This window comes from Aquibacillus kalidii (genome assembly GCF_014280935.1).
In the GTDB taxonomy this organism is placed as follows: Bacteria; Bacillota; Bacilli; order Bacillales; family Amphibacillaceae; genus Aquibacillus_D; species Aquibacillus_D kalidii.
Genome location: NZ_JACLZI010000034.1, coordinates 1 through 57,671, shown reverse-complemented (window position 1 = coordinate 57,671; position 57,671 = coordinate 1). Strand labels below are relative to the sequence as shown.

The window sequence follows — 57,671 nt, the reverse complement described above, 5'->3', positions numbered from 1 at the left end:
AAAGGAAACAGCGGAAAACGGTATTGGGAGAATATTTAAAGAAAATTTTGAATTTTTCTACGTCAGTTAGGGAGGAGACAAATTGCAATTAAATAAAAATTTCAAGAAACGCTATTTAATAACATTTAGCATACTGTTATTACTATTATTAAGTATGTATTTTGCTCCTTCAGTGTTTGGAGGATACGCTTTAACTGAGCATTCTGCAATACGTTATACGTTACCTAACTTAGACGGTAAAGTAGTATTTGAAAAAGAATTAGTAGATAAAAAAATAGTTGTTTTGGATACAGGTAAGGTCAATTATGTAAAGCTAATTGAAAACTCTTTAGGTATTTTTAAACGGATTACCGATGTAAGTTCAATTAGTGGAAAAACAATTGATGAAAAAATGAAAGTTACTTGGTCTGGAACTGAAATAGAAGAGAGTGAATTTTATGATGTAATATTCGCTGCAGGGGTAATAGATAAGGAAATTGAAAAGGTAGTCGTTAGTAATGAACAAGATGATAAAAAAAATACACCATTAAGTATTGTCGAAGAGCAGTCAACGGTTTTTATTGAAATGGATGTAAAAGATGGTTTTGCAGCTCATTACAGTAAGTTATCAAATGAAAATGTAGGTAGTTTCAGTTTTCGAGGGATAAATAGCGATGGAAAAGTTGTATCTTTTGATTGAATGACCAATTATTTTAAGTGGTTTTGAAATAGCGTATCTGGAACAAAGGGTACAGCTCATGTTGTGCTAAAAGGTTTACTATAAAGGCACTATCCAAAAGGGTAGTGCCTTTAATTATATAGAAACACGAACAGTGACCTACTAATTCGATAATACATTATAAATTAGTTCCCATACAACTTAGATAGCATAAGAAGCAATTATTGAAGGAACCACACAAAATAATTTCATTTCGCCACATATATCCATATAATGTATTACTATTTGCCATTTCATAGCATAATAGCTTAATGCCAATATTAGATTATTATGAAAAATGTGTTAATCTAATAAATGATAGTGACTATTCAGAATATTTTATAACTGGTATTTGTTTATTTTCAATTAAAGGTGGTTTCATTAGGGGGAAAGTTAGATGTACGTTGAAGTGGATAAGATTAAGTTTTATTACGAAGAGTTTGGTCATGGATTACCTATTATCCTATTTAGTGGGTTCGCTACCGATTCAAAATTCATGCAGAATGGTTTTGAGCCCATTTTTCAAAATTATAATGACTCATTGAAGAGAAAATATGTGGATCATCCTGGTGTAGGTCTAACAGAATACGCAAACGATGTAGGGATAAATATGATTTTAAATATTTTGTTAGAAATACAGTAGGTGACGAAGAATTCCTAATGATAGGAGCTTCTTTTGGTGGATATATTACACTTCATTTATTAAATTCTTTTCAAAATCGTGGAGCTTTCTTTCTTTATCCACTTGTTATTCATAGATTAGATCAAATAAATATTGAAGTTAATATCAATAAATACAATAGAGTAACTAAGATAGAGGAAGATCTTGATAAATTAATTAAAAATGAGATTTCTAATTCCATGAGACATACTAATATGAATTTTCTAAATAACCTTTTGTTAGAAGCACAAGAAACAGAGATGAATTTAGATTTACCTTATTTAGTAAGCCAGTTTGCATTTTATTGGGAAGGTAAGACGCTGATGTTGGTTACATAGATGCTTTTAACTTATTACATCTATACCCTAAAGCAACCTATAGTGTGTTAGACAATGCAGGTCACAATTTGCACTTTGAACAGAATAATATAATTAATATATTTGTTAAAGACTGGTTAGTTAGAGTAAATGAAACAAGTATAATTATTACCACATAATACTAATTCTTACCTGTTATGTCCGCTAACAGATGTTTCGATGATGATTATCTACTCATTAATCATTTGGCAAAGTGCATGAGATTGCTGAAAAGTGCACAAATGAAATTTTGATTACTAATGTTTTTGCAATTCAAGGTAATTGAAAGGATTAGTGGGAATAAGAGAAATAGCAACATGACCGTTGTGTTTAAGTTTAGTAAAGGAGATGATTTTTGTGGACTTAATAGATGTTATACATGGCCATCGGTCGATACGAGAATACGAAGATAAAGAAGTGAGTAATGAATTACTAGATCAGATCTTAGATGCGGGTATTCGTGCTTCTTCGAGTGGCAATATGCAAGCCTATTCGATTATCGTCACAAAAGATAAAGAGCTTAGAAAAGAATTGTATGCTGCACACATGGAACAATCAATGGTAGTCGATGCCCCTATTTTATTAACTTTTTGTGCAGACTTCAATAGAATGAGAAGATGGCTTTCGCTTCATGAAGCTCCTCAAAATTTTGATAATATTATGAGCTTTATGATTGGTGCAATCGATGCAACTTTAGTATCACAAAATTGTGCTTTAGCAGCAGAAAATGCAGGACTGGGTTTATGTTATATGGGATCTACACTTGCTAATTGTGACCAAATAGGTAAGATTTTGAATTTGCCGGCAAATGTTGTTCCAGTAGTTGGGTATTCATTAGGGTATCCTGCGGAAAACCCTAGCCAACGTGACAGATTACCAAGGAATGGGCTTGTGCATTATGAGCAGTATAATGATTATTCAAATGAAAGTATCCTTGAAATATACAAAGAGCGAGAGGAAAAGGGTTGGCAGCGGTACATGGCAAATCCTGAACTTAAGGAAATGATAGAAAAACTAGGATTACAAAATCTTGCTGAAATTTATACGGTTGCCAAGTACACAAAAGAATCGCATCAGGAGTTTTCACAAACAGTGCTTAACTATTTACGTAAACAAAATTTTATGAATAATGATTGATATATTGCTGATTCGTACAGTTCATTTTAGTAACTCGTTTAACACAAGATCCAGGTGAAGGTGACTTAGATTAGTATCTTGCCTTTGTGTTAGAGGTAGTAAACTGGGACAAGGGACCTGTCCCCATGTCCCAGTTTACCTTAATATCTATAGGCACCTTCACATGTGTTTGCTTGTGGTTCGTAATAACAATGCTGCTTATATTGCCCTGTATGTGGCTGGTTATACCAAGTAGGTGGGCATTCAGCATACGGATTGAAATACCATAGTGCATATTTGGCAGGATGTTGTCTCCAACTTTCCAATGTTTGTTTAGCTAACTTCTTTTCTACACCCCTAGCTCTGTTATAAAACACATTACCTTTTTGAACAGCCTCAAAGGAATAATTTCCACCCTGTACTTGATAAATTACATCGCGTATGGACCTTAGTTCTTTAAAATCTAAACAATTAGCTTTTAGCCGATTCACTATGACATTCCCAACCATCAGCATTCCCAGTCGCCCTTCACCTTCCGCTTCGGCTCTCATCATCCTGGCCATTAAATCAACATCACTATCTGTGTATTTAACTCTTGGCACTTTTTCATCACCTCTAAATGTATTGTATTTTCCAAAATCAGAAAAATGTAGACTTTTTCTGATTTTGAACAGATTGGAATGACAACTCTTTTTATCAATTAACCCTTAATGTAAACAGTTCTAACTGCAAAGGTAACCTATGATCCCATTGGCATATAGTTATATAATATTGGGTTTCCAGAGAAGTGTTAATAAATTGTATGTAATCAAATAAATCAGGTGTCTTTATTTATAGGTTTGTTAAAAGAAAGAGGACTATTTTTTAATGATCTAATTTCAACTTTATAATAGGAACTTGGATAAATATGTTAATATTAAAAAAGGATGAATATGAGATAAAGGGCCTTTGTTGAAGGGTTCAAGAGTAATGCATTTAATTATAGCTAACCGAATAGCAGACGAATTAGAATTGACGGATAACTCATCATTCTTAGTAGGTGGGGTCGTTCCTGACGCTGTTTCACCTAAAGAGCTGTCTCACTTTTATAGTGGGGATAATGATGATTATTCAAGGAGTATCAATTATAAGGAGTTTTTGAAAAAAAACGTTTACATAGGGATTCTCCTTATATTTTAGGTTACTACACTCACTTAATTGCAGATGATATCTGGTTAAAGGGATTTTATTTACCTTGGCTGAAAAATAGATTAGAAAATGATGAGGAGATCTTTAATAGATATCACCATGATTTTCATTTGTTGAATGGCAAGTTATTAGAATATTATCAAGTTAATAATGGTTTAATAACTATTAATATGAAAGAAATTGAATTAGTTGAAATAGTCTTAAGTCTTAGTTTATCTATCGAAATATGGCGTTTTCTAAAAAAAATATGAAAGGCTAGGAGCTATTTAATTTTGAATTTGGTAAGTAGGGAGTGATGAAAATGGGATTTTTGGCTTTCATTATCATCTATTTCTTTGGAATAGGTGTGTTTGTATTTTTAATTAACCTAATGATTCTCTTATGTTTTGATAGGGTCAACAAAGTCATTCTAACCTTTACAAGTATGTTTGTGGGTTTTCTTTATACGATCATAAGAGAAATTTTTGAATTATGGATTTTTGCAGTGCTTTTTGTAGGTATTCATGCACTATTTGCTATTGGGGTAGCAACATTAATTAAAAAAAGACACATTAACAAAAATTCATCTTTGTAAGTATCTGTGTCAATGGGTTGATGGATTAGAAGCATCCATGTCCTACAGGAATAGCACGAGCCTGCAAATTCTGGAAGTACGTTTTCTGTACCAGAGGAATCAGAGGTCGTACCACCACGGAAAGTAGAGTATTCTGACGGAACAATACGAACACTTACAAGGCATTCATTTTACGTATTTTATCTCAACAGTTAATCAGAAAGCATCAAAGTTCTCTAAATGGAACCTAATAAATAAAATGGTAATTTGTACATTACTTCATCCGGGAAAAGGTAATAGTTTTTGTTTTATCTATCATGATGTTTTTCTGATATTCAAATATTCATTTGATTATCAAGATGGAAATTGTTAGAATATAATCAAATGAATATTTGAATAATGATGAGTGGAGGTTTACGAATTGGTGCAAAAGGATACTTGTGATATTTACTGTTACGATGAACCAAAAGTAAAACGAATACATGCAGAGTTACAAAGAGAAGATATTACTGGTGTTGCACAGTTATTTAAAGTACTTGCTGATGAAAATAGGGCGAAAATTTCCTTTGCATTATGTCAGGATGAAGAGTTGTGTGTTTGTGACATTGCTAACATCATCGGATCTACTGTTGCGACCGCTTCTCATCATTTACGTACTCTTCATAAACAAGGAATTGTCAAATTTAGAAAAGAAGGGAAATTGGCCTTTTACTCTTTAGATGATAATCACATTAAACAGTTAATGATGATCGCATTAACTCATAGGAATGAGGTGAAAGTCAATGTCTGAACAACACTCTAACACAACAGAGCAGGAAGTAACCTATAGGGTTCAAGGATTCACCTGAGCTGGCTGTGCGAAAACGTTCGAAAAGAACGTGAAACACCTGGATGGTGTTTTAGATGCAAGAGTTAATTTTGGAGCTTCCAAAATAACAGTAACAGGGGAGACCACAATCGAAGCACTGGAAAAGGCTGGTGCTTTTGAAAATTTGAAATTGCGTAATGAAAATGAACAAAAAGAAGCCCCAGAACCATTTTGGAAACAAAGAGAAAATATAAAAGTTTATATCTCGGCCTTAATTCTTTTGGCAAGTTGGATATTAGGACAACAATTTGGTGAGGAGCATCTTATACCGACGGTTGGTTATGCTACTTCCATTCTAATTGGTGGTTATTCACTTTTTTTAAAAGGGTTTAAAAATTTAGCAAGATTGAAATTCGATATGAACACACTCATGACGATTGCCATTATAGGTGCTGCAATCATTGGTGAGTGGGGAGAAGGAGCAACTGTCGTTATATTATTTGCTATCAGCGAAGCACTAGAGCGGTATTCAATGGATAAAGCTCGTCAATCGATTGAATCTTTAATGGATATAGCCCCGAAGGAAGCCTTAATTCGGCGTGGGAACGAAGAAATGTTGATTCAGGTTGAAGAGATACAAGTAGATGACGTTATGATTGTAAAACCAGGACAAAAGTTAGCAATGGATGGTGTTGTTATTCGTGGTATTTCTACCTTAAACCAGGCTGCTATTACTGGTGAAAGTATTCCAGTATCCAAAACAATAGAGGATGAAGTTTTTGCAGGAACATTGAATGAAGAAGGGTTACTTGAAGTAAGAGTTACGAAAAAAGTCGAAGATACTACTATTTCAAAAATAATTCATTTGGTGGAAGAAGCTCAAGCTGAACGAGCGCCTTCACAAGCGTTTGTTGATAAATTTGCTAAATATTATACACCGGCTATCGTTGTAATTGCCGCTTTAATAGCAATTATCCCACCGTTGTTTGGAGCTGATTGGAACTTATGGGTTTATCAAGGTTTATCCGTATTGGTAGTTGGTTGTCCATGTGCACTAGTTGTTTCAACTCCAGTTGCGGTTGTAACAGCTATAGGAAATGCTGCAAAGAACGGTGTATTAATTAAGGGTGGAATTCATTTAGAAGAAGCTGGAGCATTAAAAGCGATCGCTTTTGATAAAACTGGAACATTAACGAAAGGGATACCAACTGTAACGGATCTCGTAACATTTGCTAGGGATGAAAGAGAACTACTATGTATTACAGCTGCAATTGAAAAAGGATCACAACACCCTCTAGCTTCAGCTATTTTACGAAAAGCAGACCAAATTGAATTAGACTTTAATAGTGTTTTGGTTGATGAGTTTCAATCGATTACTGGTAAGGGTGTAAAAGCGAAAGTAAATAATGAACTATTTTATGTTGGAAGTCCAAATCTATTTGATGAGTTACATGAAAACATGGAACAATCAATTAATGATAAAATTACAGTATTACAAAATGAAGGAAAAACCGTTATGGTTTTAGGTACAGAAAGGGAAATACTCTCCTTAATTGCTGTAGCTGATGAAATTAGGTCAAATTCTAAGAAAGTAGTTGCTCAGTTAAATCAATTAGGAATCTCAACTGTAATGTTGACTGGTGATAATCAGAGGACTGCAGATAAGATTGGGAAACTGGTAGGTGTTTCCGATGTTAAAGCAGACTTGCTACCTGAGGATAAGCTAAACTTCATTAAAAAGTTAAGAAGTAATCATCAAAGTGTTGCGATGATAGGTGATGGTGTTAACGATGCGCCAGCACTGGCTGCTTCTACAGTAGGTGTAGCAATGGGTGGGGCTGGAACAGATACAGCATTAGAGACTGCCGACATAGCTTTGATGTCTGACGATCTTAGTAAGCTGCCTTACACGATCCAATTAAGTCGTAAAGCTTTAACGATTATTAAGCAAAATATTACATTTTCGTTAGCCATTAAATTAGTGGCTTTACTCTTAGTTCTACCTGGTTGGCTTACTCTATTTATAGCAATCTTTGCAGACATGGGTGCAACCCTTTTGGTAACGTTGAATAGTCTTCGTTTATTAAGGGTAAAGAGTAAACAATTTTAACAAAAATACTAGGGAAAAGGGTTATCCAGAGATGCATGGATAACCCTTTTCTATATTATCAAGCTATATGCTCTTACTACTTATGTAAGAAAATATATCTTCTAATTTGTAATCTTAAAATGGATAATTATGCTAAAATAAATGTTACACGTTTTAGAAATATGAATGATTGGATCTTTTTAGGGGGGAGAAAAATGTTTGTACATAAAATCGATGAAGAATTATCATTAAAGTTAGTTGAGCTAAAGGATGCGGAACGGGTCTTTGAGCTAACAGATGCTTCTAGAGAACATCTACGTGAATGGCTTCCGTGGTTAGACATGACTACTAGCGTGGAAGATACAAAAGCATTCATTAAATCTAGTAGAAGAGGCTATGCAGATAATCAAAGTCTAACAACATTTATTTTATATAATGGTGAGATCGTTGGTACTGCTAGTTATAACAAAATTGATTGGACAAATAAAATTGCTTATATAGGTTATTGGTTAGGAAAGGACTATCAAAGTCAGGGGATTATGACAAGAGTAGCAAAGGCACTAACTGATTATGCTTTTAACGAATTGGGTCTTAATAAAGTTGATATAACCGCTGCTGTGGAAAATATGAAGAGCAGGTCCATACCTGAAAGATTGGGATTTGTGAACGAAGGCTGTATTAGACAGGCTGAATGGTTATATGACCATTATGTTGACCACATCGTATACGGGATGTTGGCTAATGACTGGAACAGCCAGTAACTACTTTTAAGCAGCCCTTCGACTTTGGTTGCTTGATTGAGGAAAACGTGAATTTAGTAGTAATCTACACTAATTAGTAAAGGGGATAAAGTGTTGAAGATTATAAAGCAAAGTAAACAAGAGGAAAGTGATTATATTAGAAAGAAAGTTATCGAACATAATATGGAGCAGCTACCAGACGAGTTAAAAACCCCAAAGGAAAATATTTCCTTTACCATGAAAGATGATTCAGGCGAAACAATAGCTGGAATAACGGGCACGATGTATTGGCATCATTTGCATGTGGATTTCTTATGGGTTGATAAAACTGTCAGGCACAAGGGTTATGGAAGTAAACTATTAAAAGAAATGGAAGCTTTTGCGAGAGAAAAAAGATGTAGGTTCATCTATTTAGATACATTTAGTTTCCAGGCTCCAGAATTTTATAAAAAGAATGGCTATCAAGTATTTGGCGTTTTGGAAGATCATCCAAAAGGATTTCACCAGTATTTTCTACAAAAGAGGTTTGACAAATAATGTATTAATAAGTGATTGATTGTAACGAAAGCACTGCTATCTTCATTTGAAGAAGGATAAGATATTATACATAGGATTGCGATAATCTTATTCTTTAGGGGCATGCATTCCATATTAGATTGAGGGACCGTATATGAATCAGTTTATAACAGTAAATAATAATAGGATAGAAGTACTTTTAAAAGGGAGCAAAGGCATACCGATCATTATTCTGACAGGTATGGGTTGCTCATTTTATGACTGGTATGATGTGTCAGAGTCATTGTATTAGTCAAATAGAATAATCATGTTTCATCGGCCTGGTCTTGGCTTAAGTGACTTGGGTGAAAACATCCGTAATACACAAGCTGTCGTTATGGAGTTAAAGGAAATCATGTATCAATTGGAATTAAATCAACCGGTCATTCTAGTTGGTCACTCGTATGGTGGGTTATGTGCACAACATTTTGCCAAGAAGTTTCCTGAATTGGTTGCAGGGATGGTTTTAGTAGATTCCACTTCAGTAAATTTACACGAATTAGATCAATTAGTCCTACCAGTGTTAGATGGGGATGAAACGGACGAAAGTTGGTTAGAAAAATGTCGAACCTATTCTACAATGGAAAAAGAGGAATTAAGAGAATTAATATCTCTTTCCCTTAGTGATAAGCAAAAACAGTTTCCTATCGATATTCAAGATAGCTTGCTAACGTTTCAGATTAATCCTTCTATGTATAAGGCTATACACGATGAAATTAGCAATTGGAAGAAGGATGCAGACACAATCATAAAAATAGGTGAATTTCCTGACATACCTCTTGTAGTTATTGGTCGAGATAAAGACTACAATGTAAATTTGGGAGCAAAAGAGGGATTCCCAGAATGGGAGGTTAGACTGTTAGAGGAAAAGTGGGAAGAACTTATCATAAATCAGACTGACCTGAGTGTAAGTAGTGAGTTAATTTTTGCAAAAGAATCAAGCCACTCCATACATATAGATAGACCAGATGTAGTAATAGGAGCAATTAAGAAAATTGTTCAACAAATTTAAAAGGGTGAAATCAAGCAAGTAATCTTGTATATGGTTTCTACAGATAACATACAAAGTTTAGATAAGGGAGATTTTGATGAGTAACCAAGTTAATCACGTTAACTCTATAAATAAAAAAGCAATAGGTTCTTTTATGATCGGAATGATAGCTATTTTCGGTCTGATTTTTATTAAAGAAGGAACAATACTGAGTTTAGTAGGTTTACTTATTGGTGTGATCAGTCTGAAAGAAGGAAAACAGTTGAATCAAAGAGGTGCTATATTAGCATTAGTAGGTATCACCTTTAATGTAATAGGGTGTATAGGTTTTATATGGCTATTTATTTAATTTTAGATTACTAATCTTAATGAGAAAACTATAATAATAAGTAAGGAGAACCTGAAATGCCTAGTCCATTTGATTGCATTACTGAAATGCATTTACCGAAATAGAAGAGAGTATGTTAGATGTCGTACAGTATGATTGGAAGGGGAATGTTACGGAACAATTCATTGTCTCAAAAGATAATTTAGAGGGGCGTGTTATACAACAATCCCTAATAGTGTCAATTAAAGTTAAACAGGTATTTGCATCGCTCATTGTGCTTACTTTTGCTTTGATATTAACTGGTGTAGAGGTAATAGTATCAAAGAAGTTAAGTATATCAGTTAATCCCCTTAAATTTAGAAAAATACGGTTAAGACTATTCTATTTAACAGTAGTAGTTTTCATGGTAATGATACTAATTATTTCATTAGAATATCGTGATTTAATATTGGAGGGTAGGGTTTTATTAGACTTGTTAGGAGAAAGTAAGAAGAAATAGAGAGGTTACTAACCTACTGAAAGTAACGTCTCTATTTTTTCTTTAAAAACGGAAAAGAAAATACTAATCCTAGTAAATATAATAATACTAAAAAATAAACGGGTAATAAGTGTATAAACGTTGTATAGCCAATGTAAAGGTGTGTTCCTATTCCCGCCAAAAATGCAGGTAATGCTCCTAATGCAAGGGTGTTCCATACCCAACGTTCTCCTTTTCTGAAGCCCCATAAAGACACCATTAAAACGAGCAAACCTACACTTATTAAGGCGCTACCAAATCCTGCCCGATCATGTGCGATAACAGGAATCAATTGGTTACTAATACTGTCCAACATTTGTGGGGACATACACAAGAAGCTTAAGTCTGTTGTAACAAATACTTTAGAGACCCCAATTGCAGAAATAACAAATCCACCTACAATTATCATAAATCCTTGCATAATGAACAGGAACTGACCATAAAGACCGTATCTCCATGCTCGATCATTTTCTCCATGACTTGAACAAGGACTACCTGTAACTCTTTTTCCCTCTTTAAAGCTGGAATAATAGATTGGTAATAGCACAAGCCAAAATAGTCCGTGTAACCAATCAAAATATCCATAGCCAATAAATAGGAATATTCCTAGAAATCCTATGATTGCTGCACTGTGGAAAGCAACCTTTGTCCAATGTAAGTTATTTTTAATGCCATGACGTGCAAGTTGGATATACAATATTCCTCCAGATATCATCGTTCCAGCCAAGGCCATTCTATCGTGGGACATGAAGGAGAGGATGAGTGGATTTACTTGTAAAATCTCAGCTCTCGTTAAACCGATAAAAGACTCATCATAGGGGAGGATAATACTGGTAAGTGCAAAATATAATGCAATAAAACCTCCAATTAGAATAGAGAGCCCAAAAAGAAATGACCAGTACCAATTGTGGTGAATTTTATCTAATTTTAGCTGTTCATATAATACGCGCTCATGTATTCGCTTAGGTAATCCAGGGCCTGCTTTTACATACCCTTCCTTTACCATTACCAAATCTGCACCAGCATCAATTAAAGACAGAGCCTCATCCGGTTTCTCTACTCCACCAGAGGTTAAGATTGTTAGGTTACGCTGCATTTGTGTAACTCTTTTGACGGCGCTAGATAGATTTGTATTTGCTTCTGCCACTTCCTGAAAATAGTTGTCGTCATTTCGATAGGAAGCAGAGATAACCACTCCATCTATACCTAAAAGTTCTGTAGTATTCCATTCTCTATTTAATACCTCATCTGCCGCCATAGATAGATAAAAAGAACACCCTAATTCCATCATATTCTGATCTACATATGCTTTTATCTGCGCACTTGTCCCAATAAAAGCATTAACAAAGGGTGCTAAGTGCTGGACAATGGAGTTCCATTCGCTTTTAGTTACTTGAGTATCGATCTTAGCAAAAATAGGAATCTGAATATCTAATCGTGTCAATTGCTTAATGGCTAATCGGAGAGAAACTTTCTCTGGATTTTCTGAGAACAAAATAGAATCGTTTTTTCTAATTGGCTTATCTTGTACTTTAGGTTCAGTAAGGACGATAGGCCCAATTTCGATAAATCCAAACCCCAGCTCCTGAAATGCCTTTGTACCTGATAAATTAGGATCAATACTACTACTTAATCCAACAGGTGAGCAATAATGAACATCATTAATCTCCTTTTTCAAGTGAAGCGGAGGTTTCATATGTCCTAAAAATCCAATAAGATTCCGACCGCCCGGAATGGAGGCAATATAACTCATCGATCTATGAATGAACTCTCGACTTGTTGTAGGAGATAACTTATTTAGCATTAATACTTTTAATGGATGATAAGACCAATCAGGCATATATTTCACCTTCCTAAAATAACGTTCTGACCTGTTTGATACGATTTATTTACTTATATTAATTCTATCATTGTTTCCACTGATCATGAACCTAATGAAGTAAAAAGGCATCGTTCACCTGGGATAACGATTTAAAAAGCTTTAATATGATAAAATAAAAATTAGTAGTTTAGTAGCAAACTTGTAGAGTTCAATTAATATTTTTTAATAAAATGGTGGTGTGCGTGTAATGGATCCAAAATGGTTAGAATGGGCAAAACAACTACAGTCTATAGCACAAGCTGGACTAACATATTCAAAAGATGTGTATGATTTGGAAAGGTTTGAGTTAGTCAGAAATATAAGTGTTGAGATAATGTCGCAGCAAGCTAATATGGAAAGCGAAGTGATAAAAGATCTTTTCGCAAACGAAACTGGCTATGCAACACCAAAGGTTGATATTAGAGCTGTTGTATTTAAAGATAATAAATTATTAATGGTAAGAGAAAAAAGCGATGGTGCTTGGGCTTTACCCGGGGGATGGGGCGATATAGGATTATCCCCTAAAGAAGTTGCGGTTAAAGAAGTGAAAGAGGAGTCGGGGTATGATGTTAAAGCTACAAAGCTAATTGGTGTGCTTGATAAAAAATGTCATCCTCATCCCTCCTCACCATACCATGTTTATAAAATGTTTATCCAATGTGAGATTGTGGGGGGACAACCTAAAGAAAGTATCGAAACGAATGGAGTAGCTTTTTTTCCAGAAGACAAATTACCAATATTATCAGTTGGAAGAAACACGGAATCGCAAATACAGTTAGTATTTAAATATTTACATAACCCTTTGGAACCTGTGTACATTGATTAACATCCTAGCCTAAATTTAAAAATACTGTAAGAAGGAATGGGAAATTTCTAGGAGAAACAAGACTTTTTAAGATTATTAGTTCTCAATAAAGGTGGCTGAAAAGATGGCAAAAAGTGCTGGGTGTTTCAGTATTGTTACTAATCATAAAGGTGAAATATTATTGGCAAAGCGTAAGGATTATCCACTTTGGGATTTGCCAGGAGGAAAGTTAGAACAGGGAGAGATGTTGGTAGATTGTGCGATAAGAGAAACAAAAGAGGAGACGGGGTATATTATATCTATTAAACGGAAAATTGGGGAGTATTATCAACCCCAATATGACGATACACAACATTTATTCTTAGCGGAATTAGAAGGTGGACTTCCGATACAGGACGGTCCTGAAACGGAAAAGGTAGAATGGTTTCTTCCTAATAATTTACCTTTATGGATGATACCAAATAGAAAAAAACAAATCAAAAACTATTTATTAAATGAAGATATTTTTACGAAAGCATCCATCACGGTATCGCGATTCAAAATCTACTTTTTAAAAAGTTTTTTAAAAGCGTTCGGTCGGTGGGTGTAACTTAATATAAAACATATATAGACTATTGAACGATTCGAATAATAGGGTTCATAGTATAAGTAAGATAGCCCCTATTCAAGTAAAAATATTAAAATACTGTAAGAATATGCGTTAACGTATTGGTATGTATTTATTACTTCCTGGAAGTTTCTTAACATGGTTCCAGGCATCGATTGCTTCTTCACGATTTCTCCCGTGGTTATTTGGATCTGCAAAAAAATCACGGATAAATTGATTGTATTCAAACTGTGGGGCGATATGTTTCTTATACGAAGGGTCCTTTTTACGTTCTTCTTCTTTATACCAAGCTTCTACTACATCGCTATACGTCTTCCCAATATTATTTCTAAAGTATTGTTGGATATAGGTAGAAAAATGAAAATTAGGGATTACAGTTTTGAAAAAGGCTCTTACGTCTTGACTACACCGATGGTTTTCTGGAATAACTGTGTCAAGACTTAAATTAATTAGAGATGTCTTTTTCTGATTTGTCCTAGATCTAGATCTTTTAACAGGTTTATTAATTTCTCCTGTTTGCAAATAGGATTCTATTCTTTCTGAAATTTCCATTTTAGATCCAGAAGAACTTATTCCGTTTTCTTTGCAAAATGTTTGTAATTCTAATTTTAACCAATAAAAGTCTTTAAATCTTTTAACACTTATCTCCTTAGTTAGTTCAGGTCTCAATTACTTCACCACCTTGTTGGGATGCTTATATTATAGAACAAACGTTCGGATTGATCAACTTTTAAATAGTATTTTTTTAAGATTTAATATAAAGAAAAAGAAGTAAGGAGAGAAAAAAGATGTTTCCTAATTTAGAAACAAATAGATTAGTATTAAGGGAAATTACAAGAGATGACACGGAAGGTATATTCAGGTGTTTTTCTAATGGGGACGTAACACGTTATTATGGACAAGAAACATTGGATAGCATGGAACAAGCGGAATCAATTGTAGACTTTTTCGCAACTAGTTACAAAGAATTCAGAGGGATTCGGTGGGGGATTGAAAGAATAGGAACGAAAGGAATAATTGGTACGATTGGATTTAATGCTTGGTCCCAAAAGCATAGAAGAGCAGAAATCGGCTATGAAATTCACCCGGAGCACTGGAGGAAGGGCTACACCTTAGAAGCTTTATTAGAAATAATTCAATACGGTTTTGATGAATTAGGGCTTACACGAATAGGTGCAGTTGTGTTCTTAGACAATCAAGCTTCTAATACGTTACTAACTAAAGTTGGATTTCAAAAGGAAGGAATTCTTAGGGACTATATGCATCAAAATGGGAATGTACACGATACATACGTTTATTCTCTTCTTAGAAAGAACAAGTGAAATTTGATGACGTACATAAATGATTTAAAAATGCCAACATGGAAAACATGTACAAATACATCGCTGAGAGTAACTCAGTTCCCTTTTGAGATACTAATCATCCGAATGCCAACCACCTTTTTATAACTTTGTGAATTATTTTCTTCTCAACATATTATTACAGCTTTGTTTATTGAATATAATGAAGACAAGCTTAAGTCTTTTCTAACTTTCTTGCTTTCCGGAGATTTTCTTAAAGTAATAATTAGTCAGCTAACTTTCTACTAGCTTTAAAATTACGCTTACTTATCATATAATAGTAGATATATGAATCTTTAAACAATTTGTACAGATGGAAATATGATAATTATTCAGTCAGAAAAGAGGCGTATTAATGGACGGCTATTTCACGGATATAGCCATTTCTTTTCTGCAAAATTTCAGGGGCAAAGGTTGGGAAAAATGAGCAGCAGACAAACAGAAACAGACGTTATCTTAATTGGTGCTGGAATCATGAGTGCTACGTTGGGATCACTCTTGAAGGAATTAGTACCTGATTGGAAAATTACAGTGTTTGAGAAACTCGAAAAGCCAGGGGAAGAAAGTTCTAACGAATGGAACAATGCTGGAACGGGGCACTCCGCACTGTGTGAGCTTAATTACACGGTAGAAAAACCAGACGGATCTATTGATATAAGTAAAGCAATAAAAATTAACGAACAGTTTCAGGTTTCAAAGCAATTTTGGTCTCATCTAGTAAACAGCAACCTTATAAGCAATCCACGGGACTTTATCATGCCATTACCTCATATGAGCTTAGTACAAGGGAAGGAAAATGTAGATTTTTTACAGAAACGTTTTAAAGCGCTGTCAAAAAATCCGCTTTTTCGAGGGATGGAATTTTCTGACGACCCTGAAAAACTCAAGGAATGGATTCCGCTTGTTATGGAAGAACGTACATCGAAAGAACCCATTGCGGCCACAACTATAGATTCTGGAACAGACGTAAACTTTGGTGCGTTAACTCGAATGTTATTTAGTCATCTAGAGAGTCATAACGTCAATCTTAACTATAAACATAGTGTTAATAATATTAAACGCACGAGTGACGGATTATGGGAAGTTAAAGTGAGGAACATTCAAAGTGGGACCATCGAACGTCATACTGCCAAGTTCGTCTTTATTGGTGGTGGCGGTGGAAGCCTTCATTTACTTCAAAAATCAGGTATCCCTGAAGGAAAGCATGTTGGGGGATTCCCAGTAAGTGGATTATTTATGGTATGTAACAATCCAGAAGTTATTGAGCAGCATCATGCAAAAGTATATGGTAAAGCCAAGGTAGGGGCTCCTCCGATGTCTGTTCCGCATCTAGATACACGGTTTATTGACAATAAAAAGTCATTGCTATTTGGTCCATTTGCCGGTTTTTCACCTAAGTTTTTAAAAACTGGGTCAATGTTTGATTTATTAACATCGGTAAAACCTGATAATCTTTTCACTATGTTGGCTGCAGGTGCTAAAAACATGTCGTTGACAAAATACCTGATCCAACAAGTAATGCTATCAAAAGAGAAGCGCATGGAAGAATTACGTGAATTTATCCCCAATGCTAAAACCGATGATTGGGATTTGGTAGTGGCGGGTCAACGTGTTCAAGTTATTAAAGACACAAAAGAAGGTGGAAAAGGTACCTTACAGTTTGGTACGGAAGTCATAACAGGTGAAGACGGTTCAATAGCCGCTTTACTAGGTGCTTCTCCAGGTGCTTCTACTGCTGTACATGTAATGCTTGAGGTTATCAATAAATGCTTCCCAGAACAAATGAAAGAATGGGAGCCTAAAATCAAAGAAATGATACCTTCTTATGGCCTTTCGCTAATGGATAACCCCGATCTTCTCAGTGAAGTTCACATCTCAACAGCTCAATCGCTTGGTCTAAGTGATACTTTACATGATTCTTCACATCAAGAAAATAACGTTTTAAATGAAAATTGCAGATGAAATTTTAGTCAGCTATTAGCAACCTTCGATCAAATGTTGATCGAAGGTTATTTTAGTTTTGCGGGAGAATTATAACTAAGAGTAGGAAAATAATGTTAAAATATATTATGTCTCCTATAATATCTTTAAATTAATCCTATAAAATAAATATAGAGTTCTAGTAACAATTAAACAAAAATCAGTTAATAATTCTGCCTAGTTACGGAACAGTGGGTTTCTGTGCAGAAAGGGAATCAGAGAGGTATTCCTTTTTATGAAACTCGGGTTTTTTCATTTCAAAAGAAAAAGACTAAAGTAACGAAGACTGGAGAACAACATGTATCTTTTCGGTACGCTAGATTATTATAAACTAGGTCCTAAAGTAGAGGGCTATAAATGAGGGGGAGAAAAATGTATAAACATATAATTTGGGATTTTGATGGAACTCTTTTTGATACGTATCCAGTAATGGCTAGTATATTTAAAGAACTTCTAGAGGAGAGGGGCAATAATGAGCCTTTAGAAGAAATTATCAATCAAATGAAGGTTTCAATGTCTCATGCTTTGAAGTACTATGAAGCGAAATATCAAATAGATCATGATTTTATTGAGAAGTATAAGATGAAAAGAAAAAATATAGAAGTTGGCATATCCAAGCCTTTTGCAGGGGTAGAAGAAATATGTAAGTACATTTATGATTCTAATAAACATAATTATTTGTACACCCATAGGGGGGAGTCTTCTATACAGTTATTGAAAAAATTTGGTTTAGATAAATACTTTACAGACTTTATAACTTCTGAAAATGGTTTTAAGAGAAAGCCAAGTCCCGACGCGATTCTATATCTTGTGGAAAAGCATAGTTTTGACCCGAGTCAAGCGATCATGATTGGAGATAGAGACCTAGATATTTTATCGGCAAAAAATGCAGGAGTTGATGGCTGTTTCTTTACTGAAGGAAAAGTAAACAGCGAGATTTCTGATTACACAATTGATGATTTACAGAAACTATATTCCATAATTGACGATAAATAACTTGTTAATTGATCAAATAAAGCGGATCCTGTGAAAGGATCCGCCAATATAATCATACACCACGTTTATTTCCCCATACAAGTGCATGAACTTGAGGAAGAACTCGAACGCTATTAAGAGTTGTTGAATCCACAACTTTATTAATGAGCCATTCATATTTATCGAGTAAATAGCTTGTCAAATTACTAATTTTATCTTCTTGTAACTGATCGTTTCCTACTTGTAGGAATAAAGATACATTAGGATACCGCTGGTGTACTTTCTCTGCATATTCGAGGTCTTGATCATTGAAAATAACAACTTTTAAACTAGTCTTATTAAGTCGGTTATTCTTTTCTAAATGACCAATAATATCGTCGAGAATTTCCCAGTTTGTAACCATACCAGAGCTCGGCGGCTTCGGTGATAGAGTTAGATCATCAACAGTGATAAACCATTCTTGCCAACGACTCCCTTGTGTTTCAATGGCCACTTCCATTCCTAAATCGTGAAGTGGATTAATTAGCTCATTAAGCTTTGCTAGAAGGGCGGGATTACCTCCTGATATAGTTACGTGATCAAACTGATCTCCGCCTAATTCTTTTAGTTGGTTAATAATTTCATCAGCAGTTAATCGTTTTATATTTTCTTTTGCACTCCCATCCCATGTGAATGCAGAGTCACACCAGGAACAACTATAATCGCATCCGGCTGTTCGGACAAACATAGTTTTACGACCTACAACCATACCTTCTCCTTGAATAGTAGGTCCAAATATCTCGATAACGGGAAATTTATTCATTGACCATCCACTCCCGTCTTACTTCTGCGTAACTAGTTGGCGTTTCATACAGCTTAACAAATTCAACTTGGCAATCACTTTGTTCAGATTGCAAGGCTTGCTCCATTTTTTCATAAATCCAAACAACCATATTTTCAGCTGTCGTATTCATCTTAGGAAGTGTCTCATTTAAATATCGATGGTCTAGGTAGATCTCAATTTGTTCTTTCCAAATTCTTTTTATATCCCCAAAGTCGATCACAATTCCAATGTCATCCACAAAACCACTAATACCAAAAATGACCTTATAGGTGTGCCCATGTAGATTCTTACACTTACCTTGATAACAGTGGAGATGGTGTGCTGCATCGAACGTAAACTCTTTACTAACCATCACACGCTTACGATGATATTTGAGCTCATATCGTTTAATATCCTTGTCTATTTTCTGTAAATTTTCTACTATTGTAAACCCAAACATTAGGAGCTCACCCTTTGCTTTTTTTCGAGGTAAGCGTCTAGCCCTTTCTGTCTGAGTTTACAAGCTGGACACTCTCCACAACCAGTCCCACGAACACCATGATAACAAGTTAGGGTCTTTTCTCGAACATAATCAAAAGCATTCAGTTGATCAGCAAGCTCCCATGTTTCAGCTTTATCAAGCCACATTAATGGAGTATGTAGGACGAATTGATCATCCATTGATAAATTTAGCGTGACATTTAGAGATTTGATAAACATATCACGGCAGTCCGGATAACCGCTAAAGTCAGTTTCACAAACACCCGTAATAATGTGCTTTGCGTTAATTTGCTTTGCTAATATGGTAGCAAAAGACAGGAACAAAAGATTACGGCCTGGGACAAATGTGGAAGGTAGGTCATCTCCATCGCCATCTTTAACCTCAATATCATCACGTGTTAAGGCATTAGGTGCAAGTTGATTAAGTAAGGACATATCTAGCACATGATGTTTTACGTTCAAATCGTTCGCAATTTCCTTTGCGACCTCGATCTCTTCCTTGTGTCTTTGATTATAATCGAATGTGACCACTTCAACGTGGTCATAGTTTTTAAGAGCCCAAAATAAGCAAGTAGTACTATCCTGGCCTCCACTAAATACAACAACAGCTCTATTGTTTTTTTTCATAAAAAAAATTCTCCTTTTTGTAATAAAAGAGAATTCTACTAACCCAAATAAACATGAAAAACTATACCTAGTCAAAGTACAGTGTATCCTTAGTTTTTTATAGAGGGTGTAGCTAGAACCTCTCCTGCAATATTTGCAGATTATTTATTTAAAGTAACTTCACTATTATAACATATTCAAGGAAAAAATGGTTTTATTTACAGATTATATATGTGATTTGTAAAACGTTTAAAAAACGATTACTATTCCATTAATAAAGTATAAGTATAATAATGCTATTTTTTCGGTAAATAGACGTGGGATAAAATGTAGAAAGGTTGTTCGTTAATGCAGGGGAATAGGGTCCTAAAAGCTTGACTCTTATAAGCGACTAGCTCCTAGGACTTGAAAAGGTTATAAAAAACTTTTCCATTAACAGATCTTCTTTTACATAGCCATCTATAATAGACCCTAGAAATATAATAGGACAACCAAATTGTAATAAAACTAAAATACCATTTCCATCTATTATACTTGATTAAGTCTGTGTATTTTTCAGCGATAATTTCAAAAACAGTTATAATAGACGTATGGATAAAATAGTAAGCAAATTTGATGATAGGCTGCTTCTTTTCCGGATAATACAAATTAAATAAGCAGCAAAGTGATGGATAGACAAAATATTCAAAAGTGAAACTAGCCTTGTTTGATTTCTTGAAAAATAGACGATAGGGATAAGAAATCAGCTTATTTTCCACAACTACCAAACCGAAAAGCCAAGTAATGGCTTGTTTAAATATAAAAGATAAGCTTGCTTCGCGTATTCTATTCTTAGGAACATACTTTATTAATAGCAATGTTGTTACAATCCAAGCTAATATTTCAATTGTTTTCTCTAATCTATTATTCATTAGCTTATGTTCACCTCTTAGCAAATAGGATTCCATTTGAATTAGAATTTATGTGTGCTTTAAAAATCTCTATCCAAAAAAAGCCTAACAATTCCTGCGGGTCTAAATTATTAGCAAAGCAGTCCCAACCGTAATAAGGATGGCTCCATAAATAGTAGACTTTGTTGGTTTTTCTTTTAGTATAATAAAACTTAGTAGCATGGTTATTACGACACTAAATTTATCAATTGGATTGACGATACTAACTTTCCCTAGTGAAAGAGCTCCAAAGTAACATAACCATGATAAACCTGTGGCTGAGCCAGATAGGAATAGAAATAAAAAGGATTTTCTAGAAATCTGTTTCACTTCTTTGTAGGTACCTTGAAATAATACGATCCCCCAAGCAAATAGGAGGATAACTATTGTTCGGATAAAAGTTGCTATGTTCGAATCTACGTCTTCAATACCGATCTTAGCAAGAATGTTGGTTAAAGCAGCAAAAAGTGCGGAAAGGATAGCTAGAAAAATATAGGACTTTGTGCTAAACGCTTTGTCATTTTTTTCTTTTTGTTTCCCTTTTCCAATCAATACGAATGTTCCTATAGAGATGATAATTCCACCAGAAACGACAAAAAATGTTGCCGGTTCTTTAAGAACAACAAAGGATAGTAAAATGGTTAACACAACACTAGCTTTATCTATAGGTACTACTTTGGAGACATCACCAATTTGAATCGCTTTAAAGAAGAAAATCCATGATAATCCTGTTGTTAATCCACTTAGTATTAGGAAGATTAGAGGCGTTGTAGAAACTGAAAATAAATGGCCGGTCTGTCCAGTAATAACGACCATAATAAACGCCATAAGAAGTACTACCACGGTTCTTACCGCTGTAGCTAAATTAGAATCAACTTTTTCGATACCAATTTTAGCTAAAATAGCAGTGAAAGAAGCAAATAGGGCAGCCAATAAGGCTAACAAAATACTCATGATTAAGATGTCTCCATTCTATATTGCATTACTTTCAGTTTGTAAAAGTCGAACTGAAATTATACTAAATCATCATTTACAACAGGATGAGGGAGAGCAATAAAAGCTGTCAAGTTAGTACAACTAATTTTGGAATCTGCTAGTGTACATATTTGAATTTTTAAGAAAGGGGGCTATCTATGTTGTGCTGTAATGAAAAATTAAAGGTTCGTTATTTAGAGAAAAAAGATAATCGGCTGTTAGCAAAGTGGCTTTCCAATCCTAAAGTGTTGGAATTTTATGAGGGAAGAGATAATCCTTTTGATGTAAATAAGGTAAACGAAGTATTTTATCCAAAAAAAAATAACGTTACAGCATGTATATTTGAGTATGATGGGACACCGATAGGGTATATTCAATATTATCAATTAAACGAAAATGATAGAGAACAGTATGGCTTAAAACCGGAACCAATTACAATATTTGGATTAGATCAATTCATTGGGGAAGTTGATTATTGGAATAAGGGAATTGGAACGTTACTTGTTTCATCTATGAGTCAATTTTTAGTTCGAGATCTGGGAGCCAAGCAAATAGTTTTGGATCCTCAGGCAAGAAATCTAAGAGCAATAAAATGTTATGAAAAGTGTAGTTTTAAAAAAATTAAATGGCTACCAAACCATGAACTTCATGAAGGTGAATACCAGGATTGTTGGCTTATGGCATATAACCCGTAACATTCGAAGTCATCTGCTTAAATAAAGAGATTTTTAACTAAGGAGTGAAAAAAATGAAGACAGAACGTGAAAAGATGCTTGATAGTGAAATGTATAATCCTTCTGACGCTGAACTAGTCGAGGGGCGTAAAGAGGCTAGAAGACTGGTTAGATTATATAATCAGACATTAGTAACGGAAACAGATAAACGAATGGAATTACTAAAAAAATTACTAGGATCGACTGGAGAATATATAAAAATGGAGCCTAATATCCGATTTGATTATGGATGTAATACATATGTCGGGGAAAATTTTTTCGCAAACTTTGATTGTACTATTTTGGATGTTTGTGAAGTACGAATTGGCGATAATTGTATGCTTGCACCAGGTGTCCAAATCTATACAGCTACACATCCTATCGATCCTACTGAACGTAATTCAGGAAAAGAATATGGAAAGCCAATTAATATTGGAAATAATGTTTGGATAGGTGGTAGTGCAATTATAAACCCTGGTGTAACAATAGGTGACAATGTAGTGATTGCCTCAGGTGCTGTAGTTACAAAAGATGTACCGAATAGCGTTGTAGTTGGAGGGAATCCTGCAAGAGTTATAAAGGAGTTAGGGTTAGATACATAAGTGTTTGAAACAAAAGGCGATTCCCAAAATAAGAGGAATCGCCTTTTAAATGAATATAGCTTGCTGCTCTAATGCTAGCGATAGTTTTGAATGGATCTTTTTGCAAAAAGCTTAGTCTGAGGTGTTTATATGGGGGAATGTTAATTACTAGATAGTTGTTTACTATCCTTCTGAGTAGAATTTTGTATGAGGTGTTACTAAGTATTTGCTATTTAAATTTTATAACATCTGCTGTTTCCGATAAAAAGAATAGAACCACTAAGAAAGAAGTTTCAAATATACACCAAAGATTGTCCTTTAATTTTCTCAAAAATAATCTCCACCTTTTTGTATGTTAAGTACACTATACAAGTTATCAATGATGTATTCACTATACATGTAATAAAACCTAACACACTTTTTAAATGAAAATTGTATGAGGAGTTGGAATATTTGAAACCGATGTGAAAATATAGTTAGACAATAACATAGTTTGAATTCGAGATTATCATTAAGGGAAATGTCAAAAGGAGTGTGTAAATGATGAGGATGAGCATAGATAATTCAATACTGCTAGGAGTCTAACTAATCGGATCGCATCCGATAGCGAATAGTATAATAAAGGCTATTTGTGATATAGGACAAGTACCTATTTCTGATTAGGCTAAACGTTTAATCATCATCCCAAAACTCCTTTTTTGTTTGATTTATTTCATTTTGCACATTCCAATATCCTTTCATATAAAGCTCCTTTAAGGTAATATTTCTTTGCTCAGCGACAAGAGCTATTACCTGAATCTCCTTATTCATTTGACTAATTTGAATTCCTTTATTTAATTTATTTCTAATGTAAAAATAGAAACAACTTAACAGATCAACAGATATCATTTGGTAAAATTCTTCTCTATCTTGAATAATAATGCCTCTTCCCTATATTAGTTTATATACTAGTGCAGATAAAATGGAGTCTAGTAGTGGGTTAGTTAAACTAGTAACGATTATTATTTGTGAAAACTGTATTCTCAGGATGATCGGTTTTCTTTCTTTTCCCGATTATAAGCTTTCATAAACTATAAAAATGAATGAAAAAAAGATTGGAATTGCAAAAAAGAACTGAAACTGAGATAAAGAACATGATAAAGGCCATTAGGAAAGATGAGTTAGGTCTAGTAATAAGTTTTTAGCGAAACATTCTGCATTTATCCTGAATTTGATTTAATGATTATATAATTTTATGAAAACTATTTGGATAATTTATCTGTCAGATAGTAAGAATATTATAGGAAGTAACAAAATAAGACATTGGAACATAATTCTTGACTATCTTCTTATGTAAAGAAGGAACCATGTCCTTCTTTGTGTTACATAGTTAAAGCTTTTTGTGCTAATGAAGCGCCATGTTTTAACAATCTTTGTAAATCATACGCAGGATACATACCTTTATCGTACATGTAATTAAAGATTCTTTCGTGGCATTTGATGGCAGAGTATAAATGTCATTTTAAGACTTCCCTTAAATCAGGTGTAGCAGTTTCTGTAATTGCAATGGCATAGTTCCGTACTTCAGTTTTAGAAATTACTAATAAATCACCAGCATAAAACCCTGTAGTTGTTCTATAATCATTTGATTCTTCTGGTTTTGGTGTATAAGGATAAAATTCAACTAACTATTTCAAGCTTACTTCCAATTCTTTAATAGCTTTCTGATAGATATTTTTTAACCGTTGATCCGTTACTTCCTTTACTCCCATTTTCAATTTTTTTAAACCAATTGATTTATATGCCGTTTACTCATGTAGTTCCAACGTTTCGTGCCATGCTAAAGTTTTGTGATCGATTCTAGTTTCTCCCCTTTACAATTATTCTGATTAGGTTATGACCAAATAATGGTGGTAGTAGCTTTTCCTAACTTAATTGGGCGGTTCGAGTTATATTTTTACATACCCTATCTAAATTTAATCATTATTCAAATTAAAAAACACGAACGATAATTATTTACATGCAACAAAGGTTCGTATATAATAATGCTTGGATTTATTGAATGTTATTCGTATATTCTTAGTTCGATGGTCTAAGAGTTTCTACAAGGAGCCGAGAATTCCTAACTACGAATGGGTAGGAGTAGTCTACCTATCTTTAGTTAGGACTTTTTAATTACAAGGAGGATTTATGGAACGATTATTTAACTTACAAGAATTAGGAACAAACATTAGAACCGAAATAATGGCAGGTATAACAACTTTTTTAACAATGGTTTACATCGTTGTGATAAACCCTGCTGTCTTATCGGCCGCAGGTGTTCCGTTTGATCAAGTATTTGTGGCTACCATAGTATCTGCTGTTATTGGAACAATAATAATGGGGCTGTATGCAAAATATCCAATTGCGATTGCACCAGGTATGGGAATGAATGCTTATTTTACAAGTGTCGTAGCTACTCATGGTGTCAGTTATCAAGTAGTTTTCGGAGCAGTATTCCTTGCTGGGGTACTATTCTTATTATTGTCTCTCACAAAATTTAGGGAGACACTAATCCGCTCGATTCCTGATTCTTTAAAGTATGGAATAACCTCAGGTATAGGACTATTTATAGCGTTTATTGGGCTTAGAGATGCTGGAATCGTTGTGGCTAGCCCTTCAACATTGGTAACGTTTGGAGACTTGGGACATCCAGTAACTATATTATCACTGGTTGGACTATTTATAGCGCTTATCCTGATGGCTCGTAAAGTAAGTGGGGCTTTATTTATTAGTATGTTAATTACAGCTACTATTGGATATTTTACGGGTAATTTAGATTTTGATGGGATTGTTTCACCTCCACCGAGTGTTGAGTTTTTTGATTTAGATATTGCTGGTGTATTTTCACAAGGATTATATTCCGTTGTATTTGCCTTCTTACTCGTTACTATTTTTGATACAACAGGAACCATGATTGGTGTTGGAGAACAAGCAGGGATGATCAAGAACGGTAATTTTCCTAGAGCAAAACAAGCATTTATGGCGGATGCAGTAGCAACAACAGTAGGATCGACAATTGGAACAAGTCCTTCCACAGCTTACATTGAATCGTCTACAGGTGTTGCAGCAGGAGGACGCTCAGGTTTGACTGCAGTTGTAGTAGCTCTTTTATTTTTAGTTGCTTTATTCTTTTCACCTTTCGTATCAGCGATTGCTAGCCTTTCCGCTATCACAGCACCAATTCTAATCATTGTAGGTTGTTTTATGATGGAGGGTTTAGCAAAGGTTAATTGGAAGACATTTGATGAAGCCTTTCCTACATTTGCTACTATGTTAATTATGCCCTTGACTTCAAGTATCGCAACAGGGATTGCTGTTGGTTTTATCACGTTTCCTATCATGAAATTAGTTAGTGGAAAGTGGAAAGAAGTTCATCCGATTTTGTATGTTTTCGGAGCGATTTTTATCATTCAAATGATCTTTTTCCCGACACATTGATTGAATAAATAGTTATCAAAAAACGAGGAGTCTCCTTTTTAGGATGCTTCTCATTTTTTGATTCATTTAAAGTAATACTTACGTTTTGTTAGGTAGAATCGATAACAATTATGAAAGAGTTGTGGAAAATTTGTGCTAATCTATTAAAATATTCCTTTAAGGGGCATGAAATGGATAATTATGTTAAAATTGGTGTTGTAATTAGAAATAAAATGTAGAAATACCTATCCACCACTATGTAAATAATTAATAGAATAGAGGTCCTTTGACCAATGAACTCAAGCACTTTTGAAGTGATAGAGAAAATTTACAAACGAACGAACGATAGAGATTTAAAGTTACTGATACATAATCCCCATAATCAACTGCGGAACAGGACTGCCATTCTATTTTTTCATGGTGGTAGCTACGTTAAAAGTGATCGCGATTATTTAGCCTTTAAACATCACGCCGAACTATACGCTTCTAAAGGTATTGTTTCTATTTGTGTAGATTATCGAACAGCTAATGATACAATAGGCTTCTCTCCACTTAATGCTATATCAGATGCACAGTCCGCTATTTCATTTATTCGAAAACATCACATGGAATTCGGGATTAATCCTAATAAAGTGGTTATGTGTGGTGCATCTTCTGGTGGTTTTACTGTGCTGTGTTCGATTCTATCTAATGAAATCAAACAGTTGGATGCTGGAAGCGAGAATACAATGCCGAATGCGATGATCATGTTCAATCCGGGTGTCGATGGAATCGAAGTGATTAATAGACTTTTTCCAACATTAAGCGATCAAGCAGAAAAATTATCACCATTACATAATATAAAACCTAAATTACCACCTCTCATTTGGTTTATTGGTACTGCTGATGTTATCTATGATAGTAATGTTGAGTTCTACAAAAAGTGGGTTGATGAAGGTAATCAATGTGATTTCTTTACATACGATGCGATGCCACATGGATTTTTTAATTATGGTCAGTACGGTAATAAACCGTTCCAAATGACAAATCAGAAGATTGAAAAATTTTTGCATTCGTTACAGTTTGTTTAAAACATAACCTGTCCTAGATTCTCAGACGAGAAGAAAAAGAATAGCTATAAAGGTGGGGAATGAAGTGCATATTAGGAATTCCCAAAAGCAATTATAACTAAGGAAGAAAGTATTTTGCTTACAAAGAATAAATAGGAAGCTTTTACAAATAGGAGGGATAACATGAGCAAGATATATATCGAAAAACATGATTTTCAGAATATAGAGGAAATAAAGAGTGAACTTGAAGCGCTTCTCCATGCACCATTACAATCTGTGAAAGAAGTGGAAGCCTGGTTGAAGGATGTGTCCACTTTTTATGATGAAATACAGGAAGCGTTGGATGGTCACTATATTGATTTTAATGCACATAACCAAGATGAAAAAGCCAAGCAGGCATTTGAGTATGACCAGGAAAAGATTGAACCTTTACTGAAACAATACACTGCTATGTTAGATGAGAAGTTGATTAATTCCCCATACAAAGATGAGTTAGATAAAGAAAAATATGGGAGGTTGTTGAGAAGTAAAGAAAATGCCATTAACCTTTTTAGAAAAGAAAATATTGAGCTAGAGGTCGAGGAAGACCGTTTAGCTACTAAATATTTTGAAATTACTGGTGGACTAACAATTGAGTGGAATGGGGAAGAAAAAACAATTCCTGAGTTGTATCCCTTTCTAGAAGACCCTGATCGTGATATTAGAAAGATGGCGTTTGAGAAGATATTTGGTTCTGTTATTAAAGTAGAAGATGAGCTTCAAGAGATTATGGATAAGTTAATGAAAATTCGAAAACAAAAAGCAGTGAATAGTGGACTTGATAACTATCGTGATTTCATGTTCAAAAAATACGAAAGGTTTGATTATACACCAGAGGACTGTAAGCAATTGGCTGAATCCATTCGAGAGCATGTCGTTCCATTAGCTAAAAAAATAGATGAGCAGAAAAAAGCGGAGATTGGTGTAGAGATATTTCGTCCATATGATAGGGCGGCCGTTCCAAAAGGGCGCACGCCACTTAAGCCTTTTTCTAATAGGGATGAGCTTGTTGAGCGAACATCTACAGCCTTAGGCGAGATGGATCCAAGATTTTCGGAATTGATAGATGTAATGAATAAAAAAGGGATGCTTGATTTAGAGACTAGAAAAAATAAATCTCCAGGTGGATTCTGTACACCATTACCTGTTTCGAAGCTTTCGTTTATTTTTATGAATGCTTCTCATACGCACGGAGATATGTTGACATTGTTCCATGAGATGGGTCACTGTATCCACAATGATTTAAAGCTTGAACTACCATTAGCTTATGATCGAGAAACTCCTATGGAATCCTCAGAGCTAGCAAGTATGACAATGGAGCTATTATCGATTGATCAATGGCATCATTTCTATTCTAAAAAAGAGCAAAAGCAGGCCAAGTTAGACTTGTTGCGGGACATTATTACGTTTCTTCCAAGTGGTATTTCTGTTGATCAGTTTCAACATTGGATGTATGAGAACCCTGATCATACAAAGGCTGAGCGGCTAGCAAAGTATGAGGAAATCGTAAAAGAGTTATCTTCAGGTGTAGTAAATTGGAGTGGCTACGAAGACGCTCGGAAGAAAGATTGGTTGTTTATTCTACATATATTTGAAGTTCCATTTTACTATGTGGAATATGTTATTGCACAACTTGGGGCTGTTCAAATGTATAAGCAATATAGAGAGGATCCGGAAGGGACAATGGCTCGCTATAAAAAAGCACTATCACTAGGAAACACGAAATCATTATTTGAAGTATTTGAGGCGGCAGGGATTAGCTTTGACTTTTCTGGGAAAATGATAAAAGAGTTAATGGAGTTTTTACAGGTTGAAATTGAAAAAATAGAGCAAATGAGTGTGTAAAAAAAGTCTCCATTTAGGAGACTTTTTTTGCTTTTAATTATCACCTAAAGTAGTTTTCCCTTGTTTGGGCCAGATAAAGTAACTTATCGTAATTACGAAATCAATGCCGACTACCAGTGCCCAAATTTTAACTATATCAAAAAGTTTTTCAGTTCTAACAGGATCATTTACAAAGTAGATTGTCACGAGCAAAATTATGGCACCAATAATATAGGCAAGAACATGTTTGAAAAAACCAGTTGCATAGTGCTTTGCAAAATCTATCCCTGTTCTCTTCAGCGGTTTCAAGCTGGATTTTAATATATAATATTGAAATCGCTCATCCATCCACTTGATCATACTTTTACCAAAAGAAATAGAAATAGCAATATAAACCGCCGCAAGTCCGTGAGCTACAGTAGCAGTTGCACCATTATATAGATCCATGCCTGTGATCATTATTAAAACTAAGTCAATTAATGGCGTAAGTGCAAGAAGTAAAAAGCCTACCCTCTGGTTATGAAACACGTACCTTACTGTTAACCCTAATAATATGACTACCCAAAAAAGAACCTCACATGTTACGATCATCCATCCTATAAAGTTCATAAATACCTCACTGTAATATTTTTTCTTACCTATATATTAGCATTGTTTGGAAATAAATGGTGTAAAATTTTTAATATAATAGTTATGCTTTTCACTAAGGGTGAATTCTAAATTAGTATTATCCGTGGTGGACATATAATAACACCAACAGGGGATTCGGTTTTAGATGGCGAGGATACTTTATATATCTTAGTAAATATAAAAAGTAAGGATAAAGTCAAGGAGATATTCGTCCTAAAGAAAGGATAGTATTTAACTTTAAAACATTTATGGCGCTGTTCCTATCTGGAAGCGTCTTTTTTGTTAATTATTAAAGAAACATTTAAACTAAATATTAGGGAAAGTATATAATTTTTTTAAAAAAGGAGATAGCCATGAGATCATTTATTCTATCGTTTACAATATTAACTACTGCTTTACTCGGGGCATGTAGTGCTGCTGATACAAATGAATTAGAAGAGAGCGCTAGACAAACTCTTTCCAATGGAGATATAAGGGAAGAAACAACCTCTGTAGAAGAATTGCCCTCTTTTTTAGTAGGTAAGAATGAAGACATGCAACAATTATATACAGTTGCTGCTCAACATGAGGAACTATTAGAACATATTCCTTGTTACTGCGGTTGTGGACAATCTGCGAATCATAAGGATAATTACGATTGCTTTGTCCATCAGTATAATGAGGATGGGTCTCTTGTATGGGATGATCATGGGACAAAATGCCAAGTGTGCTTGGATATAGCTGCAGAGTCGATCAACATGTCACGTGAAGGGAAAACTATAAAAGAAATAAGAATCTATATAGATGAGAAATACAAGGATGGTTATGCGGAACCAACCCCTACGCCCAATGTTTAACTAACACTAGGCATATGTACTGAGCAATTAATGTAGTGAATAATACCATTAGATTAACTAAACATATGATGGAGAGTAAAATGATACGCTGTTCACTAATTATCCAAAGAAGAGGAGATTTAATGATAAATAATAACAATGAATTAGGTTGGAACTTAGAAATTAGCTATGCACAGCTTCCTGAAAAATTCTATGCAACACTAGAACTGAATCCAGTAAAAAGTCCTGAGTTAGTTTATTTTAATGAGGAGTTAGCTAAAAACTTGGGATTGGATAGTGAGAAACTGAATAGTGAGGCCGCAGTAGAGGTGTTCGCTGGTAATCGAATGCCCAAAGGTTCTATTCCGCTTGCACAAGCTTACGGTGGCCACCAATTCGGTCACTTTAATATGTTAGGAGATGGACGTGCACTCCTAGTAGGGGAACAACTTACTTCCTCCGGTGAGTGTTTAGATATCCAGTTGAAAGGCTCAGGTAGAACACCGTTTTCACGTGGGGGTGACGGCCGTGCAGCGCTTGGACCAATGTTAAGGGAATATATAATAAGTGAGGCGATGTATGGTCTTGGAATACCAACTACGCGTAGCTTAGCTGTCGTTTCCACTGGGGAGTCGATCATTCGTGAAACGGAACTTCCTGGAGCTATTCTAACACGCGTTGCTGCTAGTCATATCCGTGTCGGTACGTTCCAGTATGCAGCAAGATGGGGGACGATTGATGATCTTCAGGCCCTTGCTGACTATACGATAAAACGTCATTTTCCAGAGATTGAGGAGAAAGAGGATAGATACCTTTTATTGCTTCGTGAGGTAATTAATCGCCAAGCAGCTTTAATCGCTAAGTGGCAGTTGGTAGGTTTTATACACGGAGTGATGAACACAGACAACATGACGATAAGCGGTGAAACAATCGATTACGGACCATGTGCATTTATGAATAGCTATGATCCTGCAACGGTTTTTAGTTCCATAGATAGACAAGGTCGCTACGCTTATGGGAATCAGCCACCAATTGGAGGCTGGAACTTAACCCGGTTTGCCGAATCGCTTTTACCATTGTTACATGAAGATCAAGATGAAGCCGTTGACTTAGCACAAGCAGAAATCTCTAAATACATGGATTTATATAATGATTATTGGCTTCAAGGTATGCGGGCAAAATTAGGATTATTTAATGAAGAAAAAGAAGACAGTTCTCTCATTAAAGAATTGCTGGAAATGATGGAACAATACAGTGCTGATTTTACAAATACTTTCAAAGCTTTAACACTCCGTCAATATAATGGATCAAATCTATTTAACACTACTGCGTTCTCTGATTGGAGTAGAAAGTGGGAGGAAAGATTAGAAAAGCAACAAAAGACTTCAGAAGCTTCTCAAGAACTGATGAGAAATAATAATCCTGCTGTAATTCCTCGAAATCATAGAGTGGAAGAAGCTTTAGCTGCAGCAGTTGAAGATGGAGACTACGATGTTATGAAGCGTTTGCTAAATGCACTTTCTAACCCTTTTGAGTACGCTGCTGAACAAGAAGAGTATGCATCATTGCCACCGAAATCAGCGAAGCCTTACCGAACGTTTTGCGGGACTTGACTTTTAACCAAACAAAAATGCTACCATCATGTTGGTAGCATTTTTATTTAGGGATATGGTTAAGAATTTATTTTATTATCAAGCTATTTTCTTAACGCATCTCATCAAAAGCATTTTTACCACTATTTGCTCCCCTAGAACCTTCTGCAGCTTGAACAGTTCCTTGCACTACATAAGCACCAACAGCATCTTCTATTTTATAGTCTCCAGGTATTGTTCCTTCATAATAAGCTCGTAGTGTAGTATTATTAACTACTTCAACGCGTGAGGAACCTGCAGAGGGTATGGTACTTCCTTGTTCCGCTTTTTTAAAATACAATCGTAAGCCACTAGAATTTTGGATAATATCATCATCTGTTAATGCTTCGTCAAATTCAAATAGGACAGAATTTTCTTCGTGGGAAATACTTACTAGATCAGGATTTTTTGTTTTTCCATTGTTACTAACTTGAGCTGCTTGGTTAATGTTAAGAGGGTTCTCAGCGCTTGTGTTGCTACTATCCGAATTTACTGTTTTAGAGTCTACATAACCACGTGCATAATGATTAGGTTTGAGATCGCCTGGAAAAAGTACTGTAACTACTTTATCTCCTTCCTTGTCATTTTCTGGTTTAACATTAGTCGTGGCGTCTAACGGATCACCACCACCTAATGGAACAAGGTGGAAATTGGATCGATCACCACCATTTAAATATGCAGCTTGATCAAAGGTGAAATCAACAGCAGTTGTAGGTTGATTTTGACTAGTGGATGGTCCGTCTCGAAAATTATCAATTTTGACAAGGTCAGGTGCTTCCGTTGTTTGTTTTTGAGTCTGAATGGAACAACCTGCTAGAAGAATAACAATTAATAATGAGAAACTTAGATAGAGAAAAGGTTTAAAATAATACATGATAAGTCACCTCCGTTATTTAATTTTGACGCCTCATAACTGTTAACAGCGTCAAACTAGAAATATCCTATGGTCATAATAAGTTAGACGTGCCTGATATATTCCAAATTAAGTAATCTGTTCTAGTTAAAATCAGATGTTTTAGGTATTATTTTGTCATTATGAAAATCAAATTCCTCAAGTGAATTAATAAAAAAATGGTGTTCCGAGCTGTTGACGATAGTTGGGGCGTGAATTATTGTTTTCCTACCTTTTACTAGATGGATAGACTAAAGACTCAAAAATTACTTACTAAAATTTACCTATTTTAATATATAGAATCATTTTAGCTATGAAATACTAATATCATATGTATCAGCTATGAAAGGAGGAAGAATCATTTGAGTAAAAAAATAAGAAAACTTGCCTTATTAGGACCAGTTCTTCTGGCGATTATTTATTTAACTTTGCCACTTATATCTGTATTCACTTCAAGGAATCCTGCACTATTGATATCAAAACTAACAGATAGTCTTGCATTTAAAGCCCTTTTATTAAGCCTTCAAACAACCTTGATTTCCATTACATTAATAGTAATTTTTATTACGCCATTAGCCTATCAAATGTCTAAATCAACCTTTTACGGAAAAAGAATAATTGAGGTTTTTCTAAAAATGCCAATTGTAGCTCCAACAGCAGTGGTAGGTGTTGGACTATTGCTCGTTTTTGGTCAACATGGGATGCTTGGAGGATTTTTTGCTATTTTTGGAATAGAGATCCCTTTTACCGCAGCTGCGGTAGTGATGGCACAAGTCTTTATGGCCTCACCTTTTTATTTAAATTCTGCCAGGCAATCATTCGACTGTGTTGAGGACCAGTTAATCGATGTTTCAAGAACACTTGGGATTTCACCTTGGAATACCTTTTGGAGAGTAACCTTTCCACTCGCTTTGCCAGGTCTACTGACAGGGGTTGCTCTAAGCTGGGCTTTAGCCTTAGGGGAATTTGGTGCAACTATGATGTTTGCTGGAAATATGCCTGGAACAACGCAAACATTGCCCTTAGCTATCTTTACGGCGATGGAATCTGATGCAGGCTTAGCAGTAGCCATTTCAGCGTTACTTTTAACAGTTTCATTTATACTCCTATTACTTGTAAGCCTTATTGATAAATATATGGTAAGTTATCGCATTACACCGAATTAGGGGAAAGGGAGATTCTTTGTTAAGATTTAAGCTTAAAAAAAAGCTTCGCCATTTTACAACAGAGGTAAGCGAAGAATTGAAAAACGAAACACTTGTATTAATTGGCCATTCTGGGTGTGGTAAAAGCACAATGTTAAAGATGCTTTCGGGATTATTAGCTCCGGATGATGGTTATATAAACATAAACGGAAAAACATTATATAATGCTAAAGAATCTATCAATTTGCCACCAGAGGAAAGAGAAATTGGATATGTTTTTCAAAACTATGCCTTATTTCCGCACTTAACAGTTAGACGAAATGTAGAATATGGATTATCTACACTATCGCGTCAGCAAAGGAACAAAAGAGTAGACGATACATTGGCATTTTTAGAGATCGAACAGTTAGCTGATTCTAAACCACATATGCTATCTGGTGGTGAACAGCAACGAGTGGCATTAGCTAGAGCGCTTGTGACCAAACCTGATGTATTACTTCTGGATGAACCTTTATCTGCCCTTGATGTTTCAACAAGGTCACGAGTGAGGTTAGAATTAAAACAATTGCTCAAACAATTAGATATACCGACTATAATTGTCACCCATGATTTTGAGGATGCTCGTATCCTGGGAGATAAGGTTGCAGTAATGGACAGAGGAGAGATAATACAGGCTGGTAGCCAAGCTGATATAACTAATTTCCCGGCAAGTCCTTTTGTAGCACAATTTACAGGGACAAATTTAATGAATGTAACAGCTAATGAGTCCGGTAGTGAACATGTTGCCTTTGACCCATGGAAAGTAAAAGTGTACCAAACACAAAGTGAGGCACAATATGAATGGAAAGGGACAATAGGTGATATTAGCTATAGTGGTGCTTTTGTTAGATTGCAAATTATTGAAGCAAACCAAGAGATACCTATTCATGCTGATATTCCGATTGAATTGTTTCAAAAAAAAGAAATGGAAATTGGTGAGGTCGTCTATGCGTGGATAAAAAATGAAGATGCTCGACCATTGAATTTATCACCAAATATAATTAAAAAGTTTCGTAAAAAAGAAAGCTATGAACGAAAGGGAAGAAAATTACAAGAAACAAAGAAACCGAAAAAAGCAGGGATATATATTATACCTCTCTTAATTTTGCTTATAGCTATTGGTTCCTTTGCTTATAATTCCAACTCAAACGAAACCGGACAAAAGGTTGAACTTTTTGCTTTAGTTGCAGCCAATGCTACAGAACCATTTAAAGATCTAATGAAAGAATTTGAAACGAACCATCCTAATGTTGATGTGAAAGCAACATTTGCGGGTACACAAATAGTAAGAACTCAGTTAGAACAAGGAGCTAATGCAGATATATTTTTATCAGCAGATTTAGGGCATATAGAAGCAGTTAAAAAGCAAGATTTAATTAACGAGTTCCAACCAGTCTCTTTAAATAGTGTAACAATGGTTGTTCCAAAAAATAACCCACGTAAGATTTCCTCATTAGAAGACTTGGGGAGCAAGGACTTAAAGCTTGTCATAGGTACGGACACGGTTCCTATTGGGAGGTACTCTCGTCAAGTTATAAAAAACGCTAGTGATGAATACGGCCAGAAATTCCCTGATAAAGTAATGGATAACGTTGTTTCATTAGAAACAAATGTAAAGCAAGTGCTTCAGAAAGTATCTTTGGGTGAAGCAGAGGTAGGAATGGTTTATCCTACCGATGTAACACCAGACTTTGCAAAAAAGGTTAAAAAAATAAAAATACCAGATAAGTTTAATATTGTGGCTACAAACTATATTTCAGTCACTAAGAAAGCTCCTAATAAGAAACTTGCAAAGGAATTTGTAGAAATGATGTTATCTGATAAAGGGCAAAAAATATTTAAGAAATATGGTTATAAATCTGTTAATGAATAACTCATGATATCTAAGAAGGGAGTGGTTCTTTGGGGGAGAGAAGCAAAGTAATAATTGATGTTAGAGACCGTGTACAATATGAAAAGGAGCATATTCCTGGTTCTAAATCTATTCCACTTGATGAACTTAGTGATAAGTTAAGTGAGTTAGACCGTAAATCCGATATTCAAATAGTTTGCAATCATGGTGGTCAGCGGAGTGAAAAAGCACTTCATTATTTAAAGAAAGCTCATTTTAGAAACGTGGAAATAATCGAAGGTGGGATATATGAGTGGTCTAAAACAAATCACACAAATAGATGTACTAACGAAAACAATTGACAATAATAACATATAGCTTAAGGAACCCAATGTAATATTGGGTTCTTTTTGATACTTATTTAAAATATAAACAATTTTCTGTTAAATTCGTGTACCATATCACATAAGTAGTATAACAATTCGTGGTGGGTCTTTAATTTGTGGTAGTATTTACCATAATCTGATAGATATGTCCTGAGTAGATGGAATCAATCTGGAGATAGTTAAGATGTTTGGGCGAGTACATAGAATAATGACATTATTATCTCATAGGATAAAGACAGATGAATTTCTAGAAAGGAAATAAGACTAGTTATCTAGCTAAAAGCCTAACTATTGAAGGGGGGATGTCATGCTTAGATTATTAAAGGTATTCATACTACTGTTAATCTTTGTTTTTGGTTTTACCTATGGAGCTGGCAGCCTTCATGCTAAAACTACAATAGAAGATATTCAAAAGGAAATAACAGCTATAAAAGAAGAACTTGCAACATTAAAACAATCTGAACAGAAAACAAAAAATAATGAAGAAGATTCAACTCAAATGAATCAAGAATCAAATAAAGAATCGCCAAAGAATAGTAGTGAAACAACTCAAATTGCTACTACTTTAGAGGAGTTAAATAAGAACATTCAGGAGCTACAACAGCTTATTAATGAAGATAACTCTACTAACAATGGTTCCTCTATGAGTACACCAAATAATTCAACTACCAAGTCGAATAATGAATCTACCGATGGGGTAATGGAGGGGTTAAATCAAATAAATGAAAGCCTAAAACAATTACAAAACATGATGACAACTTCAAATACAGAATCAACCAATCAACAAACACAATCAAGTATGAACACTTCAAATACAAACAAATCCCAAAGTTCAATGGAACAGAATAATGACGAGGGAACAAAGGCTAATCAAACAAGTAGTGGATCGGGTATGGAAGGCTTTTTTAACAAAATGGTGACTGTATTTAAAATAATTTTAATGGTTTTGGTTCTGATACTTGTTATAAGCTTGGTTGGGTATTTTATTAGTTTAATTAAGGAAAAGAGCACAGGAAAAAAGAATAAAAGTTAGGTTTAAATGATCCATTTTACGAAACTTTGAGAAGGAGAATTTATAAATTGAATAAAAGAAAACGGCGTAAAAAAAAACTCCATTTGATCTTATTTTACACTGGATTTCGGCAATCCTAGTTTTTTTATTACTAATTACTGGATTGAGTATAGTAAGTGCAAGGTTTGGATGGGTATTTGATAATAATTTTGCTCTTGCTGACATCACTCACCGTGTTGTAGGTGTTTTTTGGGTGTTATGGATGGTGGTAATGATATTTTACGAGATTAATCAAATTGTTTATAGCAAAATACCGAAACGTATTTGGATGCCAATTGGATTGTCAGGATTTGGTGGAGCAAACTTAGCTATTTCTTCACTATTGGTATTCAGTGGAATATTATTGTGGTTTCTTCCAGCTGTACCTTTTAGTTATGCAGTCACCGGATTTGTTATACATGAATTGTTCGCATTTGTTATTTTAATAGCTATTATTTGGCATATTATACAAAAACGCAAAATCTTTCGAATACCTCTAAAGCCTAGAAAGAAAAAATAATAACAAACCTCGCTAGGATAAAAGGGTGAAAATCTATGCAAAACCCGTGGTTAATCCTTGTAGTGCGCTCCTTGTCGTTGCTATATTTTTTGTTGGCTATTTCTATAGTCATTGCTCTTATAAACCCAGTGATAACTATGGATCAAATTATGTCCTTCATGAAAGGGATGGCATTGGCCTGTAAATCGAGCTCACTAATGTCTTCTATGGTTTGGCAAGCGAAAATTGGAGAATTCCCTGGTGATTTCTGGGATTTGGTAGTGCTTTTTTCATTTATGGCTATTTTGCCTATTATTCTGATTTGGGGGGTATGGCTTCGAACAAAACTTGAGGACTTAATATGAAAAGAAAAAAGGTACAGCAAAACTTCTTTCTATGGATGCTTGTAATTGCACTATCACTTTTATTGCTAGTTATGAGTGTTTTTTTACATCCCAGTTATAATCAACAGCCTTCGATGCCCGATATGCCGTCTATGGCAATGATGATGCTTTTGGAACAGACAAGGATGAGTGAGTTTAATTGGGATAGTATGATAGACGCTTGTGATTACCTTTTTGGGGAAGGATTTAGACATCATTCGATGCCTCAACATGGTAATCCGGTTTTAGACCCATTAAATATAATTTTATCAGTCATAATAATTCTTTGTTCAGTAGTTTATTTTGGAGGGCTATTAGTCTTTCTGTTGTTGAAAGTGCCAATTAGTTCTAGAAGTAGGACTATTACAAATAATATACTTTCCTTGACTCCTTTGACAATAGCTATATTCGTAACGTTAGCATGTGTTAGCTTCTTATCTGTAGATAACTTTGGACAAAAACTTCAGAGTTTGGATGCGGTCTTTTGGATGTTTACATTCCTATCATTTATGATTTTACTCATATTTGTGATTTTAGTAATAGGATCTATTACCTATTTATTGAGAGGGTTAAAGCAAAGGTTAAATCCAGGTAAGAAAAATAAAAGAAAGAGAAAAGGATGAAAAAAAGTGGATACAGAAAAATGGCTTAAGACGATTCTGTATTTAATTGTTTCTGCTATTTTATTAGGTTTTCTAGTCATTATATTCCAACAAGCATTTCCAAGTAATATGATGGGTCACAGTGCTATGGGAGTCTCTAATTCTCTTTTCCTTCAATTAATAAACTTCTTCTTTTATAGTTTGTTAGTTATTTTGATCCTTGTCATTCTAATAAGTGTATTTGTTTTTAGTGCGCAGTTTTTATTTAGCCTGTTTGATAAGAAATGATATATGCTCATTTTGTACTAATCAGGGCAGATGGCAACACGGAAATTATTGAAACTCATAGGATATTAGCAGAAGGAGGGAAAATAATGGATCGTAGACAAAGGCCATTTTTAAGATTAACAGTTTGGTCATTAGTAGGTATTTTTATATTTGGTCTAATAGAGTTTCTCTTCATTGGATTTGTTAACGCAGGATTAGGTGGTGGAACAGGTACTATTGGCGGTATTAGTGGTATTGGCGCCGTAGTATCTTTATTTAATTTTATCTTTATCACCTTAATTATTCTTTCGGTAATCGGATTATTAATTGGTTTAGTAGGAATAACCATTCGTTATTTTGAAAGACATGATTTTGATTTGTTCGAAGATGATAGACGAAGGCGCGATGATGAAGATGAAGATGATCGGTATAACCGAAATCGGCCAGGACGTTCCACTCATAAATAGGGGTAATAAGATGGGGTTAAATATAAAAAAGTTCCTATTAGTTGTAATCAGTATATTGTTAGGCTTTTTTACGTACAAACTTCCTATAATTAATCAGATTTTTAATTATAAAACATCTTTTGATATCTCTGCATTTTATCTTATGATTTTAATGTACTTTTTTACACAGCCGGTCGAAAAAAAGGATGAATCAGAATCAACGGAAAGTGTAGAGGTATCTAATGACGATGAATAAAGGGTGGAGTGACATGAAGCTAAGCTCTTATTGGAAAAGTTTAAGAATAAATAAATCAGGTCTAATTTACGAAGAAAATTGGAATGTAATATTGAAACAACTCGAAAAGAAATTGCTTGAAGAAAGGAGGAAATGAGAATGGCTCCTGATAGTTCAGGTTGGCAAAGAGGGCCATTAACGGCTGATGAGTGGGATCGACTCCTAGATACTGTAATTGAGACAACAAGAGACCAAATTGTAGCTAGTAAGTTTATAGATGTATTCGGTCCGATAGGGGCTGGCTATCAATCGATAACTAATCCTGTTTATTTAAAGCCTGAACCTGCTAGTATTAGTATGCACGGAGATGATCTTGATATAGCTAAACCGAATAAAAATAAAACATTAGATATTCCAATACTTTACAAGGATTTTGTAATTTATTGGCGTGACATTGAACATGCAAACGAAACAAGTAAACCACTTGATTTTTCGGCAGCTGCTAGTGCTGCTAATGATGTTGCTCTTAAAGAGGATGATCTTATATTTAATGGTTCGGAACAATTAGGTATTCCAGGGTTATTAAATGTGGCAGGAAGAGAAACTATTACGTGTAGTGACTGGTCCAGTGGTGAGGGAATGGCTTTTCGTGACATTGTTGATGCGCGTAATCTGCTAATAAAAAATGGTCATACTGGGCCATTTGCTATGGCACTATCCCCAGAAGCATTTGCACAACTACATCAGGTGCATGGTGATTCAAAGGTGCTAGAAATAGAGCATGTAAGAGACCTATTTGAAGAGGGGATATACCAATCATCTCAAATTAGGAATGGCTGTGGCGTAATCGTAGCAACAGGTGAACAGAATGTAGATATTGCTATAGCAGAAGACGTTTCTGTATATTTTCTAAATGATGATACAATGAATAATTATTATCGAGTAATGGAATGTTTAGTCCCCCGAATTAAAAGACCATCCGCCATTTGTACACTAGAGTAATAAAGATGAGAAACTGTATATTACTTGTTTATATTGTGCACGTAACCAAGACTAAATATAGGATGAATAAAAATGTTTAGTAGGTGTAAAGAAAATATTCAAAGAAAAATCTATAAGATAAATAGGTTGTTTAACCGAGGAATTGCTTATGCAAAGTTATGCATACTTCTCCTACTTTATATCTTTGTTTTTCTAGTACTAATATGGGTGTTTAACATTATTAATGCAGTAAATATAAGTGGAAATGGGAATGAATTACTAACGAACACATCCCCCTCTCTTGAAATACCATCTATTCAATCCAACCAACTATTAAATGAAGTGTATATTCCTCAATCAAAAAAAATAGAAAGCCAATCCTTGATAAACAGTACCAAGGAAACGAATCCCAACAAAACAAATCAAAATACTGTTGTAGAATCAAACCCGAATTTAATCTCCCCATCTCAACCTATAGCTGAAAGTACGGAAGATGGTGACTTTCGTGAATTTAGAATTACCGTATATCCAGAAACAGTTAAGATAGATGACGAACTTTATTTAAAAGGCTGGACCTATAATGGAACTTTTCCAGGTCCAGCCATTAGAGTTAAAGAGGGTCGAAAAGTACGGATCATATTCCGTAATCAGGTACCAGGAGTTAGGACCACCGTTCATTGGCATGGGATTCCCACGCGAAACAGTGTTGACGGTGTTCCGTTACTAACCCAACCTTATATAAATTATGGAGAGCAGTATGTATATGAATTTATTGCAGAACCTGCGGGTACTTATAGCTATCATAGTCATGGAGAAGCTCTCCAATTGGATATGGGAATGGTTGGTCCTTTCATAATTGAGCCCAAAGATCCTGTATATCCTAGAACGGAAACAGAATGGGTTGTTAGTGTTGATGAGATGAAAATTGCAGGCCAAGGGAATCCACCACCTGCTAATGATGGTAATAATATGGATCAAAGTATGATGCAGCGGATGATGCCTAATGCAATTCTCGGAACAGCCGATTTATATAACGTGTTTACGATTAACGGAAAAAGAGATCCGAAGCATGTCTTTACAGCTGAAGTAAATCAATGGGTACGTATGAGAATCATTAACTTTGGATTTCAAAATCATCGTATAAAAGTCGAAGGTATGGAAATGTATGTCACACATATGGATGGATACCCACTGCCCAAAGCCCAACCTGTTGAGTATGTAGAAATTGCCCCTTATGAAAGGGTTGATGTCTATCTCATTGGAAATAAGCCAGGGAAATATCGCATGTATGACATTGATCGAGGTCATAGTGAGTTTGGTTTGAAAGCAAAAGTACTCCTTACTGAATCTGAAGCTACGAGAACTAATCAACAACAACCGCAATCTTTATCGCTTATAAGAACAAATAGAGGCGCACCAAAATACCAAGGAATAATAGCAGGTATTCCAGGACCAGACGAAACAAAGTATGACCGAGTTTACAATATGCAGTTGGGAATGGCAATGGGGAATAATGGAATGTCATGGGCTATAAACAAGGTCATCTTTACATCATATGATAAAATCACACCGTATAAAGTCAAAACAGGAGAAATGGTGAAGATTAATTTGTTTAATATGTCACCAGAGAATCATCCTATGCACTTTCACGGTCATCATTTCTCAATTGTTTCAATAAATGGGCAAACCCTATCCGAGCCTTGGATATCAAAAGATACGATAAACGTAAAACCTATGCAACAAATTTCTATAGCCTTTAAAGCAGATAACCCCGGTGATTGGATATTTCATTGTCACCAGGTTCATCATGCAGATAGTGGTCTAATTACCTATCTAACATATGTGGAATAGTAGTATCAGTCTAAATACATCCGACTGATTATTTAGAAATAAATTTTAGGAGGAGGTACAAATGCGTAACCCATGGCTTAGAATAGCTGTATTTACAGTTGTAGGTATCTTCATTTTTGGGTTATTGATTATATTAATTCCATTTTTATTACCAGATCAACAACCAAATAGCGGTCAAAACACAGGTCAAACGAGTAGTGCAGTAAATACTAGTCAGACTCAAGAGAGTGCTAATTCATCTGATCAGAATAGTGCAAGTGTGAGTCAGACTAATGAGATGACTAGCAATGATAGTTCAAATTCTAACAATGAGGACTCCAACACTGATTCTGGAAGCATGACGAACTCAGGAGAAAGTAACAATAATGCAAGTAATTCGAATTCAGGTGAAGGGAACAGTAGTGGTAATAACGCTAACAGTTCTAATACCGGAAGTATGAGTGAAACTAATTCAGACAATGGAAAGAATGCTTCTGAAAATCAAAATTCTTCCATGTTTAGGACGCCAATGAACTCTCAGTCTAGTAATCCAGGTCCAAGTATGTCAGCTATGAGCGGCACTTCTAATTCTTCTAGTAACACATCAGGTACTTCTTCAACTTCGGGTGGTAGTAGTATGTCTGGTGGAGGGGGAGCTAGTATGTCTCCGGGCGCAGGAGCTAGTATGAGTGGTGGAAGTATGAGAATGATGGGCATGATGCGAATGCGCAGTATGCAAAGTGGTGGATCAACTATGTCAAACCAAAACGCCAATCAATCATCAACAATGACTAATCAAAATAGCGATCAATCCTCGATGAATTCAAATCAAAGTTCAGATAACCAATCATCAGATATGGATAATCAAAGTTCTAATCAATCGTCTACTAATTCTAACAATGAACAATCTAATCAAACTGATGAATCTACACAGAGTTCATCTAATGCGGAAGAAAACAGTACAGCGGAACTCCCGGGGTATTTATTCTCTAGCTTTGATCCACCATCCTCCCCCGGATTGGGAGAATTTTTCTTCTATGCATTCGCAGGATTAATTGTGTTATTTATAATGGCTTTACTAGTCGGAGTGGTAGGTTTACTAGTAGCCTATTTTCAAAAAAAGAGTAAAAAAGGCCTACAACTTACTAGGTGAAATGATGTTAACAAAGGGGGTTTTTGTAGTGAAAAGGTGGTGGCTTTTAATTAGAAATTCCCTTATTGGTATTGCTGTATTTAGTTTAGCTGAAATAATCATAATGGCTTATTACAGAGGAACCCCCGTTAGTCTAGATGGATTAAGAGGAACCTTCCTTGGGGTATTTGTCGGTATTCTATTTACTGCATTATTTATCGCTTTCGTCCTGATGTTCATTTATTTGTATGCCAGAATTAATTCACTACTCGAAGGCAATATACCGAGGGATTTTGAGGAGAACGAATAAAAATGAGAGAGGGATTGGGTTGTTGGAAATTTTTTTTAATATCGTCGCGCAAATAATATTTCTTGTTGTGGGATTAATATTATCTTCCTACTTACGCACTTATTTCAAATCGATGTTTAATCGTAAATAAGCCTTGGTTAAAAAGAACTAAAATCTTCTAATGCTTCATATTTGGTCGTATATTTCATAGTTTAGTAGTGGAAAAGGCTTCTATATTTGTCTCGTATTTTACAATAACTCCTATCTGTTACTTACAAGAAAGGAGCATTTCCTGTGAAACGTCTTCTTTTAGTTGGTGCTGGTCACGCTCATGTTTATATTATGAAAAAGTTAAGCAAACATCCTCTAACTAATGTGGAAGTTGTGTTGATATCTCCAAATGAAAATCAATATTATTCAGGTATGTTAGCTGGCTGTATCGAAGGGATATACTCCATTGATCAAATACGAATATATATTGGGGACACGGTAAAAAAAGCTGGTATAAAGTGGGTCAAGGATATGGCCGTCTCTATTGATCCAAATAGTCAAAATGTCGTGACTCAAGAGGGGCAAACAATCAGTTATGATTTAATTTCCTTTGATATCGGTTCGTTAACATCAGGTATAGACCTTCCAGGAGTATTGGAATATGCCGATACTTTAAAACCGAATTTTTACTTCCCTATCTTAATAGAAAAAGTTCGAAATGCTAAAAAACTAGTCATTGTTGGGGGAGGGGTTGCCGGAACAGAGCTAGCATTATCCCTGCAAACATGGCGAACTAACAATGGGAAAGAGCCCTTAACGTTGATTAGTTCTTCTAGATTAATGGATAAAGGTGCTTCCTATGTATCAGACCGGATTGAGCACCTATTAGAAAAAAAGGGCGCTAGTCTACTATTGAACCAACGCGCTAATAAGGTTACACAAGATAAAATTATTCTCTTCCCATCTGGAGAAGAAATTGAATTCGATTCACTATTGTGGGTTACTGGACCGCGAGCCCCCGATATATTTAAAAATTCAGGTCTTGCTGTAGATAACGGCTATTTATTAGTAAAGGATACGTTACAATCAGTTGAATATCCAAATATATTTGGAGCAGGAGATTGTATAAAGATATCTAATCAACCACCCCTTTCTAAGGCGGGAGTTTATCCAGTTCGTCAAGCACCATACTTATGGAAAAATATGAAGAGATTACTTAATGGTAATTCAATGCGTAGCTATCAACCGCATTTTTCTTTTTTATCTATTCTGGCAACGGGCAATAGAGAAGGATTGATGCTTTATCTTGGTTTAGCATTTCATGGAAGGCTGATGTGGTTAATTAAAACATTTATGGATAGGCGGTTTATTTGGTTATACCAGAAGGCTCCAAAAGTAGGTAGTGAGTCGACAAAATGGTTAAAAGTAATTGGTATAACCTTAATGGGTCTCTTTCTTTGGGGGATAACGTTCCTTTTTATAACTAGTACATATCACCCTGTTATGACTCTATTTGCCCAGTTATTTTCATCTTTAATGAATACAATTTTAATTGGGATGTTTGTCTTGTTATTTATAATTTTATTTCTTGTCATCTTTTTTGAAAGGATAAGGTTTAAATAATTACAAAACTAGGAGGTGGGTGAGGTAATAGTAGATTATGATCTTGCCGTATTAGGCGGCGGAGCTGGAGGTTTAACCGTTGCAGTTGGTGCGGCTAACCTTGGTGCAAAAGTCGCTTTGATTAATGATAACCAAAATCTAGGAGGGGACTGTCTTCATTATGGCTGTGTTCCTTCAAAAGCATTGCTGAACATATCAAAACGATTCCATCAGGCACATATTTATACGGAAGAATTTGGCTTTTCAGGTAAGAGAGATTTGGATATTTCTTTAGTTTTGAAGGAAATTAGACAAATACAACAAAAAATTCAACACCATGATAGTAGAGAGCGTTTTAATCAGTTAGGGATTGACACTTTTATTGGTAAAGGGAAATTTATAGCGGAAAACAAATTAGTAGTAAATAATCACATTACATTGAAAGCTAAACGAGTAGTAATTTCTACTGGTTCTAGACCGGTTATTCCTTCTATTGAGGGGATTGGAGAGGTTTCTTATTTAACTAATGAAACAATCTTTAGTATAAAGGAGATCCCATTGCGTCTGGCTGTTATTGGTGGTGGTGCAACAAGTATAGAAATCGCACAATCGTTTGCTAGATTAGGTTCTAAAGTAACCTTATTGGAACAGCAACCTTCTTTAATTCGTGAAGTGGATGATGAACTTTCTTCTAAGTTAAATGAGTATTTAAGAACTGAAATGGATATATTTTATGATGTTCAAGTTACACAGTTAGCAAAAAACACAGAAGGTAAAATAGTCACATATAGAAATCATGGTCAAAAACAAAAATTAATTGTGGATGAAATATTTATCGGTGTTGGAAGGAAGGCAAATTCTGATTTTATTGGATTGGAAGAAATCAATATAAAAAAAGATACTAGTGGCAACGTATTAGTTAACCAATACTTGCAAACTAATAACTCCAAAATATATGCGATAGGGGATGTCAATGGAATATTACCAATGACACATACTGCTTCAATGGAGGGAAAGTTAGTTGTTAGAAACGCACTCTTTGGTTTAAAGGGTAAACTTAATTATCAAAATATTCCTAGAGTGATATATTCATATCCTGGTGTATTTCAGATTGGATTAACGGAAGAGCAAGCTAGGAAAAAATATGGGGATAGTATTCAGATTCATAGAGTAGATTCCCAAAACGTAGATCGTTTTATCATTGAGAATGATTTCGGTTTAGTTAAGGTACTTGTAGATAAGAAAGGTAGAATTATTGGAGCAAGTGGAATTGGGAACAACATAGATGATTGGATGCAAGAACTTGTATATGCCAAAACATTTGGGCATAAAGTTAGTTCCTTTTCCCATGTAGTTCACCCTTATCCAACACGTGGAGAATTGCTACAACAGGTTTCAAATAACTGGTGGAGTCATAAGTTATTCTCAGGTGTTTTCCCGAAAATGACGAAATGGTTTATTAAATGGTTTCGCTAAATGGGAGGGATGGAGGTGCGTATAAGTGTAATTATTCCTACTCTTAATGAAAGAGGTAATATAGAAGGTCTTTGCCGACTGCTAGGTTCTGCTCATAACTTGGAACTCATTATAGCTGATGGAGGAAGCACTGATGGCACTATCGAGCTAGCGAAACAATATGGACGAGTTATATCAAGTGCTAAAGGTAGGGCTATTCAGATGAACAATGGTGCACGGATTGCAAAGGGGAAGGTGCTATGGTTTTTACATGCTGATTCGGTTATTCATCCGGACATGATCTCTGAAATAGATCGTGTATTAAAAAATCCTACTGTCATAGGAGGAGGCTTCCCAATAACCTTTGATGACCCTTCAGTTTTACTAAAAATAATTGCAAAAGGCTCCAATTTAAGAGCAAAATATTTTCATCTTATTTTTGGTGACCAGGGGTTTTTTATTCGGAAATCACACTTTTTTAGGGTTGGATTGTTTCCGGAAGTACCTTTAATGGAGGATTGGATATTATCAAGAAAATCCAACAAGCTTGGGAAGCTTGTACTACTCCCTACTCCTATAATAACCTCTTCAAGGCGATTTCGCGAAAAAGGGATAATACGAACTTTTCTGTTAATGCAAAAGATAAAACTTCTATTCATTTGTGGCGTTCCTTTAAAAAAGCTTGAAAGGATGTACCGACGTGGCTAAACCTGTTCATAAAAAGCCAGTATTACTTATACTATCAAAGGCTCCAATACCTGGGTATTGTAAAACGAGATTAGAAGCTAAATTATCATCTAAGCAATGTGCCCAGCTACAGGACAGTCTAATAAGAGATTTATCTGAATTATATAATGAAATGAAGCAAGAGTTAGAGGTATGGGTGGCTTACACTCCTCATCACACAAAAGAATATTTTGAGGGATTATTTCCGTCTAGTCATTTTCCCCAAGTTGGCAATGACTTAGGAGAAAGAATGAAAAATGCACTTTCTTTTATAATGGATAAATCATATAGTCCGGTTATTATAATTGGGACAGATACGCCTCTAAATATAGAAGATATTAGGCATGCATTTAAAGAATTAAATAACAACTCTTTTGTTATCGGACCTGCAACCGATGGAGGGTATTATTTAATTGGCATGCACCAGTATGAACCGGACTTATTTTCTGATATTCCATGGAGTAGTGATAAGGTTTGCAGTTTGACTATTAAAAAAATGGAGCAACTATCTGGAACGGTTTCGTTGCTAGCTCAGAAACGAGACATTGATGAATTTCGTGATTTAGAAATGTATCAAGGTAAGAACACTAATCACCATTTAACAGACTGGATGGCCAAGAACCTAACCAATACTTAATTAAGGGGAAGGGGTATCATGAAACAGCTAACTGAACAAAAAGTGATCGATTTAATCGAAACATTACCTACACCATTATCAAATGAGGGGTATTTAAGCTGCGAAGAAATAGGTGATGGGAATATGAATTACGTCTTTAGGGTCTATGGACGTAGCAATAAGCCTAAGAGTATAATTGTCAAACAAGCTTTACCCTTTATGCGTTCTGTGGGACCATCATGGCCATTATCGACAACGAGAATTGAAGTGGAATACAAACTATTAACCTATTACCATTCTATATGTTCATGTTTTATTCCAGATTTATATTACTTCAATAGTGAATTGTCTTTAATAGTTATGGAAGATTTAACTAGATACCAACTATTGCGAAAAGGACTTATGAAGCAAGAACGTTATGCACATTTACCGAGCTATCTAGGTGAATTTTTAGCTAACGTTTTATTTTATACCTCAGAATATGGTTCTAGTGAACATGAAATTAAAGAAATGAATACGATTTTTCTTAATAGGGAAATGTGTAAAATCACGGAGGATTTTATATTTACTTTCCCTTTTATCGAAAACCCTATGAATAATTATAGCGACCGAATCCAAGATGTAGTGGAAGAAATTTATCAAGATAGAGAACTTCATAATGAAATAAAAAAATTAAAGCAAATCTTTATGACTGAAAAACAGGCACTAATTCATGGGGACCTACATACCGGAAGTATAATGATTAAACAAAATGAAATGAAAATTATTGATGGGGAATTTGCATTCTATGGCCCAATTGGTTTTGATATTGGCGTGTTTTTTGCAAACATTCTGATCAGCTATGTTTGCCATGTTAATGCGACACTTTCTACCTACCCTTCCTATTTATTGTCCTTAATGGAATCAGTATGGGAATCATTTGAATACAGATTTTTACAACTAATAAAAAAACAAAGTGACTTCAACTCACAAGAAAAAGTAGTCTTTTTCTTGCAATCAATTTTAAACGAATCGATAGGGTTTGCTGGATGTGAGATGTTGCGTCGTGTATTAGGGACATCTAGTGTTGAAGATATAGAAACAATAAAAGATGAAGAAAAACGAGAAAAAGTTGAAAGATTTATGATAACAATTGGCAGACAACTAGTTTTATATAAAGATAATTTTAAAAAAATTCGGAACTTAACGGAGTTTGTTGAAAAACAACCTAGAAGGTGTGGTGAGGTATGAAAAAGTTTACTATTATATCGATTATTCTAGTTATGGCGGTAGCCCTGATTGTTTATGCCAGAACTTTAGGTGAGGAGGAGAGCCCGAATAAAGTTGGCACCGCAGAAGAGAAAAAGGAAATATTAAAAGCTAGTTGGAACGAAGTGTTATCTCAAGCAAAAGGTAAAAAAGTAAATATTTATATGTGGGGGGGAGACGAATCAACTAATCGTTATATAGACGAATGGGTAGCCCCGAGAATCATGAAAAAGCTTGAAATAAAATTGAATAGGGTTCCTGTTAAAGATATTAACGATACTATAAATAAGCTCCTTACTGAAAAACAAGTAGGAAAAGACACCGGAAGCATTGATATTATGTGGATAAATGGAGAGAATTTTTTGACAGCAAAACAAAATAATCTCTTGTGGGGATCATTTTCTAGTAAACTACCAAATGCTAACAAGTATATTGATCTTCAGTCACCTGCTATAAAGAATGATTTTGGTGAACCAACGAATGGTTTGGAAGCGCCATGGAGTCAAGCTCAATTTGTGTTTACCTATGATAAAGCCAAGGTTTTAGACCCACCTAAATCTGCAGAAGAGCTTAAAGCTTGGGTTAAACAAAACCCTGGTAAATTCACTTATCCTGCTCCACCTGATTTCACTGGAAGTGCCTTTATTCGAAATATCCTTTATGAAACAACTGGAGGGTATAAGCAATATGAAAGACCGATAAGTGAGCAAACACAGTTAGAAGAAAAAATGAAGCCGTTATGGGCTTACCTAAATGAAATAAAGCCATATTTATGGAGAAAAGGTGAGACATATCCAGAAAGCTCTAGCAAACTGGATAAATTGTACGCTGACGGAGCTGTTTGGATGACGATGAGCTATGATCCGTCTCATGCAGCAAATGAAGTGAATAATGGTAATTTCCCTAAATCGACTCGCACATTTGTTCTTGAAAAGGGTACACTCTCTAATACTAGTTATTTAACTATTCCTTTTAATTCCCCTAATAAAGCAGCAGCCATGGCAGTTATAAACTTTATGCAATCTCCTACAGCTCAAATTGCGAAAGCCGATCCAAGTATTTGGGGAGCGATGATGGTAATTGATCCTACTAAACTAAACTCCAAACAAAAAGAAAAATATAATGAAATTAACCGTGGTGAATCCAGCTTACCTGTAAAAGAACTAATGAATCACCGTGTACCAGAGATACCAGCAGAGTATGTTGATTTTATAGAAAAAGGCTGGAAAGAGTATGTTGCAAAAGAGTAAACCGGTTATTTATCTATTTCCTGCAACGGTAGTCCTTTTCCTTCTTTTTGGTGGTGGAATATGGAATGGGCTTTTACAGAGTATGGGCTATTTTCCTGCTGCTAATCAATATGAATTGACTCTTGAATATTATCGAAAAGTGCTTGTGTCACGAGAATTTTTGGATTCATTTCTCGTGACCATTCGAATTGCTGGGTTATCCTCCATAATTGCTGGGGTTATCGGGTTGGCTGTAAGTGTCCTATTATTTATTCTAACTAAAGAAAAGAGTGGGAAGCACGGTCTAATTACACAAAAATTATTTCAACTTCCGATGCTAGTTCCACCGCTAGTGGCTGGATACTTTATATTACTATTATTTTCGCAAAGTGGATGGGTATCAAAATGGATGGAAACATTCGGATTAATAGATCGAATTAGTGATTTTCCTGTACTGGTGAACGATTCATTTGGATGGGGAATAATTATGACCTATGCTTGGAAGGAATCAGCATTTGTAGCTTTAATGCTCCATCCGGTCCTTATGCGTATAAAAGATGTTTGGTTAGATGTTGCGCGTGTTTACGGTGCTAATTCATGGAAATACTTTAAGTGCATTCTTTTTCCGTTATTATTCCCATCTTGGATGTCTGCTCTATTTATTGTATTTGCGTTTACGTTTTCAGCATTCGAGGTACCTTTTCTTCTTGGTGTAACATACCCTTCGATGCTTCCGGTATATTCCTATAATCTCTATGTTGGAGGTGGTTTAGAAGTAAGGCCAGAAGCACTATCTGTAAATATTATATTGGTTTGCATGGTTGTATTTATTGGTGCATTGGCTTTTTGGGTAAGTAGGCGTTGGTATAGAAAAGGTCAAGGGGGATGGTAAATAATGAAACGAAGAATAAATTTATCCTATTATTTGATTACTTTTATATTGGTATGTTTTATCGCGATCCCCCTTATCCCATTAGTGATTTTTAGCTTTTCTTATGGTTGGAAGTGGCCTGACCTTTTCCCTGATCAAATAAGCCTTGATGCTTGGGCTTATGTGTTTGATTTTGGAAGTAAGACGTGGAACTCAATTATGACAAGTCTTAAAATTGCTGTCACAGTTACATTAATTAACCTTTTTTTAGCACTTCCAGCAGCGAATATACTAGGGCGCATGGATTTTAAAGGGAAATGGCTGTTGGAAGGATTGTTTTATGCACCGATCATTGTGCCTGCTTTCGTATCAGTAATGGGCATTCATATGACGTTTATCCAAATGGGAATTACAGATACGCTACTAGGTGTGATTCTGGCACATATCATTCCAACTCTACCCTATATGATTCGTGCATTAGTGATTAGCTACAACACTATTGGTTACATATGGGAGGAGCAGGGGAAAGTACTCGGAGCTAGTAGTTTCCAGTGTTTCTTCTATATTATCTTGCCATTCATACTACCGGGTATCATTGCTGGTTGTAGTTTGAGTATATTGGTCTCTTTAAATCAATACATTATTACTTTTTTGATTGGTGGAGGCCAGGTGATGACATTACCACTTGTTATGTTTCCGTTTATTAGTGGAGGAGATCCTGTTATAGGATCTGTGCTTTCACTTGTATTCATGATTATGGCCGGAGGAGCACTTTTAGTAATGGATGTACTTTTGAAAAAATATTATGTACGAAATGTAACATTGCATTTTAGTTAATGGAGGATGACATGTCATTTATACGTTTAAATGGTGTTGAGAAGGAGTACAAGACAAAGCGAAAACAAACAGACAAACGTCAAAGATTCTGTATTAGATCTATAGATTTAAGTATAAAAAAAGGGGAATTTTTCACTTTATTAGGTCCATCAGGATGTGGGAAAACAACTATTCTAAAATTAGTAGCGGGATTACTTCGCCCCGACCGTGGTGATATATGTATAGAAAATAAGGAAGTAACTAGGGTGCCTCCTGAGCAAAGAGGGGTCAGTATGGTATTTCAAGAAGCACTATTATTTCCACATATGACTGTTGGAGAAAATATAAGTTTCGGTTTAAAAATGAAAAAGATAAATAAACGGGAAAGGACTGAAAGGGCTAACGACTTTCTTAAACTTGTCGGATTAGAGGGTATGAATTTGGCTTACCCTTCTCAATTAAGTGGTGGACAAAAACAGCGAGTGTCTTTAGCCCGTGCTTTAGTCACTAAACCAGAAATCCTATTAATGGATGAACCATTTAGCGCACTTGACCCTGGTACACGTGAGGAAATGAGAAGATTATTGAAAAAATTACATCGGGAGTTAGATATTACAATTTTGTTTGTAACTCATGATCGTGAGGAGGCGTTTGAGTTATCTGATCGTGTTGCTGTCCTAAAAAACGGAAAAATTCTAGAGGTAGGGATGCCAAAGGACTTATATGAGCGAACAGATACTGTTGATGTTGCAGAGTTTCTAGGTTTACGCAATATTTACTACGGAATTGTTTACGAACAAAAGTTTAGTTGTGATGCTTTTCAACTACAACTATTAAACTATGAAGCTATTGATGTCACGAAGGGTTGGCTCGTAATTAGGCCTGAGACATTATCAATACAAAAGGACAATATAAATACCGAGACAAATTCACAATACTTACAAGGTACGATGATGGATATCTCTTACAAAGGAAGTTTTTATAATTTAAACGTTCAAGTAGGGAACGAAAATCTTTATATAATTCAAGACACAGGAACTGAATTTACCTTTGTGAAAGGAGGTATTGTTTGGATAGGAATAGATTCTACCAAACTGCATTTTATTAAGGAGATATAAAGGGGGCGGTAGCTTGAAGAAGAAAGTACTATTTGATTGTGATAATACTATGGGAGTGCCGAATAGAGATGTGGATGATGGTTTAGCATTATTATATCTTTTGGGTTGCCCTGATATAGAGCTATTAGGTGTAACGACAACATTTGGAAATAGTACAATTGATATCGTTAACCAGGCAACATCAACATTTTTCGATGATTTTAATCTTCTAGATCTGCCATTATTGAAGGGTGCAAAGAGTAAAGAACAACGAAATAGTAATGCAGCATTATTCTTAACTGAAATGGTTTCAACCTATCCTGGAGAAATTACAATTCTTGCAACTGGTTCACTTTCTAACTTATATCAGGCATATCAATTAGATTCCCAATTTTTCAAGAAAATAAACCAGGTGGTCTTAATGGGGGGGATAGTAGAACCGCTTGTTATAAATGGAAAGGGTTTAGATGAATTGAATTTTGCATCAGACCCAGTCGCTGCTTATACTGTCTTAAGTTCAGAAGCTAAAGTGACAACGATGACAGGGAATATTTGCTTGCAAGCACATTTTGGTAAGAGTGAATTAAAGAAGATAAGAGACGAATCTTACTTTAGTACCTACACCTACTTAATTGATAAGCTTTTACCGTGGTTTCGGTATATGGAAGAACAGTTTAATCTTGAAGGTTTTTATAATTGGGATACTACCGCAGCAGTTTACGTATCACACCCACAACTCTTCCATGATAATCTATGTTTCATAGAATCTGAGGTTGATGATTTAAAAAAAGGCCTTCTAAAAAAGAGTTCAATACCTGATGATGGCTATTCCGTTAACATCCCTAATGAGATTATTGATGTTTCCTTGTTTAATCAGGTCGTTTTTGATGCTTGGAGAAGAGTAGATTAACAAAGTTATTGAATTTTTAGTTGAAGGGAGAATACCTGTATTATGTTTCTTAAAAAAAATTATCTCGTTATGTTATTGTTCGTGTTAATTGGTGTTTTAGGAGGCTGTAGTAATAATAGTTCAGCAGTTGACGAAGGTGAGCTAGAATCAAATTATGCGTCTAGTGAGGAAACGTTAGACAAGGAACAATCTATCTATATTAATACAGAAGATAAAAAGGTAAAAGTGTATGCAACAGTTAACGGTAAATATTTACGAAATCCTACACGTCACGGCTTAAATTGGGTTGAGGGATCAAATGGTCATAAATCAGTGTTTGATGGTTATGCTAGTCCATTAGCTTTCTATAATGCATTAGCAAAGATAGGTGGGAACCCAGCTTTGGAAAAGGGTGGTGACGAAGAAGCTGCATTTGAAGTTAAAGAGGACGGGAAATATATTAAAGGGGATGAAATAACGGTCACTATTTCATGGAATGGAATAGATAAACCATATGATATCAATGAGGTAATGGTCGATTCGACTGGGAAAAAAATTGCCTACCATTTTGGAGGAAATTATGAAGCGGCTAAGGAAAAGATGACAGGGTGTTTTATGTGCTTTGATAGCTGTCCAGTAGGTATCGTGAGTAATGCAACACATCCTGTTGGAACATTTAAAGATGGTGTAGCTGAGTTCCGTGGTAATCCTGAAATACTACCTGACGACGGCACGCCGGTAGTGCTTACTTATCAATTTGTTGATTCGAAGTAGAACGAGGAGTGTGGGATACGGATGAAACGATTACTTCACATTGGTACATTTATTTTAAGTCATCTATTTAGTGCCTATCTAGTCGGATTATGTCTAGGATTGATTTGTGTTCAAAATAAGTGGATAGATATGAGATTTGATGGTGCATACTTTATCACGGTTACAATGGCGATGGTAATCTGGTTATCCTGTATATATGTATTGATAGGAGAACGTTTACCTAATTTTTTTGGGGCAGGCAAGACTTTTTACACGGTGGTAGGACTTTCTACTATTAGTGTACTTTTCCTAACTGATAGTCTATTATTTATGCCTGCATTCCTGACGAGAAAAGCTCTTTTTTTAACGAATAAAGTGTCCATTGATCAAGTTAATATGTTAATAGTAATGTGGTTGGTCATTGGCTTAATTTGTCTATTCTTTTATCGTCAATTTAGAGATATTGAGTTTAAAAGGAACATAAAAAAAAGTCAAAGATTTGGGATAGGAATAGTCAGCAGTTTAATGGCGGTTTTCTTTACTTTTTATTTAGGCAATACAAGTTTTCAAGAAGTAGTAAATCAAAGTATAGAAGTGATGAACAAATCAAATGTGGAAGCTTTTAAAGAATATATTCGTTCATTTGGGCCATTAGCAGCAGTTGTATCCGGTTTATTGATGGTTTTACAATCTATCATAGCTCCCCTTCCTGCATTTATTATAACATTTTCAAACGGAATGGCCTTTGGTTGGTTTTGGGGTGCACTGTTGTCATGGACTAGTGCAATGCTAGGAGCCATTATATGTTTCTACCTAACAAAATGGTTAGGAAGACCAATTGTGGAAAGAGTATTCAGTAAAAAGGCCCTTGGATGGTGGGATCATTTCTTTCAAAAATATGGGTCTTATTCTATCCTAATTGCACGCCTAGTTCCAGTAGTGTCCTTTGATTTAGTGAGTTACGCGGCGGGTACCACTACCGTTACTTTTTGGAACTTTTTTTGGGCAACAGGACTAGGACAGTTACCTGCAACATTGTTATATTCTTATCTAGGTGGGACTGCATCAGGTTTAGTTCAAATATTATTTCTCCTATTTACTATCACGATCGCATTAATAATTATTGGTATTTTAGTAAGGCCACATTTTAAAGCCTCAACTTAATTAAAAGAGGTTGTTATTATTGTGATTTTATTATAAGATATAAAAAATGAATTCGAAACGCGAAGATAAGGATATGAATTATTTACACCGGTTACCAGAGAGGGAAGGAAAAGCTGCGAACTTCCTAGCAGAGGGAAATAATTTACCACCTTAGAGCAGTATTGGGGAACCTAAGTATCCAATACCGTAAAGCTACGATACAGCACCATAAGCCAGTAAACTTATATTTGTTTATTGGGAAGTTGGGTGGAACCACGGATAACAACACATTCGTCCCTTTTATAGGGATGGGTGTGTTTTTTAATTGAATAAAACGATGTGATGATAAGGACAAGAATTATTTTGACTGCTGACAGAGAGGGAAGGGTAGCTGTGAACTTCCTAGTGAAGAAAAATAATTTACCACCTTTTGAGCAGTATTGGGGAACCTAAGTATCCAATACCGTAAAGCTACGATACAGCACCATAAGCCAGTAAACTTATATTTGTTTATTGGGAAGTTGGGT

General features: G+C 35.1%; 64 protein-coding genes, 1 pseudogene and 2 riboswitches (1 of these 67 running past the window's edge). Of the genes and pseudogenes, 53 read left to right on the top strand and 12 right to left on the bottom strand.

All coding sequences use genetic code 11. The annotated features are described in order from the left end of the window. From H7K77_RS06995 to H7K77_RS06975, 5 genes are all read left to right on the top strand, one after another. A protein-coding gene (locus tag H7K77_RS06995; RefSeq protein WP_186577013.1) for a hypothetical protein crosses the window boundary here: on the top strand, nucleotides 1-92 show its end. It extends 280 nt beyond the left edge of the window; only the last 92 of its 372 coding nucleotides appear in the window; its start codon lies off the left edge, out of view; it ends in the stop codon at nucleotides 90-92. After that, nucleotides 83-679, top strand: a complete 597-nt coding sequence (locus H7K77_RS06990; RefSeq protein WP_186577012.1) for a hypothetical protein — start codon at nucleotides 83-85, stop codon at nucleotides 677-679. The genes H7K77_RS06995 and H7K77_RS06990 overlap by 10 nt, the downstream gene beginning before the upstream one ends. 415 nt (nucleotides 680-1,094) lie before the next feature. Beyond that, the gene (locus H7K77_RS06985) at nucleotides 1,095-1,340 is read left to right on the top strand and encodes an alpha/beta fold hydrolase (RefSeq protein WP_186577011.1); all 246 of its coding nucleotides are present in this window, start codon (nucleotides 1,095-1,097) and stop codon (nucleotides 1,338-1,340) included. A 17-nt stretch (nucleotides 1,341-1,357) separates the two neighbouring features. Beyond that, nucleotides 1,358-1,696 (top strand): hypothetical protein, encoded by a 339-nt coding sequence (locus H7K77_RS06980; protein WP_186577010.1) that lies wholly within the window; start codon nucleotides 1,358-1,360, stop codon nucleotides 1,694-1,696. 375 nt (nucleotides 1,697-2,071) lie between these two features. Continuing rightward, nucleotides 2,072-2,851, top strand: coding sequence for a nitroreductase family protein (locus tag H7K77_RS06975; RefSeq protein ID WP_186577009.1), 780 nt, complete (start codon nucleotides 2,072-2,074; stop codon nucleotides 2,849-2,851). 140 nt (nucleotides 2,852-2,991) lie between these two features. Here the strand turns inward: H7K77_RS06975 and H7K77_RS06970 are convergent, their stop codons facing one another. Further along, nucleotides 2,992-3,432, bottom strand: a complete 441-nt coding sequence (locus H7K77_RS06970; protein ID WP_328701057.1) for a cell wall hydrolase — start codon at nucleotides 3,430-3,432, stop codon at nucleotides 2,992-2,994. Nucleotides 3,433-3,799: 367 nt separating this feature from the next. On the opposite strand from H7K77_RS06970, the gene H7K77_RS21815 reads away from it, so the two are divergent. The 10 genes from H7K77_RS21815 (at nucleotide 3,800) to H7K77_RS06925 (ending at nucleotide 10,581) form a co-directional block, all read left to right on the top strand. Beyond that, nucleotides 3,800-4,009, top strand: a complete 210-nt coding sequence (locus H7K77_RS21815; RefSeq protein WP_186577008.1) for a hypothetical protein — start codon at nucleotides 3,800-3,802, stop codon at nucleotides 4,007-4,009. 310 nt (nucleotides 4,010-4,319) lie between these two features. Then, nucleotides 4,320-4,592 carry a hypothetical protein gene (locus H7K77_RS06960; protein WP_186577007.1) on the top strand — a complete coding sequence of 91 codons (273 nt, stop codon included), beginning with the start codon at nucleotides 4,320-4,322 and terminating at the stop codon, nucleotides 4,590-4,592. A 400-nt stretch (nucleotides 4,593-4,992) separates the two neighbouring features. Continuing rightward, nucleotides 4,993-5,361 carry an ArsR/SmtB family transcription factor gene (locus H7K77_RS06955; protein WP_186577006.1) on the top strand — a complete coding sequence of 123 codons (369 nt, stop codon included), beginning with the start codon at nucleotides 4,993-4,995 and terminating at the stop codon, nucleotides 5,359-5,361. Continuing rightward, nucleotides 5,354-7,489 (top strand): heavy metal translocating P-type ATPase, encoded by a 2,136-nt coding sequence (locus H7K77_RS06950; RefSeq protein ID WP_186577005.1) that lies wholly within the window; start codon nucleotides 5,354-5,356, stop codon nucleotides 7,487-7,489. The genes H7K77_RS06955 and H7K77_RS06950 overlap by 8 nt, the downstream gene beginning before the upstream one ends. Nucleotides 7,490-7,683: 194 nt before the next feature. Next, on the top strand, nucleotides 7,684-8,229 hold the full coding sequence (locus H7K77_RS06945) for a GNAT family N-acetyltransferase (protein ID WP_186577004.1): 546 nt from the start codon (nucleotides 7,684-7,686) through the stop codon (nucleotides 8,227-8,229). Between the two features lie 93 nt (nucleotides 8,230-8,322). Continuing rightward, a complete protein-coding gene (locus tag H7K77_RS06940; RefSeq protein WP_186577003.1) occupies nucleotides 8,323-8,745 on the top strand; it encodes a GNAT family N-acetyltransferase in 423 nt (140 codons plus the stop codon). 133 nt (nucleotides 8,746-8,878) lie between these two features. Then, complete coding sequence (locus H7K77_RS21230) at nucleotides 8,879-9,016, top strand: hypothetical protein (RefSeq protein WP_235988858.1); 138 nt, start codon at nucleotides 8,879-8,881, stop codon at nucleotides 9,014-9,016. 15 nt (nucleotides 9,017-9,031) lie between these two features. Then, a complete protein-coding gene (locus H7K77_RS06935; RefSeq protein WP_235988857.1) occupies nucleotides 9,032-9,775 on the top strand; it encodes an alpha/beta hydrolase in 744 nt (247 codons plus the stop codon). 76 nt (nucleotides 9,776-9,851) lie between these two features. Then, nucleotides 9,852-10,103, top strand: a complete 252-nt coding sequence (locus H7K77_RS06930; protein ID WP_186577002.1) for a hypothetical protein — start codon at nucleotides 9,852-9,854, stop codon at nucleotides 10,101-10,103. Between the two features lie 112 nt (nucleotides 10,104-10,215). Beyond that, on the top strand, nucleotides 10,216-10,581 hold the full coding sequence (locus H7K77_RS06925) for a hypothetical protein (protein ID WP_186577001.1): 366 nt from the start codon (nucleotides 10,216-10,218) through the stop codon (nucleotides 10,579-10,581). 31 nt (nucleotides 10,582-10,612) lie between these two features. On the opposite strand, the gene H7K77_RS06920 is transcribed toward H7K77_RS06925, so the two are convergent. Continuing rightward, nucleotides 10,613-12,439 (bottom strand): beta/alpha barrel domain-containing protein, encoded by a 1,827-nt coding sequence (locus H7K77_RS06920; protein WP_186577000.1) that lies wholly within the window; start codon nucleotides 12,437-12,439, stop codon nucleotides 10,613-10,615. A gap of 229 nt (nucleotides 12,440-12,668) precedes the next feature. Here H7K77_RS06920 and H7K77_RS06915 point away from each other — a divergent pair, with 229 nt between their 5' ends. Together H7K77_RS06915 and H7K77_RS06910 are read left to right on the top strand one after the other, a co-directional pair. Then, nucleotides 12,669-13,286 (top strand): NUDIX hydrolase, encoded by a 618-nt coding sequence (locus H7K77_RS06915; RefSeq protein ID WP_186576999.1) that lies wholly within the window; start codon nucleotides 12,669-12,671, stop codon nucleotides 13,284-13,286. Nucleotides 13,287-13,389: 103 nt separating this feature from the next. Next, on the top strand, nucleotides 13,390-13,854 hold the full coding sequence (locus H7K77_RS06910; protein WP_186576998.1) for an NUDIX hydrolase: 465 nt from the start codon (nucleotides 13,390-13,392) through the stop codon (nucleotides 13,852-13,854). Nucleotides 13,855-13,965: 111 nt separating this feature from the next. On the opposite strand, the gene H7K77_RS06905 is transcribed toward H7K77_RS06910, so the two are convergent. Continuing rightward, nucleotides 13,966-14,541, bottom strand: a complete 576-nt coding sequence (locus H7K77_RS06905; protein ID WP_186576997.1) for a DUF6434 domain-containing protein — start codon at nucleotides 14,539-14,541, stop codon at nucleotides 13,966-13,968. Between the two features lie 119 nt (nucleotides 14,542-14,660). Between H7K77_RS06905 and H7K77_RS06900 the strand changes: the two genes are divergently transcribed. The 3 genes from H7K77_RS06900 (at nucleotide 14,661) to H7K77_RS06890 (ending at nucleotide 18,188) form a co-directional block, all read left to right on the top strand. Next, nucleotides 14,661-15,194, top strand: coding sequence for a GNAT family N-acetyltransferase (locus tag H7K77_RS06900; protein ID WP_186576996.1), 534 nt, complete (start codon nucleotides 14,661-14,663; stop codon nucleotides 15,192-15,194). A 441-nt stretch (nucleotides 15,195-15,635) separates the two neighbouring features. Then, nucleotides 15,636-17,174 carry a malate:quinone oxidoreductase gene (locus H7K77_RS06895; RefSeq protein ID WP_186576995.1) on the top strand — a complete coding sequence of 513 codons (1,539 nt, stop codon included), beginning with the start codon at nucleotides 15,636-15,638 and terminating at the stop codon, nucleotides 17,172-17,174. Between the two features lie 390 nt (nucleotides 17,175-17,564). Further along, complete coding sequence (locus tag H7K77_RS06890; RefSeq protein ID WP_186576994.1) at nucleotides 17,565-18,188, top strand: HAD-IA family hydrolase; 624 nt, start codon at nucleotides 17,565-17,567, stop codon at nucleotides 18,186-18,188. Between the two features lie 52 nt (nucleotides 18,189-18,240). Here H7K77_RS06890 and queE read toward each other — a convergent pair whose 3' ends face one another. The 5 genes from queE to H7K77_RS06865 form a co-directional block, all read right to left on the bottom strand. After that, nucleotides 18,241-18,969 (bottom strand): 7-carboxy-7-deazaguanine synthase QueE, encoded by a 729-nt coding sequence (gene queE, locus H7K77_RS06885; RefSeq protein WP_186576993.1) that lies wholly within the window; start codon nucleotides 18,967-18,969, stop codon nucleotides 18,241-18,243. Further along, nucleotides 18,962-19,429: a 6-carboxytetrahydropterin synthase QueD gene (gene queD, locus H7K77_RS06880; RefSeq protein ID WP_186576992.1), complete on the bottom strand. Its 468-nt coding sequence runs from the start codon at nucleotides 19,427-19,429 to the stop codon at nucleotides 18,962-18,964. Before queD ends, queE begins: the two co-directional genes overlap by 8 nt. Further along, a complete protein-coding gene (gene queC, locus H7K77_RS06875) occupies nucleotides 19,429-20,097 on the bottom strand; it encodes a 7-cyano-7-deazaguanine synthase QueC (protein WP_186576991.1) in 669 nt (222 codons plus the stop codon). The genes queD and queC overlap by 1 nt, the downstream gene beginning before the upstream one ends. Nucleotides 20,098-20,180: 83 nt before the next feature. After that, nucleotides 20,181-20,225: riboswitch (PreQ1 riboswitch) on the bottom strand. Nucleotides 20,226-20,474: 249 nt separating this feature from the next. Then, nucleotides 20,475-20,987, bottom strand: coding sequence for a CBO0543 family protein (locus H7K77_RS06870; protein WP_186576990.1), 513 nt, complete (start codon nucleotides 20,985-20,987; stop codon nucleotides 20,475-20,477). 102 nt (nucleotides 20,988-21,089) lie between these two features. Continuing rightward, complete coding sequence (locus H7K77_RS06865; protein WP_186576989.1) at nucleotides 21,090-21,959, bottom strand: EamA family transporter; 870 nt, start codon at nucleotides 21,957-21,959, stop codon at nucleotides 21,090-21,092. A 179-nt stretch (nucleotides 21,960-22,138) separates the two neighbouring features. On the opposite strand from H7K77_RS06865, the gene H7K77_RS06860 reads away from it, so the two are divergent. Further along, the gene (locus tag H7K77_RS06860; protein WP_186576988.1) at nucleotides 22,139-22,675 is read left to right on the top strand and encodes a GNAT family N-acetyltransferase; all 537 of its coding nucleotides are present in this window, start codon (nucleotides 22,139-22,141) and stop codon (nucleotides 22,673-22,675) included. 53 nt (nucleotides 22,676-22,728) lie between these two features. Continuing rightward, the gene (locus H7K77_RS06855) at nucleotides 22,729-23,295 is read left to right on the top strand and encodes a sugar O-acetyltransferase (RefSeq protein ID WP_186576987.1); all 567 of its coding nucleotides are present in this window, start codon (nucleotides 22,729-22,731) and stop codon (nucleotides 23,293-23,295) included. Nucleotides 23,296-23,946: 651 nt separating this feature from the next. Here H7K77_RS06855 and H7K77_RS06850 read toward each other — a convergent pair. Next, nucleotides 23,947-24,162, bottom strand: a complete 216-nt coding sequence (locus tag H7K77_RS06850; RefSeq protein WP_186576986.1) for a hypothetical protein — start codon at nucleotides 24,160-24,162, stop codon at nucleotides 23,947-23,949. A 473-nt stretch (nucleotides 24,163-24,635) separates the two neighbouring features. Further along, nucleotides 24,636-25,112 (bottom strand): annotated as a pseudogene (locus tag H7K77_RS06845) (spore coat protein). A gap of 190 nt (nucleotides 25,113-25,302) precedes the next feature. Then, nucleotides 25,303-25,402: riboswitch (purine riboswitch) on the top strand. Between the two features lie 41 nt (nucleotides 25,403-25,443). On the opposite strand from H7K77_RS06845, the gene H7K77_RS06840 reads away from it, so the two are divergent. From H7K77_RS06840 to H7K77_RS06830, 3 genes are all read left to right on the top strand, one after another. After that, nucleotides 25,444-26,733: an NCS2 family permease gene (locus H7K77_RS06840; protein WP_186576985.1), complete on the top strand. Its 1,290-nt coding sequence runs from the start codon at nucleotides 25,444-25,446 to the stop codon at nucleotides 26,731-26,733. A gap of 293 nt (nucleotides 26,734-27,026) precedes the next feature. Further along, entirely contained in the window at nucleotides 27,027-27,782 is a 756-nt protein-coding gene (locus tag H7K77_RS06835; RefSeq protein ID WP_222599258.1) for an alpha/beta hydrolase, read from the top strand. Nucleotides 27,783-27,944: 162 nt separating this feature from the next. Continuing rightward, nucleotides 27,945-29,645, top strand: coding sequence for a M3 family oligoendopeptidase (locus H7K77_RS06830; protein ID WP_186576983.1), 1,701 nt, complete (start codon nucleotides 27,945-27,947; stop codon nucleotides 29,643-29,645). A gap of 33 nt (nucleotides 29,646-29,678) precedes the next feature. Here the strand turns inward: H7K77_RS06830 and H7K77_RS06825 are convergent, their stop codons facing one another. Then, nucleotides 29,679-30,233 (bottom strand): hypothetical protein, encoded by a 555-nt coding sequence (locus H7K77_RS06825; protein ID WP_186576982.1) that lies wholly within the window; start codon nucleotides 30,231-30,233, stop codon nucleotides 29,679-29,681. A 374-nt stretch (nucleotides 30,234-30,607) separates the two neighbouring features. On the opposite strand from H7K77_RS06825, the gene H7K77_RS06820 reads away from it, so the two are divergent. Together H7K77_RS06820 and H7K77_RS06815 are read left to right on the top strand one after the other, a co-directional pair. Beyond that, a complete protein-coding gene (locus H7K77_RS06820) occupies nucleotides 30,608-31,090 on the top strand; it encodes a PCYCGC motif-containing (lipo)protein (protein WP_186576981.1) in 483 nt (160 codons plus the stop codon). A gap of 122 nt (nucleotides 31,091-31,212) precedes the next feature. Then, entirely contained in the window at nucleotides 31,213-32,682 is a 1,470-nt protein-coding gene (locus H7K77_RS06815) for a protein adenylyltransferase SelO (RefSeq protein ID WP_235988856.1), read from the top strand. A gap of 91 nt (nucleotides 32,683-32,773) precedes the next feature. Here the strand turns inward: H7K77_RS06815 and H7K77_RS06810 are convergent, their stop codons facing one another. After that, nucleotides 32,774-33,574, bottom strand: a complete 801-nt coding sequence (locus tag H7K77_RS06810) for a hypothetical protein (protein ID WP_186576979.1) — start codon at nucleotides 33,572-33,574, stop codon at nucleotides 32,774-32,776. Nucleotides 33,575-33,954: 380 nt separating this feature from the next. Here H7K77_RS06810 and H7K77_RS06805 point away from each other — a divergent pair, with 380 nt between their 5' ends. The 26 genes from H7K77_RS06805 to H7K77_RS06680 all read left to right on the top strand — a co-directional run bounded on the left by H7K77_RS06805 (nucleotide 33,955) and on the right by H7K77_RS06680 (nucleotide 57,165). Next, nucleotides 33,955-34,758, top strand: coding sequence for an ABC transporter permease (locus H7K77_RS06805; protein WP_222599257.1), 804 nt, complete (start codon nucleotides 33,955-33,957; stop codon nucleotides 34,756-34,758). Between the two features lie 16 nt (nucleotides 34,759-34,774). Beyond that, complete coding sequence (gene modA, locus H7K77_RS06800) at nucleotides 34,775-36,649, top strand: molybdate ABC transporter substrate-binding protein (protein WP_186576978.1); 1,875 nt, start codon at nucleotides 34,775-34,777, stop codon at nucleotides 36,647-36,649. Nucleotides 36,650-36,678: 29 nt separating this feature from the next. Then, a complete protein-coding gene (locus tag H7K77_RS06795) occupies nucleotides 36,679-36,969 on the top strand; it encodes a rhodanese-like domain-containing protein (RefSeq protein ID WP_186576977.1) in 291 nt (96 codons plus the stop codon). A 331-nt stretch (nucleotides 36,970-37,300) separates the two neighbouring features. Then, the gene (locus tag H7K77_RS06790) at nucleotides 37,301-38,026 is read left to right on the top strand and encodes a hypothetical protein (RefSeq protein WP_186576976.1); all 726 of its coding nucleotides are present in this window, start codon (nucleotides 37,301-37,303) and stop codon (nucleotides 38,024-38,026) included. A gap of 142 nt (nucleotides 38,027-38,168) precedes the next feature. Then, nucleotides 38,169-38,564 carry a hypothetical protein gene (locus H7K77_RS06785; protein ID WP_235988855.1) on the top strand — a complete coding sequence of 132 codons (396 nt, stop codon included), beginning with the start codon at nucleotides 38,169-38,171 and terminating at the stop codon, nucleotides 38,562-38,564. 35 nt (nucleotides 38,565-38,599) lie between these two features. Beyond that, nucleotides 38,600-38,908, top strand: coding sequence for a hypothetical protein (locus H7K77_RS06780; protein WP_186576975.1), 309 nt, complete (start codon nucleotides 38,600-38,602; stop codon nucleotides 38,906-38,908). Next, a complete protein-coding gene (locus tag H7K77_RS06775) occupies nucleotides 38,905-39,549 on the top strand; it encodes a hypothetical protein (protein WP_186576974.1) in 645 nt (214 codons plus the stop codon). The genes H7K77_RS06780 and H7K77_RS06775 overlap by 4 nt, the downstream gene beginning before the upstream one ends. Before the next feature lie 6 nt (nucleotides 39,550-39,555). Further along, complete coding sequence (locus tag H7K77_RS06770; RefSeq protein WP_186576973.1) at nucleotides 39,556-39,816, top strand: hypothetical protein; 261 nt, start codon at nucleotides 39,556-39,558, stop codon at nucleotides 39,814-39,816. An 86-nt stretch (nucleotides 39,817-39,902) separates the two neighbouring features. Further along, nucleotides 39,903-40,262, top strand: coding sequence for a hypothetical protein (locus tag H7K77_RS06765; protein WP_186576972.1), 360 nt, complete (start codon nucleotides 39,903-39,905; stop codon nucleotides 40,260-40,262). Between the two features lie 10 nt (nucleotides 40,263-40,272). Next, nucleotides 40,273-40,497: a hypothetical protein gene (locus H7K77_RS06760; RefSeq protein WP_186576971.1), complete on the top strand. Its 225-nt coding sequence runs from the start codon at nucleotides 40,273-40,275 to the stop codon at nucleotides 40,495-40,497. Nucleotides 40,498-40,635: 138 nt separating this feature from the next. Beyond that, complete coding sequence (locus H7K77_RS06755) at nucleotides 40,636-41,478, top strand: family 1 encapsulin nanocompartment shell protein (protein ID WP_186576970.1); 843 nt, start codon at nucleotides 40,636-40,638, stop codon at nucleotides 41,476-41,478. A 72-nt stretch (nucleotides 41,479-41,550) separates the two neighbouring features. Continuing rightward, nucleotides 41,551-43,308 carry a multicopper oxidase family protein gene (locus H7K77_RS06750; protein WP_186576969.1) on the top strand — a complete coding sequence of 586 codons (1,758 nt, stop codon included), beginning with the start codon at nucleotides 41,551-41,553 and terminating at the stop codon, nucleotides 43,306-43,308. Nucleotides 43,309-43,369: 61 nt separating this feature from the next. Then, nucleotides 43,370-44,440 (top strand): hypothetical protein, encoded by a 1,071-nt coding sequence (locus H7K77_RS06745; protein WP_186576968.1) that lies wholly within the window; start codon nucleotides 43,370-43,372, stop codon nucleotides 44,438-44,440. Between the two features lie 28 nt (nucleotides 44,441-44,468). Then, complete coding sequence (locus tag H7K77_RS06740) at nucleotides 44,469-44,729, top strand: hypothetical protein (RefSeq protein WP_186576967.1); 261 nt, start codon at nucleotides 44,469-44,471, stop codon at nucleotides 44,727-44,729. Nucleotides 44,730-45,002: 273 nt separating this feature from the next. Beyond that, complete coding sequence (locus H7K77_RS06735; protein ID WP_186576966.1) at nucleotides 45,003-46,322, top strand: FAD-dependent oxidoreductase; 1,320 nt, start codon at nucleotides 45,003-45,005, stop codon at nucleotides 46,320-46,322. Nucleotides 46,323-46,337: 15 nt separating this feature from the next. Further along, entirely contained in the window at nucleotides 46,338-47,777 is a 1,440-nt protein-coding gene (locus tag H7K77_RS21705; RefSeq protein ID WP_186576965.1) for a dihydrolipoyl dehydrogenase family protein, read from the top strand. 15 nt (nucleotides 47,778-47,792) lie between these two features. After that, a complete protein-coding gene (locus H7K77_RS06725; RefSeq protein ID WP_186576964.1) occupies nucleotides 47,793-48,464 on the top strand; it encodes a TIGR04283 family arsenosugar biosynthesis glycosyltransferase in 672 nt (223 codons plus the stop codon). After that, on the top strand, nucleotides 48,457-49,119 hold the full coding sequence (locus tag H7K77_RS06720; RefSeq protein ID WP_186576963.1) for a TIGR04282 family arsenosugar biosynthesis glycosyltransferase: 663 nt from the start codon (nucleotides 48,457-48,459) through the stop codon (nucleotides 49,117-49,119). Before H7K77_RS06725 ends, H7K77_RS06720 begins: the two co-directional genes overlap by 8 nt. Nucleotides 49,120-49,137: 18 nt before the next feature. Next, on the top strand, nucleotides 49,138-50,328 hold the full coding sequence (gene mtnK, locus H7K77_RS06715) for an S-methyl-5-thioribose kinase (RefSeq protein WP_186576962.1): 1,191 nt from the start codon (nucleotides 49,138-49,140) through the stop codon (nucleotides 50,326-50,328). Further along, a complete protein-coding gene (locus H7K77_RS06710) occupies nucleotides 50,325-51,596 on the top strand; it encodes an ABC transporter substrate-binding protein (protein WP_186576961.1) in 1,272 nt (423 codons plus the stop codon). The genes mtnK and H7K77_RS06710 overlap by 4 nt, the downstream gene beginning before the upstream one ends. Further along, on the top strand, nucleotides 51,580-52,467 hold the full coding sequence (locus H7K77_RS06705; protein WP_186576960.1) for an ABC transporter permease: 888 nt from the start codon (nucleotides 51,580-51,582) through the stop codon (nucleotides 52,465-52,467). Before H7K77_RS06710 ends, H7K77_RS06705 begins: the two co-directional genes overlap by 17 nt. 3 nt (nucleotides 52,468-52,470) lie before the next feature. Continuing rightward, nucleotides 52,471-53,283: an ABC transporter permease gene (locus H7K77_RS06700; protein WP_186576959.1), complete on the top strand. Its 813-nt coding sequence runs from the start codon at nucleotides 52,471-52,473 to the stop codon at nucleotides 53,281-53,283. An 11-nt stretch (nucleotides 53,284-53,294) separates the two neighbouring features. Then, nucleotides 53,295-54,380, top strand: coding sequence for an ABC transporter ATP-binding protein (locus tag H7K77_RS06695; protein ID WP_186576958.1), 1,086 nt, complete (start codon nucleotides 53,295-53,297; stop codon nucleotides 54,378-54,380). Nucleotides 54,381-54,393: 13 nt separating this feature from the next. Beyond that, nucleotides 54,394-55,269, top strand: a complete 876-nt coding sequence (locus tag H7K77_RS06690) for a nucleoside hydrolase (protein ID WP_222599256.1) — start codon at nucleotides 54,394-54,396, stop codon at nucleotides 55,267-55,269. A 42-nt stretch (nucleotides 55,270-55,311) separates the two neighbouring features. After that, on the top strand, nucleotides 55,312-56,022 hold the full coding sequence (locus tag H7K77_RS06685) for a YdjY domain-containing protein (RefSeq protein ID WP_222599255.1): 711 nt from the start codon (nucleotides 55,312-55,314) through the stop codon (nucleotides 56,020-56,022). Between the two features lie 21 nt (nucleotides 56,023-56,043). Then, nucleotides 56,044-57,165, top strand: coding sequence for a TVP38/TMEM64 family protein (locus H7K77_RS06680; RefSeq protein WP_186576957.1), 1,122 nt, complete (start codon nucleotides 56,044-56,046; stop codon nucleotides 57,163-57,165). Nucleotides 57,166-57,671 lie beyond the last annotated feature (506 nt).

Bases quoted from the DNA above. Each gene is read 5' to 3' on its own strand.
- H7K77_RS06985 (WP_186577011.1), top strand. From the start codon at position 1,095: ATGTACGTTGAAGTGGATAAGATTAAGTTTTATTACGAAGAGTTTGGT.
- H7K77_RS06980 (WP_186577010.1), top strand. From the start codon at position 1,358: ATGATAGGAGCTTCTTTTGGTGGATATATTACACTTCATTTATTAAAT.
- H7K77_RS21815 (WP_186577008.1), top strand. From the start codon at position 3,800: ATGCATTTAATTATAGCTAACCGAATAGCAGACGAATTAGAATTGACG.
- H7K77_RS06960 (WP_186577007.1), top strand. From the start codon at position 4,320: ATGGGATTTTTGGCTTTCATTATCATCTATTTCTTTGGAATAGGTGTG.
- H7K77_RS06945 (WP_186577004.1), top strand. From the start codon at position 7,684: ATGTTTGTACATAAAATCGATGAAGAATTATCATTAAAGTTAGTTGAG.
- H7K77_RS21230 (WP_235988858.1), top strand. From the start codon at position 8,879: ATGAATCAGTTTATAACAGTAAATAATAATAGGATAGAAGTACTTTTA.
- H7K77_RS06935 (WP_235988857.1), top strand. From the start codon at position 9,032: ATGTTTCATCGGCCTGGTCTTGGCTTAAGTGACTTGGGTGAAAACATC.
- H7K77_RS06930 (WP_186577002.1), top strand. From the start codon at position 9,852: ATGAGTAACCAAGTTAATCACGTTAACTCTATAAATAAAAAAGCAATA.
- H7K77_RS06925 (WP_186577001.1), top strand. From the start codon at position 10,216: ATGTTAGATGTCGTACAGTATGATTGGAAGGGGAATGTTACGGAACAA.
- H7K77_RS06920 (WP_186577000.1), bottom strand. From the start codon at position 12,439: ATGCCTGATTGGTCTTATCATCCATTAAAAGTATTAATGCTAAATAAG.
- H7K77_RS06915 (WP_186576999.1), top strand. From the start codon at position 12,669: ATGGATCCAAAATGGTTAGAATGGGCAAAACAACTACAGTCTATAGCA.
- H7K77_RS06910 (WP_186576998.1), top strand. From the start codon at position 13,390: ATGGCAAAAAGTGCTGGGTGTTTCAGTATTGTTACTAATCATAAAGGT.
- H7K77_RS06900 (WP_186576996.1), top strand. From the start codon at position 14,661: ATGTTTCCTAATTTAGAAACAAATAGATTAGTATTAAGGGAAATTACA.
- H7K77_RS06895 (WP_186576995.1), top strand. From the start codon at position 15,636: ATGAGCAGCAGACAAACAGAAACAGACGTTATCTTAATTGGTGCTGGA.
- H7K77_RS06890 (WP_186576994.1), top strand. From the start codon at position 17,565: ATGTATAAACATATAATTTGGGATTTTGATGGAACTCTTTTTGATACG.
- queE (WP_186576993.1), bottom strand. From the start codon at position 18,969: ATGAATAAATTTCCCGTTATCGAGATATTTGGACCTACTATTCAAGGA.
- queD (WP_186576992.1), bottom strand. From the start codon at position 19,429: ATGTTTGGGTTTACAATAGTAGAAAATTTACAGAAAATAGACAAGGAT.
- queC (WP_186576991.1), bottom strand. From the start codon at position 20,097: ATGAAAAAAAACAATAGAGCTGTTGTTGTATTTAGTGGAGGCCAGGAT.
- H7K77_RS06870 (WP_186576990.1), bottom strand. From the start codon at position 20,987: ATGAATAATAGATTAGAGAAAACAATTGAAATATTAGCTTGGATTGTA.
- H7K77_RS06865 (WP_186576989.1), bottom strand. From the start codon at position 21,959: ATGAGTATTTTGTTAGCCTTATTGGCTGCCCTATTTGCTTCTTTCACT.
- H7K77_RS06860 (WP_186576988.1), top strand. From the start codon at position 22,139: ATGTTGTGCTGTAATGAAAAATTAAAGGTTCGTTATTTAGAGAAAAAA.
- H7K77_RS06855 (WP_186576987.1), top strand. From the start codon at position 22,729: ATGAAGACAGAACGTGAAAAGATGCTTGATAGTGAAATGTATAATCCT.
- H7K77_RS06850 (WP_186576986.1), bottom strand. From the start codon at position 24,162: ATGATATCTGTTGATCTGTTAAGTTGTTTCTATTTTTACATTAGAAAT.
- H7K77_RS06840 (WP_186576985.1), top strand. From the start codon at position 25,444: ATGGAACGATTATTTAACTTACAAGAATTAGGAACAAACATTAGAACC.
- H7K77_RS06830 (WP_186576983.1), top strand. From the start codon at position 27,945: ATGAGCAAGATATATATCGAAAAACATGATTTTCAGAATATAGAGGAA.
- H7K77_RS06825 (WP_186576982.1), bottom strand. From the start codon at position 30,233: ATGAACTTTATAGGATGGATGATCGTAACATGTGAGGTTCTTTTTTGG.
- H7K77_RS06820 (WP_186576981.1), top strand. From the start codon at position 30,608: ATGAGATCATTTATTCTATCGTTTACAATATTAACTACTGCTTTACTC.
- H7K77_RS06815 (WP_235988856.1), top strand. From the start codon at position 31,213: ATGATAAATAATAACAATGAATTAGGTTGGAACTTAGAAATTAGCTAT.
- H7K77_RS06810 (WP_186576979.1), bottom strand. From the start codon at position 33,574: ATGTATTATTTTAAACCTTTTCTCTATCTAAGTTTCTCATTATTAATT.
- H7K77_RS06790 (WP_186576976.1), top strand. From the start codon at position 37,301: ATGCTTAGATTATTAAAGGTATTCATACTACTGTTAATCTTTGTTTTT.
- H7K77_RS06780 (WP_186576975.1), top strand. From the start codon at position 38,600: ATGCAAAACCCGTGGTTAATCCTTGTAGTGCGCTCCTTGTCGTTGCTA.
- H7K77_RS06775 (WP_186576974.1), top strand. From the start codon at position 38,905: ATGAAAAGAAAAAAGGTACAGCAAAACTTCTTTCTATGGATGCTTGTA.
- H7K77_RS06765 (WP_186576972.1), top strand. From the start codon at position 39,903: ATGGATCGTAGACAAAGGCCATTTTTAAGATTAACAGTTTGGTCATTA.
- H7K77_RS06760 (WP_186576971.1), top strand. From the start codon at position 40,273: ATGGGGTTAAATATAAAAAAGTTCCTATTAGTTGTAATCAGTATATTG.
- H7K77_RS06755 (WP_186576970.1), top strand. From the start codon at position 40,636: ATGGCTCCTGATAGTTCAGGTTGGCAAAGAGGGCCATTAACGGCTGAT.
- H7K77_RS06750 (WP_186576969.1), top strand. From the start codon at position 41,551: ATGTTTAGTAGGTGTAAAGAAAATATTCAAAGAAAAATCTATAAGATA.
- H7K77_RS06745 (WP_186576968.1), top strand. From the start codon at position 43,370: ATGCGTAACCCATGGCTTAGAATAGCTGTATTTACAGTTGTAGGTATC.
- mtnK (WP_186576962.1), top strand. From the start codon at position 49,138: ATGAAACAGCTAACTGAACAAAAAGTGATCGATTTAATCGAAACATTA.
- H7K77_RS06710 (WP_186576961.1), top strand. From the start codon at position 50,325: ATGAAAAAGTTTACTATTATATCGATTATTCTAGTTATGGCGGTAGCC.
- H7K77_RS06705 (WP_186576960.1), top strand. From the start codon at position 51,580: ATGTTGCAAAAGAGTAAACCGGTTATTTATCTATTTCCTGCAACGGTA.
- H7K77_RS06700 (WP_186576959.1), top strand. From the start codon at position 52,471: ATGAAACGAAGAATAAATTTATCCTATTATTTGATTACTTTTATATTG.
- H7K77_RS06695 (WP_186576958.1), top strand. From the start codon at position 53,295: ATGTCATTTATACGTTTAAATGGTGTTGAGAAGGAGTACAAGACAAAG.
- H7K77_RS06685 (WP_222599255.1), top strand. From the start codon at position 55,312: ATGTTTCTTAAAAAAAATTATCTCGTTATGTTATTGTTCGTGTTAATT.
- H7K77_RS06680 (WP_186576957.1), top strand. From the start codon at position 56,044: ATGAAACGATTACTTCACATTGGTACATTTATTTTAAGTCATCTATTT.